At 42.0% G+C, this 57671-nt stretch carries 61 protein-coding genes, 2 tRNA genes, 14 pseudogenes and 1 riboswitch (1 of these 78 cut by a window edge); of the genes and pseudogenes, 38 read left to right on the forward strand and 39 right to left on the reverse strand.

What is annotated here, in order from left to right; translation table 11 throughout:
* Positions 1-66: the 5' portion of a LysR family transcriptional regulator gene (locus JCM19055_RS05085; RefSeq protein ID WP_042358831.1), read on the reverse strand. Its footprint begins 795 nt before the window's first position; only the first 66 of its 861 coding nucleotides appear in the window; it begins with the start codon at positions 64-66; its stop codon lies off the left edge, out of view.
* A gap of 301 nt (positions 67-367) precedes the next feature.
* Here JCM19055_RS05085 and JCM19055_RS05090 point away from each other — a divergent pair, with 301 nt between their 5' ends.
* The 7 genes and pseudogenes from JCM19055_RS05090 (at position 368) to JCM19055_RS05110 (ending at position 6004) form a co-directional block, all read left to right on the forward strand.
* Positions 368-1153 (forward strand): tripartite tricarboxylate transporter substrate binding protein, encoded by a 786-nt coding sequence (locus JCM19055_RS05090; RefSeq protein ID WP_265181831.1) that lies wholly within the window; start codon positions 368-370, stop codon positions 1151-1153.
* 106 nt (positions 1154-1259) lie between these two features.
* On the forward strand, positions 1260-1433 hold the full coding sequence (locus JCM19055_RS27105) for a hypothetical protein (RefSeq protein WP_193745318.1): 174 nt from the start codon (positions 1260-1262) through the stop codon (positions 1431-1433).
* A gap of 1 nt (position 1434) precedes the next feature.
* On the forward strand, positions 1435-1710 hold the full coding sequence (locus tag JCM19055_RS22845; RefSeq protein WP_052365955.1) for a tripartite tricarboxylate transporter TctB family protein: 276 nt from the start codon (positions 1435-1437) through the stop codon (positions 1708-1710).
* 69 nt (positions 1711-1779) lie between these two features.
* Positions 1780-3223 (forward strand): annotated as a pseudogene (locus JCM19055_RS05100) (tripartite tricarboxylate transporter permease).
* 366 nt (positions 3224-3589) lie between these two features.
* Positions 3590-4756: a hypothetical protein gene (locus tag JCM19055_RS05105; RefSeq protein WP_042358833.1), complete on the forward strand. Its 1167-nt coding sequence runs from the start codon at positions 3590-3592 to the stop codon at positions 4754-4756.
* A 9-nt stretch (positions 4757-4765) separates the two neighbouring features.
* Positions 4766-5005, forward strand: a complete 240-nt coding sequence (locus tag JCM19055_RS31310; protein ID WP_370543007.1) for a hypothetical protein — start codon at positions 4766-4768, stop codon at positions 5003-5005.
* Positions 4978-6004, forward strand: a pseudogene (locus tag JCM19055_RS05110) (amidohydrolase family protein). The gene JCM19055_RS31310 and the pseudogene JCM19055_RS05110 overlap by 28 nt, the downstream one beginning before the upstream one ends.
* A 45-nt stretch (positions 6005-6049) precedes the next feature.
* On the opposite strand, the gene JCM19055_RS05115 reads toward JCM19055_RS05110, so the two are convergent.
* The 3 genes and pseudogenes from JCM19055_RS05115 to JCM19055_RS05125 form a co-directional block, all read right to left on the reverse strand.
* Positions 6050-6394: a cytochrome C oxidase subunit IV family protein gene (locus JCM19055_RS05115; protein WP_042358834.1), complete on the reverse strand. Its 345-nt coding sequence runs from the start codon at positions 6392-6394 to the stop codon at positions 6050-6052.
* A gap of 5 nt (positions 6395-6399) precedes the next feature.
* Positions 6400-7024, reverse strand: a pseudogene (locus JCM19055_RS05120) (cytochrome (ubi)quinol oxidase subunit III).
* Positions 7008-8900, reverse strand: a pseudogene (locus JCM19055_RS05125) (cbb3-type cytochrome c oxidase subunit I). Before JCM19055_RS05125 ends, JCM19055_RS05120 begins: the two co-directional pseudogenes overlap by 17 nt.
* Positions 8901-9174: 274 nt before the next feature.
* On the opposite strand from JCM19055_RS05125, the gene JCM19055_RS05130 reads away from it, so the two are divergent.
* Positions 9175-10344: a pyridoxal phosphate-dependent aminotransferase gene (locus JCM19055_RS05130; RefSeq protein WP_042358835.1), complete on the forward strand. Its 1170-nt coding sequence runs from the start codon at positions 9175-9177 to the stop codon at positions 10342-10344.
* Positions 10345-10389: 45 nt separating this feature from the next.
* A complete protein-coding gene (locus JCM19055_RS27110; protein WP_193745061.1) occupies positions 10390-10563 on the forward strand; it encodes a hypothetical protein in 174 nt (57 codons plus the stop codon).
* Between the two features lie 43 nt (positions 10564-10606).
* Here the strand turns inward: JCM19055_RS27110 and JCM19055_RS05135 are convergent.
* From JCM19055_RS05135 to JCM19055_RS05185, 11 genes and pseudogenes are all read right to left on the reverse strand, one after another.
* Positions 10607-11430, reverse strand: a pseudogene (locus JCM19055_RS05135) (aldo/keto reductase).
* 34 nt (positions 11431-11464) lie between these two features.
* Positions 11465-11710, reverse strand: coding sequence for a hypothetical protein (locus JCM19055_RS05140; RefSeq protein ID WP_042358836.1), 246 nt, complete (start codon positions 11708-11710; stop codon positions 11465-11467).
* Between the two features lies 1 nt (position 11711).
* Complete coding sequence (locus JCM19055_RS05145; protein WP_052365956.1) at positions 11712-12218, reverse strand: NUDIX hydrolase; 507 nt, start codon at positions 12216-12218, stop codon at positions 11712-11714.
* A gap of 16 nt (positions 12219-12234) precedes the next feature.
* Positions 12235-13713: an amidase family protein gene (locus JCM19055_RS05150; RefSeq protein ID WP_042358837.1), complete on the reverse strand. Its 1479-nt coding sequence runs from the start codon at positions 13711-13713 to the stop codon at positions 12235-12237.
* A gap of 189 nt (positions 13714-13902) precedes the next feature.
* Positions 13903-14505, reverse strand: a complete 603-nt coding sequence (locus JCM19055_RS28585; protein ID WP_265181832.1) for a TRAP transporter large permease subunit — start codon at positions 14503-14505, stop codon at positions 13903-13905.
* Positions 14399-16087 carry a TRAP transporter fused permease subunit gene (locus tag JCM19055_RS22850; RefSeq protein ID WP_052365957.1) on the reverse strand — a complete coding sequence of 563 codons (1689 nt, stop codon included), beginning with the start codon at positions 16085-16087 and terminating at the stop codon, positions 14399-14401. The genes JCM19055_RS28585 and JCM19055_RS22850 overlap by 107 nt, the downstream gene beginning before the upstream one ends.
* A 2-nt stretch (positions 16088-16089) precedes the next feature.
* Positions 16090-16596 carry a DUF1850 domain-containing protein gene (locus tag JCM19055_RS05165; RefSeq protein WP_042358839.1) on the reverse strand — a complete coding sequence of 169 codons (507 nt, stop codon included), beginning with the start codon at positions 16594-16596 and terminating at the stop codon, positions 16090-16092.
* Positions 16580-17518: a TAXI family TRAP transporter solute-binding subunit gene (locus JCM19055_RS05170; RefSeq protein ID WP_052365958.1), complete on the reverse strand. Its 939-nt coding sequence runs from the start codon at positions 17516-17518 to the stop codon at positions 16580-16582. Before JCM19055_RS05170 ends, JCM19055_RS05165 begins: the two co-directional genes overlap by 17 nt.
* Before the next feature lie 129 nt (positions 17519-17647).
* The gene (locus JCM19055_RS05175; RefSeq protein WP_193745319.1) at positions 17648-18328 is read right to left on the reverse strand and encodes a LysR family substrate-binding domain-containing protein; all 681 of its coding nucleotides are present in this window, start codon (positions 18326-18328) and stop codon (positions 17648-17650) included.
* Entirely contained in the window at positions 18264-18572 is a 309-nt protein-coding gene (locus tag JCM19055_RS05180; protein ID WP_042358843.1) for a LysR family transcriptional regulator, read from the reverse strand. The genes JCM19055_RS05175 and JCM19055_RS05180 overlap by 65 nt, the downstream gene beginning before the upstream one ends.
* Before the next feature lie 4 nt (positions 18573-18576).
* On the reverse strand, positions 18577-19590 hold the full coding sequence (locus tag JCM19055_RS05185; protein WP_042358844.1) for a hypothetical protein: 1014 nt from the start codon (positions 19588-19590) through the stop codon (positions 18577-18579).
* 171 nt (positions 19591-19761) lie between these two features.
* On the opposite strand from JCM19055_RS05185, the gene JCM19055_RS22855 reads away from it, so the two are divergent.
* Positions 19762-20043, forward strand: a complete 282-nt coding sequence (locus tag JCM19055_RS22855) for an MFS transporter (protein ID WP_052365959.1) — start codon at positions 19762-19764, stop codon at positions 20041-20043.
* 10 nt (positions 20044-20053) lie between these two features.
* A complete protein-coding gene (locus JCM19055_RS05190) occupies positions 20054-20962 on the forward strand; it encodes an MFS transporter (protein ID WP_081833460.1) in 909 nt (302 codons plus the stop codon).
* Here JCM19055_RS05190 and JCM19055_RS05195 read toward each other — a convergent pair.
* The 4 genes and pseudogenes from JCM19055_RS05195 to JCM19055_RS05210 all read right to left on the reverse strand — a co-directional run bounded on the left by JCM19055_RS05195 (position 20948) and on the right by JCM19055_RS05210 (position 24846).
* On the reverse strand, positions 20948-22033 hold the full coding sequence (locus JCM19055_RS05195) for a tetratricopeptide repeat protein (protein WP_042358845.1): 1086 nt from the start codon (positions 22031-22033) through the stop codon (positions 20948-20950). The two genes, JCM19055_RS05190 and JCM19055_RS05195, sit on opposite strands and share 15 nt — an antisense overlap.
* Before the next feature lie 80 nt (positions 22034-22113).
* Complete coding sequence (locus tag JCM19055_RS05200; protein ID WP_042358847.1) at positions 22114-23400, reverse strand: Zn-dependent hydrolase; 1287 nt, start codon at positions 23398-23400, stop codon at positions 22114-22116.
* A gap of 41 nt (positions 23401-23441) precedes the next feature.
* Positions 23442-23765, reverse strand: a complete 324-nt coding sequence (locus tag JCM19055_RS05205; RefSeq protein WP_042358848.1) for a 2Fe-2S iron-sulfur cluster-binding protein — start codon at positions 23763-23765, stop codon at positions 23442-23444.
* 74 nt (positions 23766-23839) lie between these two features.
* Positions 23840-24846: pseudogene (locus tag JCM19055_RS05210) on the reverse strand (PTS transporter subunit IIC).
* A gap of 249 nt (positions 24847-25095) precedes the next feature.
* On the opposite strand from JCM19055_RS05210, the gene JCM19055_RS05215 reads away from it, so the two are divergent.
* The 7 genes and pseudogenes from JCM19055_RS05215 (at position 25096) to JCM19055_RS31320 (ending at position 28853) form a co-directional block, all read left to right on the forward strand.
* Complete coding sequence (locus JCM19055_RS05215) at positions 25096-25377, forward strand: DUF3219 family protein (RefSeq protein WP_042358850.1); 282 nt, start codon at positions 25096-25098, stop codon at positions 25375-25377.
* Positions 25367-25489, forward strand: a complete 123-nt coding sequence (locus tag JCM19055_RS28590) for a hypothetical protein (protein WP_265181833.1) — start codon at positions 25367-25369, stop codon at positions 25487-25489. The genes JCM19055_RS05215 and JCM19055_RS28590 overlap by 11 nt, the downstream gene beginning before the upstream one ends.
* A gap of 14 nt (positions 25490-25503) precedes the next feature.
* Positions 25504-26208: an MsnO8 family LLM class oxidoreductase gene (locus JCM19055_RS22860; RefSeq protein ID WP_265181834.1), complete on the forward strand. Its 705-nt coding sequence runs from the start codon at positions 25504-25506 to the stop codon at positions 26206-26208.
* Entirely contained in the window at positions 26195-26356 is a 162-nt protein-coding gene (locus JCM19055_RS28595; RefSeq protein ID WP_265181835.1) for a hypothetical protein, read from the forward strand. The genes JCM19055_RS22860 and JCM19055_RS28595 overlap by 14 nt, the downstream gene beginning before the upstream one ends.
* A gap of 100 nt (positions 26357-26456) precedes the next feature.
* A complete protein-coding gene (locus JCM19055_RS05225) occupies positions 26457-27311 on the forward strand; it encodes an LCP family protein (protein WP_193745320.1) in 855 nt (284 codons plus the stop codon).
* 343 nt (positions 27312-27654) lie between these two features.
* Positions 27655-28292 (forward strand): annotated as a pseudogene (locus JCM19055_RS31315) (CNNM domain-containing protein); the annotation flags it as partial.
* Positions 28293-28325: 33 nt separating this feature from the next.
* Entirely contained in the window at positions 28326-28853 is a 528-nt protein-coding gene (locus JCM19055_RS31320; protein WP_370543011.1) for a transporter associated domain-containing protein, read from the forward strand.
* 122 nt (positions 28854-28975) lie between these two features.
* On the opposite strand, the gene JCM19055_RS22865 is transcribed toward JCM19055_RS31320, so the two are convergent.
* From JCM19055_RS22865 to asnB, 3 genes are read right to left on the reverse strand one after another with little or no spacing between them, the layout of a single operon-like run.
* Positions 28976-29362, reverse strand: coding sequence for an asparagine synthase-related protein (locus JCM19055_RS22865; protein WP_052365961.1), 387 nt, complete (start codon positions 29360-29362; stop codon positions 28976-28978).
* Positions 29355-29819, reverse strand: coding sequence for an asparagine synthase-related protein (locus JCM19055_RS22870; RefSeq protein ID WP_081833462.1), 465 nt, complete (start codon positions 29817-29819; stop codon positions 29355-29357). The genes JCM19055_RS22865 and JCM19055_RS22870 overlap by 8 nt, the downstream gene beginning before the upstream one ends.
* 34 nt (positions 29820-29853) lie before the next feature.
* Entirely contained in the window at positions 29854-30858 is a 1005-nt protein-coding gene (gene asnB, locus JCM19055_RS22875) for an asparagine synthase (glutamine-hydrolyzing) (RefSeq protein WP_052365963.1), read from the reverse strand.
* A gap of 221 nt (positions 30859-31079) precedes the next feature.
* Between asnB and JCM19055_RS05240 the strand changes: the two are divergent.
* The 3 genes and pseudogenes from JCM19055_RS05240 (at position 31080) to JCM19055_RS05250 (ending at position 33852) form a co-directional block, all read left to right on the forward strand.
* Positions 31080-32684 (forward strand): annotated as a pseudogene (locus JCM19055_RS05240) (gamma-glutamyltransferase family protein).
* 61 nt (positions 32685-32745) lie between these two features.
* The gene (locus tag JCM19055_RS05245) at positions 32746-33201 is read left to right on the forward strand and encodes a chromate transporter (protein WP_370543008.1); all 456 of its coding nucleotides are present in this window, start codon (positions 32746-32748) and stop codon (positions 33199-33201) included.
* Between the two features lie 120 nt (positions 33202-33321).
* Positions 33322-33852 (forward strand): chromate transporter, encoded by a 531-nt coding sequence (locus JCM19055_RS05250; protein ID WP_152549768.1) that lies wholly within the window; start codon positions 33322-33324, stop codon positions 33850-33852.
* 133 nt (positions 33853-33985) lie between these two features.
* A riboswitch (TPP riboswitch) is annotated at positions 33986-34085 on the forward strand.
* 104 nt (positions 34086-34189) lie between these two features.
* Here the strand turns inward: JCM19055_RS05250 and JCM19055_RS05255 are convergent.
* The 4 genes from JCM19055_RS05255 to JCM19055_RS05270 all read right to left on the reverse strand — a co-directional run bounded on the left by JCM19055_RS05255 (position 34190) and on the right by JCM19055_RS05270 (position 38378).
* Positions 34190-35059, reverse strand: a complete 870-nt coding sequence (locus JCM19055_RS05255; RefSeq protein ID WP_042358853.1) for a DUF4349 domain-containing protein — start codon at positions 35057-35059, stop codon at positions 34190-34192.
* Positions 35060-35462: 403 nt separating this feature from the next.
* On the reverse strand, positions 35463-36401 hold the full coding sequence (locus JCM19055_RS05260; protein ID WP_042358854.1) for an MBL fold metallo-hydrolase: 939 nt from the start codon (positions 36399-36401) through the stop codon (positions 35463-35465).
* A 68-nt stretch (positions 36402-36469) separates the two neighbouring features.
* Positions 36470-36844 (reverse strand): DUF779 domain-containing protein, encoded by a 375-nt coding sequence (locus tag JCM19055_RS05265; protein WP_265181836.1) that lies wholly within the window; start codon positions 36842-36844, stop codon positions 36470-36472.
* 19 nt (positions 36845-36863) lie between these two features.
* Positions 36864-38378 carry an aldehyde dehydrogenase family protein gene (locus JCM19055_RS05270; protein WP_042358856.1) on the reverse strand — a complete coding sequence of 505 codons (1515 nt, stop codon included), beginning with the start codon at positions 38376-38378 and terminating at the stop codon, positions 36864-36866.
* A gap of 422 nt (positions 38379-38800) precedes the next feature.
* Here JCM19055_RS05270 and JCM19055_RS05275 point away from each other — a divergent pair, with 422 nt between their 5' ends.
* The 8 genes from JCM19055_RS05275 to JCM19055_RS05300 all read left to right on the forward strand — a co-directional run bounded on the left by JCM19055_RS05275 (position 38801) and on the right by JCM19055_RS05300 (position 43164).
* Positions 38801-39649, forward strand: coding sequence for a patatin family protein (locus tag JCM19055_RS05275; protein ID WP_042358857.1), 849 nt, complete (start codon positions 38801-38803; stop codon positions 39647-39649).
* Between the two features lie 74 nt (positions 39650-39723).
* Positions 39724-40482: an AEC family transporter gene (locus JCM19055_RS05280; RefSeq protein ID WP_052365964.1), complete on the forward strand. Its 759-nt coding sequence runs from the start codon at positions 39724-39726 to the stop codon at positions 40480-40482.
* Between the two features lie 7 nt (positions 40483-40489).
* The gene (locus JCM19055_RS27115; RefSeq protein WP_193745321.1) at positions 40490-40666 is read left to right on the forward strand and encodes a hypothetical protein; all 177 of its coding nucleotides are present in this window, start codon (positions 40490-40492) and stop codon (positions 40664-40666) included.
* 72 nt (positions 40667-40738) lie between these two features.
* Positions 40739-40900, forward strand: coding sequence for a hypothetical protein (locus JCM19055_RS27120; RefSeq protein ID WP_193745324.1), 162 nt, complete (start codon positions 40739-40741; stop codon positions 40898-40900).
* On the forward strand, positions 40831-41115 hold the full coding sequence (locus tag JCM19055_RS05285) for a TetR/AcrR family transcriptional regulator (protein WP_081833464.1): 285 nt from the start codon (positions 40831-40833) through the stop codon (positions 41113-41115). Before JCM19055_RS27120 ends, JCM19055_RS05285 begins: the two co-directional genes overlap by 70 nt.
* The gene (locus JCM19055_RS05290) at positions 41090-41311 is read left to right on the forward strand and encodes a TetR/AcrR family transcriptional regulator C-terminal domain-containing protein (protein WP_152549763.1); all 222 of its coding nucleotides are present in this window, start codon (positions 41090-41092) and stop codon (positions 41309-41311) included. Before JCM19055_RS05285 ends, JCM19055_RS05290 begins: the two co-directional genes overlap by 26 nt.
* A 100-nt stretch (positions 41312-41411) precedes the next feature.
* Positions 41412-42356: an AEC family transporter gene (locus JCM19055_RS05295; RefSeq protein ID WP_042358861.1), complete on the forward strand. Its 945-nt coding sequence runs from the start codon at positions 41412-41414 to the stop codon at positions 42354-42356.
* A 73-nt stretch (positions 42357-42429) separates the two neighbouring features.
* Positions 42430-43164: a hypothetical protein gene (locus JCM19055_RS05300; RefSeq protein ID WP_042358862.1), complete on the forward strand. Its 735-nt coding sequence runs from the start codon at positions 42430-42432 to the stop codon at positions 43162-43164.
* 40 nt (positions 43165-43204) lie between these two features.
* On the opposite strand, the gene JCM19055_RS05305 is transcribed toward JCM19055_RS05300, so the two are convergent.
* From JCM19055_RS05305 to JCM19055_RS05310, 3 genes are read right to left on the reverse strand one after another with little or no spacing between them, the layout of a single operon-like run.
* On the reverse strand, positions 43205-43681 hold the full coding sequence (locus JCM19055_RS05305; protein WP_081833466.1) for an N-acetyltransferase: 477 nt from the start codon (positions 43679-43681) through the stop codon (positions 43205-43207).
* 55 nt (positions 43682-43736) lie between these two features.
* A complete protein-coding gene (locus JCM19055_RS27125; protein ID WP_193745322.1) occupies positions 43737-43892 on the reverse strand; it encodes a hypothetical protein in 156 nt (51 codons plus the stop codon).
* Positions 43893-43899: 7 nt separating this feature from the next.
* Entirely contained in the window at positions 43900-44202 is a 303-nt protein-coding gene (locus JCM19055_RS05310; RefSeq protein ID WP_042358863.1) for a hypothetical protein, read from the reverse strand.
* A gap of 377 nt (positions 44203-44579) precedes the next feature.
* Between JCM19055_RS05310 and JCM19055_RS05315 the strand changes: the two genes are divergently transcribed.
* The 3 genes from JCM19055_RS05315 to JCM19055_RS05325 all read left to right on the forward strand — a co-directional run bounded on the left by JCM19055_RS05315 (position 44580) and on the right by JCM19055_RS05325 (position 45233).
* Positions 44580-44654 (forward strand) — tRNA-Asn (locus JCM19055_RS05315).
* Between the two features lie 8 nt (positions 44655-44662).
* Positions 44663-44738, forward strand: a tRNA-Thr gene (locus JCM19055_RS05320).
* 219 nt (positions 44739-44957) lie between these two features.
* Positions 44958-45233, forward strand: a complete 276-nt coding sequence (locus tag JCM19055_RS05325; RefSeq protein WP_042358864.1) for a hypothetical protein — start codon at positions 44958-44960, stop codon at positions 45231-45233.
* Between the two features lie 483 nt (positions 45234-45716).
* Here JCM19055_RS05325 and JCM19055_RS22880 read toward each other — a convergent pair whose 3' ends face one another.
* Positions 45717-47852: a M14 family zinc carboxypeptidase gene (locus tag JCM19055_RS22880; RefSeq protein ID WP_052365965.1), complete on the reverse strand. Its 2136-nt coding sequence runs from the start codon at positions 47850-47852 to the stop codon at positions 45717-45719.
* Between the two features lie 327 nt (positions 47853-48179).
* On the opposite strand from JCM19055_RS22880, the gene JCM19055_RS05335 reads away from it, so the two are divergent.
* The 4 genes and pseudogenes from JCM19055_RS05335 to JCM19055_RS28600 all read left to right on the forward strand — a co-directional run bounded on the left by JCM19055_RS05335 (position 48180) and on the right by JCM19055_RS28600 (position 50494).
* Positions 48180-48428, forward strand: coding sequence for a hypothetical protein (locus tag JCM19055_RS05335; RefSeq protein WP_042358866.1), 249 nt, complete (start codon positions 48180-48182; stop codon positions 48426-48428).
* Between the two features lie 81 nt (positions 48429-48509).
* A pseudogene (locus JCM19055_RS05340) lies at positions 48510-49900 on the forward strand (sodium:solute symporter).
* Between the two features lie 176 nt (positions 49901-50076).
* The gene (locus tag JCM19055_RS05350) at positions 50077-50331 is read left to right on the forward strand and encodes a hypothetical protein (RefSeq protein WP_265181838.1); all 255 of its coding nucleotides are present in this window, start codon (positions 50077-50079) and stop codon (positions 50329-50331) included.
* Between the two features lie 31 nt (positions 50332-50362).
* Positions 50363-50494: a hypothetical protein gene (locus tag JCM19055_RS28600; protein WP_265181839.1), complete on the forward strand. Its 132-nt coding sequence runs from the start codon at positions 50363-50365 to the stop codon at positions 50492-50494.
* Between the two features lie 141 nt (positions 50495-50635).
* Here JCM19055_RS28600 and JCM19055_RS31325 read toward each other — a convergent pair.
* The 7 genes and pseudogenes from JCM19055_RS31325 to JCM19055_RS05370 form a co-directional block, all read right to left on the reverse strand.
* Positions 50636-50698: pseudogene (locus tag JCM19055_RS31325) on the reverse strand (hypothetical protein); the annotation flags it as partial.
* 5 nt (positions 50699-50703) lie between these two features.
* A complete protein-coding gene (locus tag JCM19055_RS05355; RefSeq protein WP_265181840.1) occupies positions 50704-51687 on the reverse strand; it encodes an iron-containing alcohol dehydrogenase in 984 nt (327 codons plus the stop codon).
* Positions 51688-51692: 5 nt separating this feature from the next.
* Positions 51693-52886 (reverse strand): M20 family metallopeptidase, encoded by a 1194-nt coding sequence (locus JCM19055_RS05360; protein ID WP_052365966.1) that lies wholly within the window; start codon positions 52884-52886, stop codon positions 51693-51695.
* 19 nt (positions 52887-52905) lie between these two features.
* A pseudogene (locus JCM19055_RS31330) lies at positions 52906-53356 on the reverse strand (hypothetical protein).
* A 32-nt stretch (positions 53357-53388) separates the two neighbouring features.
* Positions 53389-53748, reverse strand: a complete 360-nt coding sequence (locus JCM19055_RS28615; RefSeq protein ID WP_370543009.1) for a hypothetical protein — start codon at positions 53746-53748, stop codon at positions 53389-53391.
* Complete coding sequence (locus JCM19055_RS28620) at positions 53697-54296, reverse strand: hypothetical protein (protein ID WP_265181844.1); 600 nt, start codon at positions 54294-54296, stop codon at positions 53697-53699. The genes JCM19055_RS28615 and JCM19055_RS28620 overlap by 52 nt, the downstream gene beginning before the upstream one ends.
* Before the next feature lie 157 nt (positions 54297-54453).
* A pseudogene (locus JCM19055_RS05370) lies at positions 54454-54782 on the reverse strand (VOC family protein).
* Between the two features lie 230 nt (positions 54783-55012).
* Between JCM19055_RS05370 and JCM19055_RS05375 the strand changes: the two are divergent.
* Both JCM19055_RS05375 and JCM19055_RS05380 read left to right on the forward strand, forming a co-directional pair.
* Positions 55013-55931 (forward strand): annotated as a pseudogene (locus JCM19055_RS05375) (AEC family transporter).
* A 122-nt stretch (positions 55932-56053) separates the two neighbouring features.
* Positions 56054-56899, forward strand: coding sequence for a VOC family protein (locus JCM19055_RS05380; protein ID WP_042358873.1), 846 nt, complete (start codon positions 56054-56056; stop codon positions 56897-56899).
* Between the two features lie 39 nt (positions 56900-56938).
* Here the strand turns inward: JCM19055_RS05380 and JCM19055_RS28625 are convergent, their stop codons facing one another.
* A complete protein-coding gene (locus JCM19055_RS28625) occupies positions 56939-57274 on the reverse strand; it encodes a CAP domain-containing protein (RefSeq protein ID WP_265181854.1) in 336 nt (111 codons plus the stop codon).
* A gap of 138 nt (positions 57275-57412) precedes the next feature.
* A pseudogene (locus tag JCM19055_RS28630) lies at positions 57413-57658 on the reverse strand (CAP-associated domain-containing protein); the annotation flags it as partial.
* Between the last annotated feature and the right edge of the window lie 13 nt (positions 57659-57671).

Raw genomic sequence — 57671 nt, forward strand, 5'->3', positions numbered from 1 at the left:
TGCAGATCGCGTCATATTCTTCTCTTCAAAAATGGTCTTGAGCATAAACCAATCCTTTTGATCCATAAGCCACCCTCCTATTGTGCTAATATTATAAAACAATTTAATCGGATTTAATAAAAAATTATTATTTTATTTATAATTATTTTTAGTATATAGTTACCCATACGATATTAAGTCTAAAAAAAAGAAAGCGCTTCTTTCATTGTACAATAATTTTTATCCTATAATGATAGCGCTATCATCGAATACATCTTCAGAGGTGATCGTATGTGGAAACCTGTTTTAAATAGTCTACCTTTTTTTACTGCTTGTCGCTTGTAGTTCAAGTGCATCAAGTGAAGGAACTGAGTTCCCAACAGAACGTATGGAACTCATCGCTCCAGCTTCTCCTGGCGGAGGGTGGGACATGACCGCACGTTCTGTTCACCGGGCGATGACAAGTGATGACATCATCACCCAAGACTTCAACGTTGAAAACATGCCTGGTGGTGGCGGTGAAGTCGGCTGGCAATATTTACAGCGCCAAGATGCTCACTCTACTTCTGTAAACTCTAGTCTTCTTTTGACAAACAACTTGCTCGGTCAAAGTGATTTATCCTATGAAGATTTCACACCGATCGCCATGTTACTGACCGAATGGATCGCTTGGGCAACCGCTACGAATGCTGACGTTCAAGACGCCGATGAGTTAATTACTCAATTACAAGACGATCCAGAATCGTTGATTTTCGGTCTTAGCCCTGCACTTGGAAGCGGTTACCATCTATCTACGTCTCAAATTGCTATGCTCTCTGGTGTTGAACCGCGGGATTTGCAAGTTCTCGTTTATGATAGCGGTGGCGAAGCAATGAATGCTTTGCTCGGTGGTCACATCGACATTCTCGTAAACTCAATGTCTGTACTTTCTAGTCAATATGAAGCAGGTGAAATTGATATTCATGCCGTAACGTCACCAGAACGTTTGGAGATGTTTCCGGACGTACCAACGTGGCAAGAACTCGGTGTTGATATTGAATTCCCTCATTGGCGTGGGGTAATGGGACCACCGGATATGAGCGAAGAAGAAATTGCGCAATACGATGAATGGTTTGGTGAAATGGCAGAAAGTGAACAATGGCAACGGGATTTAGAATCAAATATGTTTTTTTGACTTTTATATGGATAGTGCCGAAACAAAAGATTTCCTTGAAGAACAAAACGAGTTGTTTAATGACATTATTGAAAGTGTTGGCTTAATGCCATAGAGGTGTAGTCACATGTATATAATCCGTTTATCATTACCTGTTCTTTTTATTGTCGCAAGTCTTGTCTATGCAATTATGATCTTTCAATTACAGCCCGCAATGCTCGGTGAACCGAATGCACCGCGGTATTTTCCGCTCATTATTTGCACTGGAATTCTGATTTTTTTCGATTGTCGACTTAATTAATATGAGAAAAGAGAACATTAGGCAAAACGAAGACTTAGAAATGCTGTCTCGTAAAAGCACTTTAAAAGTCGTCGGGATCGTGCTTGGCTTCTGTCTCATCTATACATTGATCTTTGAACATTTAGGATTCTTAATCTCAACAATCCTTTTCTTAGGCGCATTACTCTTCTATCTGAACGGCTTCAAGCACTGGATCTTGAACCTCTCAGTCACAATCATTACAGCATTTACAACGTGGTATACGTTTAGTTTCTTGCTCGAAATTAGCTTACCTTAGGAGGTTGCCGGTATGGACTTTAGCATTATCATCGATGGTTTATTTACAGCGCTCCAACCGATCAACCTCATGTGGTTGGTTATTGGGGCAATACTCGGTACGATTGTCGGAATTCTTCCCGGCCTCGGACCCGCCACAGGGATTGCTGTTTTAATCCCTTTAACATTCGGTATGGAACCGATCAGTGCTTTAATTCTAATGGCTGCCATTTACTATGGAGCGTTGTTTGGAGGATCAAGAAGTTCAATCTTAATTAACACGCCAGGGGACGGATCTTCGATTGCAGCAACGTTTGATGGCTATCCAATGACAAAAAAAGGACAAGCCGGACAAGCGATGTCTATTGCCGCAATTGCATCGTTAATCGGTGGGGTTATGGCGATCTTCGGCTTTATCTTCCTAGCCATCCCACTCGCTCAGTTCGCCTTGAATTTCGGCCCTGCTGAGTATGTCATGTTGTTCATTTTCGCACTATCTGCGGTCGTTGCGTTATCCATGGGTAATATTGCAAAAGGCTTCTTAACGATGTTTATCGGACTAGGAATTAGTACGATTGGTGTTGATTTACAATCAGGGGTTCATCGCTTTACATTAGACGTGCCACACTTGACCGACGGTATTGATTTCATTGTCATCATTATCGGAATTTACGCACTCGGTGAAGTACTCTATAACATGTTCAACATTAACAAAGCAAAGAAGCCAGACCAAAATATTGGTAGCAAATGGTTCACAAAAGAACAATGGAAAAAAATCACTCGCACCGATTTTACGAAGTGGTCCCATTGGTTTCTTCCTCGGTATTCTTCCTGGGTCTGGAGGTACAATTTCCTCCTTACTCGCTTATAGTACACAAAAGCAAATTGCCAAAAACAAAGAAGAGTATGGAAAAGGGGCCGTTGAAGGTCTTGTTGCCCCAGAGTCAGCAAATAGCTCGGCAGCTGTTGGCTCCATGATACCGATGCTTACGATGGCCATTCCAGGCTCTGGCGCCACTGCGGTCATGTTAGGTGCACTCATTATGATTGGTATACAACCAGGTCCGCTTTTATTCGAGAACAGTCCTGATCTCGTTTGGACATTAATTAACTCTATGTTCATTGGTAATATCATTCTTGTAATTATTAATATCGCAATGGTCGGGATGCTCGTTAAAGTCCTACATACACCGCCAAAAGTATTGTACCCACTCGTTCTCGTTCTTTCGTTCCTAGGTGCCTATACACTCGGATATAGTACGGTAGACTTTTACATTCTTATTCTTGCAGGTGTACTCGGTCTCCTATTGCGAGTGTTAAATTACCCAGTCGTTCCACTCATCTTAGCATTGATTGTCGGAAACGATATGGAGCAGAACTTTATGCGTGCAACAGTAATCTATGACGGTCCTGTATCGATTCTATTCGCATCGCCAATTACAATCGGTCTCGCTTTATTAACGATTCTTTCTCTATCCTACCCACTCATCATTAAACTACTAGGAAGACGTAAGAAAAAAAAGACCACCCGATGACCATGTAACAAAAAGCTTGAGCTCTAAATAGAGTTCAAGCTTTTTTTATAAAGCAATTGCTATCCTTCAAACATGCTTTATAAAACAAAATTCATGATTTCACCTTCAATAGTTAGCGAAAACCCATTCTCTTATGTAGGATTATACGTTATACTACTATTTATAGAAAATTTTAAAAAGGGAGGCTATTCCGCGTCTTGAGTGGTCAGACTATTGCCACTACAACTTCGAATGTTGCTTATTTGCGACAGATCCCCATCGTTAAACGCTCATGAGCGTGCTCTTCTTTCTTAAGGAAAGCAACGAAGACTAGACATTCACAACTACAACTCCGATTCACAATCGAGAAAAGAAAGAGAGCGTATTATGGAACCTATTTACTTAGCTGTATTTTTCCTTGCCCTTGTTGCTCTAGGAGAAGTTCTCTCTATCAAATCAAGAGCAAAAATTCCGACATTACTCGTCGTCATCGGGGTCGTATTCATTTTACTTCAAGCCGAAGTACTTCCGCCTGAATTCATTGAAGCAACGACGTTTGTTGCCTTCGGAAGTATGCTCGTCCCTATTTTAATCGTTCACTTAGGAACGATGATTCCTCTCTCTGTGATGAAAAAGCAATATCAAGCCGTCATTATTACTGGAATCGGTTTACTTATTTCAGTCGTTTCAGTATTAACGATCGTCACTCTTCTGTTCAACTACGAGACCGCAGTTGCAGGAACTGGTCCGATTACAGGCGGAATCATTGCCTACTTAATTACTGCAGAAGGATTACGCGCTGCCGGTTTGACAACGCTTGTTGCCATCCCGGTTACGATCTTCGCTTTACAGAACTTCATCGGAATGCCATTAACATCGATTCTACTTAGTCGTTATGCAAAAAGCATTCGTACCGATACCGACAATCACCATTACGCGAAGCTTGCTGCAGCCACAGATCAAAAGAAACAAGCAAAGAAACTACTCATTCCTGAGCGCTACTTAGAAAGTAACTTTATCATCTTATTCATTCTTTTCTGCGGTGGAGCCTTAGCAGTATTCCTTGACCAATTAACTGGAATTAATGCCAGTTTGTTCGCGCTTGTCATTGGTGTGACTGGAACGGCTTTACGTGTATTCCCAGAAAAAGCGTTAGAGCAAGCAAATAGCTCAGGAATTACCATGGTTGCACTATTTTTCGTCGTCCTTGCTTCCCTCGTTGGGGTGACTTGGAATGAGATTGTTGCCTCGATCGCTCCTGCACTAGCAATTATGTTCATCGGTATTACGGGACTTGTTCTAGGAGGTTTAATCGGAGCAAAAATCTTCAAATGGAAACCAACAAAAGCAATCCCTGTTGTTCTTACCGCACTTTACGGTTTTCCAGGTGACTATTTGATTGTCGAAGAAGTCGCAAGAAGTACAGGTCGTGACGAAGTGGAACGTAAGCGAATCATGGACGAACTTGTAGCACCTATGTTGATCGGTGGATTCACATCTGTAACCGTCGGATCGATTGCAATCGCGAGTATCTTAATTGGAACATTATCTTAGGAGGGTTTAATGATGACAAACTATGCCATTCAAAACGTCACAGTTATTGACGGGACAGGTTCACAAGCGAAAGAAAATCAAACCGTGATTGTTAAAGACGGAAAAATTGAACAAATCACCTCAAGCAATACTACATTGGATCCCTCATTTGAGGTCATAGATGGTGAAGGGAATTATTTACTTCCAGGCTCATTGACACTCACGTTCATATGGCCATGCAAATGCGTAACGTCCAAGATACGCTATTAACACCGTTCTCCTTTCGTTTTTACGAAAGCGTCGGTTACTTGAAAAAGACATTACATACGGGAATTACGACCGTCCGCGACGCTGGTTTTGCTGATGTTGGGATGAAACGCGCCATTGATCAAGGACTCATTGAAGGACCAAGAATGCAAGTGAGCATTAATCCTCTAACGATTACAGGTGGACATGGCGACAATTGGAACGTGTCTGGTGTCGATACGACGTTCCCTCACTATCCAGGTATGCCAAGCGGATTATGCGATGGCAAAGAAGAAGTACGTAAAGTCGTACGTCAAATGCTTCGCGCCGGTGCAGATGTCATTAAAGTCCATGCAACAGGCGGGGTATCAAGCCCGACCGACCACCCTGAATTTACGCAGTTTTCTCAAGAAGAACTCGCTGTAATGGTCGAAGAAGCAACATTTAGAAATGGCATTAAAGTTATGGCCCATGCACAAGGTGCAGAAGGAATAAAAAAACGCCATTCGTGCAGGCATTCATTCAATTGAACACGGCATTTTCATTGATGACGAAGTCATTGAACTGATGCTTGAAAATGGAACGTATCTCGTGCCTACATTACTCGCGCCAGTAGCCGTGCTTGAAGCAGCTGAACACTCCAACACGATGGCACCATTTGCTATCGAAAAGTCGAAACAAGTCATCGAAACCCATAAAGAAAGCATTCAAAAAGCTTATGAAGCAGGCGTGAAAATCGCAATGGGTACAGATGCCGGCGTATTCCCTCACGGCATTAACCTTCGTGAATTAGGCCTAATGTGCGACATCGGTATGAGTCCGATGGAGTCCATTGTCGCAACAACAAAAACAGCCGCTGAATGCATGGGCTTAGGTGATGAAATCGGTACCGTTGAACCGGGTAAAGTCGCTGATTTAATTCTCGTTAACGAAAACCCGCTAGAGCGCATCCACGTTCTTGAAGATGAACAAAACATCCCATTCATTATGAAAGACGGGAAAATTGTTAAGCAGACATCTTAATACGTAGTGAAAGGAGAAGCTAATTCGATAGCTTCTCCTTTTCTTTTAATACTTCACAACACCAATAATTAAGATCAAAGCGACAATCGTCGGGATCGATAATACGAGCGCCGAAACCATAAACGTATTCGCCCAACCATGATCTTTGTCTTTTAAGTGCATGAAATAGTACAACTGTAAAAACAATTGAATGAACGCCAAGAAGATAATAAACGAAATGACAAAGCCTGGAGGTGCAACTTCTGCACCGACTGCAATAAAAGCGAGAAACGTTAATGCAATCATAAACGCAAAGGCGATAAATTGAATGCGCATCTCTCGTTCTGTTTTTACTTTCTCTTCGTTTGTCATTGCGCTTTTCTCAAATGGCTCTGATAAGTGGTCGGCCATATTCGTCAACCTCCTCCAATACCCATGAGATAAACGACTGTGAAAATGAATACCCAGACAACGTCAATAAAGTGCCAGTACAAGCTAAACATATAGAACTTCGGAGCGTTCGTGAGCGTAATCCCAGCACGGTTATAACGAATGAGCAACAACAGCACCCACCCTAGGCCAAACACGACGTGTGCACCGTGCAAACCGACGAGTGAATAGAATGAGCTAGCAAATGCACTCGTTGAAAAGCCTAGCCCATAATGAACATACTCCACGAACTCATAAATCTCAAAGCCAAGGAAGGCAACACCGAGGAAAAAAAAGTGATCCACATCCACAGCTTCATTTTCTTAAACTGATTCTTCTTCATCGCCGTAATTGCAATGACACTCGTTAATGAACTCGTAAGTAAGATCATTGTCATAATAAATACGAGTGGCATATGGAATAGATCAGCCGCTTCAGGTCCACCAGCCGTACCGTTACGAAGCCCGAGGTACGTTCCAAAAAAACGTGGCAAACATCGTCACTTCACCAGATAGGAACACCCAAAAGCCTACGAATTTATTTTTTTCCTTCTAATGTTGCCCGCTCGGGATGAGCTGGCAAACCTTTCGAAACATCAACGGTTTCGCTCATCTGCTAACGCCTCCCGTTCCATAGCCTCAACGTTTTCTTTTGTAATGTGATAACCGTGATCTTCTTTCCATGAGCGAACAGCCATTGATCCGAACATCACGAGCAAGCCAAGCACAACTACGATATACGGATTAATCCAAGCATCCATATGTTTCATGATTAGCCCGAAACCTGCGATAAAAGAGCCAAGTGCAATCATAAATGGTAAGAATGAACCGTTCGGCATGTGAATATCACCAAGTGGTTCTGTTGGTTTCATTTTTCCATCTCCGTGGATCTTTTCATAAAATAAAGGATCTAGAGACCTTACTTGAGGAACTTGTGCAAAGTTATACTCCGGCACAGGTGTGTGTGTCGCCCACTCCAGTGCACGGCCATCCCAAGGGTCATCAACAGGATGATTCGGTCTTTTCTTCGCTGAGTAGATGACATTAATTAATAACAAGATGATCGCAACCCCTTGCATAAATGCACCAATCGATGAAATCAAGTTCATTCCATCCCAACCTTGGTCAGCAAGATAGACGTTCACCCGACGCGGCATACCAATTAGACCAAGAATATGTTGAATAAAGAATGTTAAATGGAACCCAATGTAAAAGATCCAAAACATCCATTTACCGAGTGTCTCGTTTAAACAGTGCCCAAACATTTTCGGGTACCAATAATACGTCGCACCGAGGAGACCGAGCACAATCCCACCGAGAATAATGTAATGAAAATGGGCAACGACAAAGTACGTATCGTGGTACAAATGCGTCACCGGTGACATGGCGAGCATGATCCCAGTTACCCCGCCTAATACGAATGTCGGTACGAACGAAGAAGCACAGAGCATCGCTGTTGTAAAACGAAGCTTTCCACCCCACATCGTGAATAGCCAGTTAAAGATCTTAATCCCTGTCGGTACACCAATTAACATCGTTAAAATGGCAAAGATTGAATTCGTAATTGGACCGAGATTTAGCGTAAACATGTGGTGAACCCACACCATGAATCCTAAAAACCCGATGACAATCGTGGCAAATACCATCGCTGTATAACCGAATAAACGCTTCTTCGAAAATACAGGGATAATTTCTGAAATCATTCCGAATGCCGGCAATACAAGAATGTATACTTCTGGGTGACCGAAAATCCAGAAAATGTGTGGCCAGATGACCGCATTCCCTCCTGCTGCTGCTAAGAAGAACTGTCCATCAAACATTCGGTCAAGCATGAGTAACGCTAACCCTGCTGCAAGTGGGGTGAACCCAAAAACGATTAGCATTGATGTAATAAACGACGTCCAACAAAACAACGGCATTCTAAGCAAGGTCATCCCAGGGGCACGCATAGTAATCATCGTTACAATAAAGTTAATCCCTGAAATTAAGGTTCCAAATCCCGAGATTTGTAGACCGAGAACGTAGAAATCGAGCCCAATACCAGCATAATCTCGACTCGATAATGGTACGTACGCCGTCCATCCTGCATCTGGCGCTCCCCCAAAGAACCACGATAAACTCAGCAATATACCGCCGAAGAAGAAAAACCAAAACCCTAACGCATTTAAAAAAAAGGAAAAGCAACGTCTCTCGCTCCAATTTGCAATGGAATGAAGTAATTCATGAAAGCAAAAAGCAACGGTGTTGCTGCCAAGAAAAGCATGATCGTACCATGCATCGACAACAATTCGTTGTACGTTTGTCCGGTTACAAACGTATTTTCAGGAATCATAAGTTGAATACGAATTAAAATTGCCATAAGCCCCGCTTTTCCAAAGAATAACGTACCGGCTATTAAGTATAAAATCGCAATTTTTTTTATGATCCACAGTCGTAAGCAAGTCCCATAAAAGACTTTTCTTAAGCGTATGTGCAGCCTCTCTGACCATAATTACAGCCCCCTTCAAACAATTCTCTGAACAGTTTGCCCCGAGACATCGGCATTATGCATCGTTCTTTTTAGACAAAAATAAATAACCCCTTCCAATGCGCGCAATCATTGAAAGGGGTCATCCAGTTAGAGAAAATCATCCCAATAAAGGACTAATCCTTGTGGTGCCTTGATGTTTTAAGTCAAGACAATACTAGTATGAGAACGTCCACCGGATTTTATACGTACGAGTTGCATATTCATGCTATGATGATGAAAAAGGGGGCAAATTTATGTTACCGTCAAGTGCAAAACGGATGACGAACGTTGAATTTTCGAAGATCAGAGAAATCTCTGCGAAAGCTGCTGAACGGGCAAATGCTGGCCATGATGTGTTCCGCCTCACATTAGGAGAGCCTGATTTTGATACACCAGCCATCGCACAAGCTGCTGCGTTTGAAGCCATTAAAGCAGGCGACACCCACTACACCCCAAACACCGGAATCCAAGCGTTACGAGAAGCTCTTGCAAGCAAATTATCAAATGGAAATGGCATTCCCGCCAAAGCTGAAGAAATCATCGTCACAAACGGAGGAAGCGAAGCGCTATTGGATACGTTCCTTGCCCTTTTGAATCCTGGAGACGAAGTCATGATCCCGAGCCCAGCTTGGCCGAACTATGACTCTGCCGCTCATCTGGCTGGTGCAACACCGGTACACATTCCAATGGAAAGTGAAAACGGAAAATTCATTTCACCTATTGAACAAATAGAAGCGTCGATTACACCGAACACGAAAATTCTTGTCGTCAACACACCACATAACCCGACAGGCGTCGTTCTCTCAAAGGAAGAATTGCAGGAACTTGCAAACTTAGCAACAAAACATAACCTTATTGTCATATCCGATGAAATGTACGAGAAAATCATCGCAGATGAAACACCACATTACAGTATAGCCAGTTTTCCTGGCATGGCAGAACGAACGATTACGATCAACGGTTTCTCGAAAGCCTATGCGATGACAGGCTGGCGTGTCGGTTATTTGCACGCTCCAACCGCCTATTATCCGGCAATTTTTAGAGTCCACCAATTTAATACCGCCTGTACTCCTGGGTTTGCCCAGCAAGCTGCCCTTACGCTTCTAAAAGATGGTGAACGGGCAGTCACTGAGATGAAAGAGTCGTTCCAACGACGACGAGTGCTACTACAATCTGCGTTAGAAAAAGCGACGAACCTTACGGTCATGGAAGCAACAGGCGCGATTTACTTATTTGTTCACGTTCAGCACAATGACTCGAACATACGCGACTTTGCGCTTCGTTTGTTAGATGAAACGGGTGTCGCTTGCGTTCCAGGAACTGCATTTGGAAGCGCAGGTGAAGGGTATTTACGATTGTCTTACGCGACATCTGAAGAAGACTTACTAGAAGCTGCTAAACGTTTAGTCGCGTATGTCGGATAAAGACATGGTATAATAACGTGCAATCGTCTAGCGCGGAGGTCAAGTATGGATCCACAACTAAGAAACGGAATGATTTTTGTATTCATCGGACTCGTTTTGTTATTTCTAACATTCATCGTCCACTTCTCTTTATGGTTATGGGCAATGATCGTTGGGGCGAGTTTTGTCATTAATGGCGTCGGGGTCGTTCACCTCATTCGTTATATCCGGAAGTTATAATCATAAGAAGACCATCCGTTTTTATACGAATGGTCTTCTTTTTTTATCGCTTATTCATATCATTTGGAGCAAAACCTTGGCGCTCATTACGATTTAATTCATGAATGCTCTTCATTTGATCATCACTTAGCTCAAAATCAAACACATGTAAATTTTCAATGATTCTCGCTGGTGTAACCGACTTAGGGATGACGATGCGATTCTGTTGTAAATGCCAACGGAGAATTACTTGAGCTGGAGTACGACTTACATCTTCCGCAATTTGCACGATTGCAGCGTCTTGTAAGCTATCTCCCCCTTGGTTTAAAGGCTCCATGCTTCCACATAAATGTTATGTTGATCGCAAAACGCTCGCAACTCTTCTTGCTGCAAGTACGGATGGCACTCGACTTGGTTTAAAGCAGGAACAACTTCGCATTCATCGAGAAGACGTTGTAAATGATCAATTTCAAAGTTACAGACGCCGATTGCTTTTACTTTGCCTTCTTTATAAAGATGCTCAAGGGCGCGATAGGTTTCGACGTAATCATCAAACTGTGGCGTCGGCCAATGAACCAAATACAGATCTACATAGTCAAGCCCGAGCCGCTCAAGACTGGCTTCAAAAGCTTGTAACGTCTCGTTATATCCGTGATCACTATTCCAAACTTTCGTCGTGATAAACAATTCTTCACGCTTAATTCCTGAATTTCTGATCGCTTCCCCTACACCCGCTTCGTTTCCATAAACTTTCGCTGTATCGAGTGAACGATAGCCCGCTTCTAATGCGCGCTCGACCGCAGGAATTACTTTATCATTCTCAACTTTCCAAACCCCAAAGCCTAATTGAGGCATCTTAACGCCATTGTTTAATGTTACTTCGTACATCTCATTCACTCCCTCTCATTCTAATACGCCAAAATTATAGCATATTGTAGAGAAGTGGTCTTAAATAACGAATGAGTTCCTTATGATGCTCTTGAAGAAATTGCCGAATGTTCGCTGAAGTATTTTCTACCGTAATCACTTCTTCGAACTCTGGAACCTCTCCTTTATTCCTTAACTGTTCATTGTGCCTGTTCACCCGTTTAACGAGCTGATCTTTCGTGTACGTCGAATGAAGCTGAAAAACTATTGCAAGCCATCCCTTACGATCTGGGAATACCAATTTATCTGCAAAAAAATGCTTTAACCTCACAGTCGTCTTTTACATGAATCCCTAGTTCCTCTTCTACTTCTCGTATAACGTTACTGACCACATCAATCTCGTTTAACGACACATCTTCTTGATCAATCCCACCACCTGCACACTGAATAACACCCGGCTTCGCCGTTTGACCTCCCATTCTTCCAAAGAGAAGGTAACCGTCTGATGAAACGACAAACGCAACAGGTGCAAGGATTGGACACGCTTCTTCTTTAGATAAACGATTGTTTTTAGCATATAAATGATGTGCATAATCTGTTTCCTTCATCCCAATCGTTAACTCGTCTGCCGTTAGCTTTATATCATTCATCCGATACAATGTTCCTCGAAAAAATGTAGTGTCTTTATTAATTTCTTGCCAATGTTGTTCGATCTTACGTTGCGTTTCTTCTGAGACATGTACTTTGCCAGCTCGGATTGGAAACTGCATCATTGTTGGTGCTTTTATGATGTTAATGTGGTCATTCATCGCTCTTCACCCTTCGTTATTCGTCTCGTAAACCCCCTTGCCATAAATAACTATCTTCAAGCGCATTTCCTAACCGTAACAACAACGCTTCATTACCCTTTTGTGCCATTGCTTGTACGCCGATTGGCAAACCGTTCTTACACTGATAGACCGGAAGTGAAATGGCAGGTTGACCTGTCATGTTAGACAGTTGCGTAAATGGTGAATACGTTAAGCTCGGAAGAAACATCTCGTAAATGAGGGCTTGTTGTTGTAGTGGGTCCGACTCATTTAAGCGCTCGATCCATTTTTCCTTGTCCTTCGTTGAAGGGGTCAACTCTCCAATCTTAGGTGCGTGATCTGCTGTTGCAGGAGTTAGATACAAATCATACGTTTCATGAAAACGAACCATTCGAACGAGCGCATCATCCCAACTAGCGATGCTTTTTGAAAAATGATTCGCACCTATTTGTCTGCCTGCAGTTGCTAGCATCCACGTCTCCAATTCACAATCTTCTTCAGTGATCGTAATGCCCGTCGTCTTCTCAAGCGAATCCAGGACATTCGCCATTTCACCACTATTCATCACATAATAACTTTCCATCAAGTTCGTGCCATCAATCCCTGGTGAACAGTTCTCTACATAATGACCTTCCCGTTCAAGCCAGTAAGCCACTTGTCTAACAGCTTCCTTTGCACTCTCACTTACCTCCGTACCGACAGGGGATTGATCACTCCAGGCAACCTTTAACTTCCCTAATGGATTCTTAAAATCTTCTAAATATCGACCTTCAAATAACGGGATTTGAAACGCCGTTTCTAGTTGAAATGTTTGCAATTCGTCTAGAACCGCTGCACTGTCTCTCACTGAGCGGCTCACTACAAAGTCAATGGCCGCTCCTTGCCATTGTCTTCCTACACCAGGACCAACAGGCATTCTCCCTCTCGTTGGCTTTAGCCCAACGAGCCCTGTCCAAGATGCGGGAATTCGTATCGAACCACCGCCATCACTTGCCGCTGCGATTGGAACAATCCCAGAAGCCACCGCTGCTGCCGCACCACCACTAGACCCACCGGGTGAATATTCCTTATTCCAAGGATTCCGTGTCGGCCCATGAATCGTAGGTTCAGTAATATTCTTAATACCAAGCTCAGGAGAGTTCGTAAAGCCAGTAAATAAAAATCCTGCGTTTCTCAAACGGTTAACGTAATGACTGTTTCGCTGTGCGACACGTTTTCTCAATAACGTCGATCCTGCATCAATGACTTCTCCCTCTAGCATATGTGAAAGATTCTTGAGCAGTAACGGCACTCCGGCAAAACGAGTGTCTCGTCTCGTATACTCCGCTTCCGCTATCACTTTGTCATAACGTTCATGAACAATCGCATTTAGTTCGCGGTTCTGTTGTTTGGCGCTCGCAATACTTGCTTCCACAACTTCCTTAGCACTCCAATCACGGCTTTTTAGCTTTTCACTCAATGCAATGGCATCCATTTGCCTATACTCTTGCTCCATTCTTCGCCCCTCCCAACCGAATCTTAACTTGTTATTCTCTACCCGAAAGCGTACATGGGGAATCTTTCACTTTTGTCGTTCTAAAGTTACTACACAATTCGCCAATTGATTTACGTTATCCTCTGTCTCACCTTCAGTCATAAAAAATAAGAACTCTACTCGAAATAAATTCAAGTAGAGTTCTTATAATTATGCCGTGACTACCTGACCTGGATCAGCTTGTTGATCTTGTCGTTTCTTTCTCATCTTATTGATGACAATTAAGAGGACAAACAATCCAATTCCAAGTAAGTCTGTATAAACTGAAACGTGAATAAAGACAAGTGACGATGTTAACGCAATGATCCACTCATACCAACGGTAATTCGTAAATAGATAACGTTGAATAACCGTTACGAATACTAGAATACCGATAAGCGCGGTAAAGATCGCCCATACGATTTCATACCATGCATAAAGACCTGCGTTCTCTGGAAGCAATAGAATAATTGTGTTTGTTGCAAAGATAAACGGCAGGAGCAAAGCACCTGTATCGTATTTGAAACCTTGTACCCCTGTAATAATTGGATCGGCTTTTGCAATTCCTGAGATCGCATATGCCGGCAAGTTAACAGGTGGTGTGTCATCGGCAAGAACACCGTAATAGAGTACGAATAAGTGCGCTGCCATAATTGGCACGTTCATTTCAATCAGTGCCGGCGCAACCATGGCGGCTAAGATGACATAGGTTGCAGTTGTTGGTAAACCGAGACCAACAATTAAACAGGCGATAAATGTAAAAAAATAATGCAAGCAATAGGTTGTCCCCTGCAAAACCAACAATGATTGTAGGTAGTTTACCAGACAAACCTGTAAGGTTAATAACCCCGATTAAAATTCCTGCTGTCGCACACGCTGTTACAACGGTAAGTGACTTACGAGCTGACATTTCAAAACTTACGACGAGCTCACGCACACCGAATTTAACAGGTGCAGATTCAATTTTGTATCGCTTTTGGAACAATACGAAGAAGATACATACAAAAATTCCAATTGCGATCATTATTGAGATCTCAATGTGCCATCCTAGTAATACGTGCATAAGGTAAGAGATTCCAGCGAGAACGGCTGCAATTAATAACCCTGCACCAAAGCGCTCACGTAAGCGGTGGGCGAACACCGCAACGGTCAGTAACATAACAATTGAGAAGAATGCCGCGTTAAAGACTGTATTTCCAACGAGCACAAAATATACGAGTGCTAGAATTGGAATAATTAAGTAACCTTGTTGCAATAAACTTCTCTTGGCAGGAACAAGCGTTGACTTATCTAAACCTCTAATGTCATTTTTTACAGATTCAATGTGGACCATCCAAAGAATGGCAATATACGTTAATACGGCCGGGATTAAGGCTGAGACCATAATCTGAGCATAACTATACGGTGTATACTCGATCATTAAAAATGCGGCTGCACCCATAACTGGTGGTAAAAGCTGTCCACTCGAGGACGATGCAACCTCAATCCCTCCGGCAACTTGCGGTTTAAATCCTACTTTCTTCATTAAAGGAATCGTAAACGTTCCTGTCGTTACTGCATTGGCTACGGAACTACCTGAGATCGATCCCATAAAACCAGAACCAACAACGGCAGCTTTCGCTGGTCCACCACGATAGTGACCAACCATACGAAGGGCAAGATCAATAAACATCTTACCTGCACCCGTTGCTTCTAAAATTGCACCAAACATAACGAAGATAAAGACGTAGTTCGCTGATACTGAAAGTGGTGTACCGAGAATCCCTGTACTCGTGTACATCATTTCATAAATAAACGTATCAAAGTTTGCACGGCTATGTGAGAATGGCGGCGGTAAAAGGTTTCCAAAGAAATAATATGCTATAAAACAGAGCGCAATAATAAGTAATGGTTTACCGACAACTCGTCGAGTTGCCTCAATAATTAATAGAATCATGATGACGCCCGCGATCATATGAATCATATCCATACGACCTGAAAGAATTGCTGGTGATGTCTGACTGTACATAACAAACAGACCAACAACGAGCGCAACACCTGCTAATAAGAAGTCATACCATACGATGGTTTGCTGACTTAACCCTTTTTTCCGCGGGAAAATTAAGTATACGAGAACTAACCCTAAAATCAAGTGAATAAACAAATGTTGCCTTGTTCCTACAATTAGACCAAACCCTGCAGTATAAAGATGATACGCGGCCATCCCAACACATATTACTAAGATTAGTAATGCTTTCCAGCCGAAGACTTTCCGATCACTTCCTTCGACCTCTTCTGTATCTGGAAGGTCTGCGGGGATTTCGACCTCTGTCGCATCGACAGCGCCTTTGAATTTTTTCTTATCCAAATCTGACATGGTCATCCTCCTGTAACCTCAATTGTTAACTTCCGTACATCCTCCGGCAATTCTGATAACACGATGATCTCTTCATCTTCATATTGAAAGGTATGCTCATACATGTTCGAAGGCATTAAACGAATCGAATCAATCTCTCGACTTGAACTCGGAACGATAAAATACCCATCAATCATTTCCATTTGCTCATTTTCAGCATATGGAATACCTGCACCAAAAGACTTCGTCCATGTTTCCTTCGGAACAATGATGTAGTCTTCATCAATCATAAAAATCTCGCGAATCGGTGTTTTCATGACAGAATGGATGTACTCATGATAAAACTGCGTACCCGGTGCCACTTCATAGTTAAAAAGCACTTCACCGGTTTCATTTGCAACAATTTGTAGCCTCGGTTCACGCTGACTTGTCATCATGAGTAGAACGACAATAATCAGACTAGAAAAAACGAGGAGAAGAGCTAGTAATCGCCCTCCTCGTTTAGAAACCGTATTATTGATTTTCATCATAGAATTGCTGTGCACCTGGGTGCAATTCAATCGACATTCCATCTTGAGCACTGTCTAAGCTGATGAAGTTACCAGCATTATGAGCATTTGAAAAAGTTTCTTCATTTTCAAAAATCGCAGTTAAGATGTCATAGACAACTTCGTCTTCAAGTTCAGCTTGAGCAATTAACATCGCTTGTACTGCAAGCGTATTAACTGGAGCATCTAAACCGTATGAATCTTCAATTGTATACTCTGTATAGAACGGGTACTCATCAAGTAGAGCTTGAGCAGCATCTGCTTCTACATCAACGAGTGTAATATTTGCTTGTGCAGACAATGCTTCAATTGCCCCTGTTGGCGTACCTGCTACAATAATAGCCGCATCAATGTTGCCATCTTGTAAGCTGTCAGCTGCATCACCAAAATCTTGGTATTCAACACTAAAGTCATCATATGACATACCGTGTGCGTCTAAAATTTGGCTTGCTACTACCTCTGTACCTGATCCAACATCACCAACAGCAACGCTCATTCCTGCTAAATCGCTAACTGTCTCAATACCTGAAGATTCAGTTGCAACGATTTGGATGACTTCTGGATAAAGAGTTGCAAGACCGAGTACGCCCTCAACTGGCTCTTCGAAGAAATCGTTTCCACCTTGTTCTGCATAATAAGCCGTATCATTTTGCGAAAAGGCAATGTGACCGTTTCCATCTGCAATGTCGTTAATGTTAACAACGGATGCACCTGTTGAGAAATGCGCTGCATCGTGACTATCCACATGGTCGTTAATCACTGTTGCTACTTGGGCACCAAGTGGGTAATAAGCCCCTTGTTCTCCACCCGTGAGGATTTCTAGTTCATCTTCAAAGTCACCACATGCCGCGAGCAATGCTACAGACGCGCCAGCGACTAAAGTCGTACCAAATAACTTTTTCACAATAATGACCCCCATCATGTAGTAATTCGGAATTTTTTTCTAAATAGATACAAATAGATTCCTCATTAACCCTACCATGATCTTTATCCGCTTTTAATTAAGTATTTATTATAGATTTATAATCTTTAATTATAAATATTGACTTGCTATACTTGAAAACTCATCTTTTGCAATGCCGACAACTTCCCTAGTGACTTGAGGTGTATAGGGAGTATCTTCCCAGATCATTGTTATTGAACTCATCAATACCTGGTCTGAAAGTCTCACCGATTTTACTGAATCATTTCTAAGAAGTTGAACCATGTCTTCTGGCATAAGGGTCACACCTAAACCGTGACTGATTAATGTTTCAATAGTCATAATTTCAGGACCACTACAAATGGTATTCGGTACAAAGCCAGCCTGCAAACAGGCTCTTTCTAATAAATAATATAGTTCTGGTGAGTTTTTCGGGTGATAATGGATAAATGGTTCATCTTTTAACTGTTTTAAATCTAGTATGTCGTCATTAGCAAAACGATGTTCTTTTGAGACGACCGCCATTAATGGGTGTTGGCTTAACTCATAAGTACTTAGATTTTCTTGATCTAGCTCGTTCGAATCCGGTGACATGCGCACGAACGCGATATGGCTCTTTTGTTTCTTGATTGACTGAATTGCCACTTTAGAAGTTGTTTCATCTAAGTAAAGTTCAGCGTCAGCATTCGTCTCTCCCATCCGCTTCACGAGACTTGGTAACCAAAGGTTAGCAGCAGACGGTACGGTAGAGATGTGAATGATTGCTTGAGGTACTTTTTTTGAGTGTTGCAATTTCTTCGATCGTGTTCTCGATCTTATTAAACGATGGCTTTAAATTTTCATAGAGAAAAGCACCTTCATCGGTTAAGGTTACACGCCTTGTCGTTCTTTTCAGTAATTTAAACCCTAACTCTTTCTCCAGCGATGAGATCTGTTGACTAAGTCCAGGTTGACTCACATGCAAATGCCTCGATGCCTCACTGAAATTCAACGTACGAGCTACTTCAAGAAAATATCTAAATCCTAATAAGTTCATTTCCTTAATCACCCTTTATAACGATATCTCGCAAGCCCCCATCCATCATTGTTACAAGACCTACTTGCTCTTGCCACGCTAGAGACTTTCCTACATTTACAATCATTGATGCGGTTGCCGTGTCACCAAATATTCCATTAGGAATAAGTAATTGCACATGATCATTCCCTTCAACAGAAATTGCATCTTGAGACTCTACACCTGCTGCCATTTTTAATTCGAGTTCGAGTGTTATTCCTTCTTCTGTGACTGCACTCATCTTCTGAAGCTGCCCGGCGACATCTCCAATTTCCAGATCGATCCAAGGAAGAGACAATTTCTGCTCAAGTAAAACAGGTTGTAACGATGCTTTAACTGCTTGAATCGTTATTCCAAGACCTGCTGCCAACATTCTTAATGATTCTTCCAAACCGACATGCCCAATCGCATTGTCTTTTGCAAGTTCTTCAAACGCTTCAACTGTCTTGCCAATGCCAACTTTCTGCTGAAGAGGCACGCGACGCTTACTCGCATCAACATGACGTTTGATTTGAATACGTGTAATTCCATCGGTTACAGTGCTCGCAACGAGCGGGAGTGTATCCATAACAAAACCAGGGTTAATACCAGTCCCAATGACTGCTTTCCCTTTACGTTGCGCATATTGATCGATTTCAGCACTAAGCTCTGGATAACGATGCCAAGGATAGAGAAGCTCTTCACACGTGGATACGACATGAAAACCGTGATCAAGAAGCTCTTTGATTTGAGGCCAAACCGAGGGAAGATGCGAACCCGTAGCATGAACTGCGACTTTATGATCGTAAGCACTTACAATATCTTGTAATTTCGAAATATTAGCATGAATATGACGATTAGTAGGGGCTTCACTGACAAGTTCAGATAGTGGCAAGTCTAATTTTTGTGGATCAAGATCGACACCACCAACAACCTCTATATGTTCTTCCAGACTGCACTTCTTAAGAATTTCTACTCCAATCGGACCTAAACCAAATGATACAACTGCAATCTTTGACATCTAACAAGCACCTCGTATTCTTTAAAGTAGTACGAGGATAGCATATATTAGCATTAAGTATAAATTACTATTAATTATAACTCTATAACAGAAATCATTTTCTTGCAAATGCTTACAAAACTACGAATGCTCATACTTTATTTGTTAGAATTTGTGAATGGAGGTGCTTTTATGACAATTACGAGACTCGATCATATCCTATTTTTAGCGTCCGTGTTTTGCTTTTGGCTCGCGACTTACATATACGTACCGATCTTTAGTTTGTACTTAGAACAGATCTCTTTTCCTTATGCAGCAATCGGAATTATACTCGGTAGCTACGGAGTGTTGCAAGTTGCTTTACGCTTTCCACTAGGGGTTTTATCCGATCGGCTACGATCGATTCGTAAAGGGCTTTACGTGAGTGGGTTTGTGATCGCTGCAATTAGTGGCTTAATTCTCGTCTTTTTTTGATTCCTTCGTAATGGTGTTAATCGGTCGTCTGCTCTCAGGTGTTACCGCAGCGATGTGGGTGATGGCAACGATTCTTTATGCACAATATGTTCATCAAGACCAAGCAGGTAAAGCGATGGGAGCCATGCAACTTTTTACCGTACTCCCACAATTCGCGAGTATGCTAACGGCAGGTTTGCTCGTGGAATCTTTCGGTTGGCTCTCACCATTTTGGGTGGGCGTGGTTGTATCAATCATTGGACTTGTTCTCTCATTATTTGTCAAAGTTGTAGACCATGATGCAACTCAAGTTCAAACACTCCAAGCACATGAATATATCACTCGCACGCTCAAAACGAAGTCTCTATTGCCACTTGCAACCATTGCTCTTATTACACACGGTGTTATGTTTATTTCAATTTTTGGTTTCACACCTAATTACGCTGCTACACTCGGAATCAATGAACAACAAATGGTTCTACTCATGACGGCTTTTTTTCCTACCTCATGCACTTTCCTCATTAATGGTAGCTACCATACAACTCACAAGAAAAGTAGAGTTAACCATTGTATGAGCAGTCTTTTTCTGTCAGCGATTGCTTTTCTTACCGTTCCTCTGTCTACAGGTCTAGTTTCCATTAGTATCATTCATGCGATTATTGGACTTGCATTAGGGTTTGTATTACCAATCTGTTTGTCGCAAGCAGCCACCCTTGCTCCTCCATCGATGAAGACGACCATTATGGGGTTTTATCAATCGTATTATGCTGCTGGAATTTTCTTAGGACCTTGGCTGGCAGGTCTCATTGCTGAACACTATTCATTACCAGCAGTCTTTGTCTTTGCAAGTTTCACAGCAGTTGTTGGTGGGATTCTTACGATCTATTTAATCGTGCAATCAAACAAAACACGTGATTCAATAGAATCACGTGAGTGTTAATTGCGGATGCATCAATTTCAGATCGACTGTCTTCTTTAAGAAATACAACGCATAGTCGAGTTGACCAAGATCTTCATAGTACCGTGATATGAAAACGGTCGTATCATAATATACACGTTCAAGGCCAGGTTGAGATAAGAGCTTAAGGCCTTCTTCCACATAAGTATGATCTCTATAATCATGCAACCCGCGTAAAATGAGACAGATGGCTAATAGATTCTCATAATTGTTTGCTTTTGCCTCATATTCTGCATGATTTAACAATAAACGAGCATGGTGGTCTTGCTCTAAAAAGAAGTACGTGACAGCTAGAAGTATTTTCGATTGGACACCATCAATTGTTGTTGCGTATTCATCATCGCTAATCGCACGTTCAAAATGCTTAAGAGCTTCTTCGTAATTCATAGCCTTCATCGCATGTAGACCTGAAACCCCTAATACCCTTGGTTTCAAATCTCCCAAGTTTTCTTCAACTCTTAAAACCTCACTGATTAACTGGCTTGCTCTGTTTGTTTCTCCTAACCAGTTTTCAACATCAGATAAATAAATCTTGCAGCTGGCTTGAGCACGCTCATACCCATATTGTTGCTCATACAGCGTTAATGCTTTTGTTAATTGGAGATGTGCTTCTCCATACAAATGAAGGGAATAACAAGCTCGTCCAAATCGAAAAAGAAATTCTGCACGTTCGGCCGGATCATCGATTTGAGTTAACATATCTTCTGCACGGGAGAAATATTTAAATGCATTTCGATAATCCTTACTCTCCATAAGCGACTCGGCATGAAGATAATACGAAAAAAAATCTAATAGGCAATCCATTTCATCTGTTGGTTGAGGAGCATTGCTATAATACGGTAAGTTCAGCCAACGCTCATCGAGAAACTTATCGTGCTTAAACGAAACAAGCTGATAAAACGTGACGACCTTATGGTCCGGGAGCATTTGCTCAAGCATTCCAGAAACTTTATCTTTCAGCTGGACCGCAAGCTCACGATGGTTACGCTTTACCGCTTCATACCAGAGGTTAATTTCACCTCCAACCGTTGCCGGCGAATATTCATGCAACATTGATGTACCCTCCATGCCACAAATGTTTAGAATATTATAACACACAGAGGAGACACTCTCGTATTAAAACCTTGATTTATTTATTGCAATTGTTCGACATATCGTTTCAAAACTTTTACACCAGTCACACAATCCGCTAATGTCGTCCATTCATCCGGATGATGACTAATACCTTTTGCACTCCGTACGAAAATCATAGCCATAGACATTTGTGTTCCCATCAACATCGCATCATGCCCCGCGCCACTAGGAATTTCAATCGATGAAAACCCTTCTGCCTCTATGACTGAATGCAATCGATCCTTCGTTTCTTGAGATACTGGCACTGGCGCCACATTAATTGTTTCTTCGCATTCCAAGGACACATTCCATTCCTGAGAAATGGTGTTAGCAACTTCTTTTATTTCTTCAAATAATACATCTCTAGTCGGAGCAGTAATATCTCTTACATCCACAACAAGTGTTACTTTACCAGGAATGACATTCGCACCGTTCGGTTCAACCGTTAATTTCCCAACAGTTGCTACCGCGGTCTCACTATGTCGAATCGGCAAAGATGCAACTGAGTGAACGAGTTGTGACGCAGCTACAAGTGCATCTTGCCTCTGGTTCATCGCTGTGTTGCCTGCGTGCCCTGCTACTCCTGTGAAGGTCATTTTCCAATACCTTGGACCAGCTATACCCGAAACAACTCCTACCGGGAGATTGCGCTCTTCCAATACTTTTCCTTGCTCAATATGTAACTCAATGTAGTCACTTCCAGGTTGGAATTCACGCTTTGCTTTTGAAAAGGTTTGTGCGTCCAGTTGAATGGCCGCCAACACTTCCTCAAATGAATCACCATTAGCATCACGAAGCGCCATCTGTTGATCAAGATCTACTGCGCCAGTCATCGCACGGCTTCCTGTTAAGCCACTATTAAATCGACTTCCTTCTTCATCAGTAAAAATGACCACTTCATAAGCACGTTTTGGTGTATACCCTTCTGTTGCCCAAGCCTCAACGACTTCCAAAGACGATAGCACACCTAACGGACCATCAAAATGTCCTCCATTCGGAACGCTATCCACGTGCGAACCACTGATCACAGGTGGTAACGATGAATCACTTCCTTCTAATCTAGCAATGACGTTCCCAGCCTCATCTGAACGTACGCTCATGCCGGCATGTTCCATCCAACTTATAACAAGTTCTTTTGCTCGCTTTTCTCCTTCTGAAAAGCCGACACGATCACTCCCACCATCAGCTGTTAAACCAATTTCGGCAATCTTACTAAGTCGCTTGGCAAGTCGTTCACCTTGAACACCGAGAGCATCTTGGCTCTCAGCGTATTCAGATAATAAACGGTTATACAATGGTTCATACATTGTTACTTCAACTCCCTATCTTCTTCGTTATTGTCACTAGGTTATTCTGTAGGACGCGGTCCAGCATCAAGACCTTCAACGCTCGCTAGACGAATAGGGTTTACTGTTAAATCAGACTCAACTCTAACCTGACAAGACAGACGTATGGATTCGTCATCTACGTCTCTTCGCTTGCGAGCATCGATTTCAGGTTGCTCCATTGAACCTGGATCACCACTAATAATCTCACAACGACACGTCGTGCATTTTGCGTTCCCACCGCAACGATGCAAAATATCGACGCCGTTATCTTCTAGAGCCAGTACTAATTTTGTTCCTGCTTCTACTTGAAAGCTTCCTTTATCTTTTACCGTAACTGTTGGCATTCAAATCATCCCCTTTTTATGTATAGGCAAAATTCTATCATTAGATCAAAACATTGTATAACCGTTCTTTACCCTTATTGCTCTAATTTCATATCACCAAATTTAATTAAACGCATCTTACGCATAAGTTCTGAAAGGAAAAATGCGAGCAAAGCTGGCAATACAAAGTGAAACAACAAAATGAGAATAAACACATCCATCGTGAATCCCATTGATGTTAACGTCATGATTTGTCCAACAAAACCACTGGTCCCCATTCCAGCACCTTCTGCATTGTTAATCATCCCAAAATAAATGACAGCAATCGGTGCAAGTAGAATCCCTGTGACGGTTGGTGGTACTAGGATCCATGGGTTTTTAACGATGTTCGGTACTTGCAGCATCGACGTCCCAATTCCCATCGAAATAAGACCGCTCGTTCGATTTTCTCGAAAACTACTTACGGCAAATCCAATCATCTGGCGCAACAACCAATCGTGGCAGCTCCAGCAGCAAGACCATTTAAGTCAATCATTATGGCTATTGCCGCACTAGAAACCGGTGCTGTTAGTGCCAATCCCATAAGCCCTGCCACGACCATACTCATAATTAACGGTTCCTGTTCTGTTGCCCAGTTAATGAGCCCGCCAAACTCTCGCATAGCCGAGTCAATCGGCGGACCAATTAGCACAGCCACTGTATACCCGACCGCTACCGTCACAAAAGGCGTAAGTAAAATATCGAACTTCGTTTCCTTGCTTACGATCTTCCCGCACTCTACTGCAAGAACTGAAGCCAAAAACGCCCCGGCAGGACCTCCTAGTTCAACACCGGCGGCTCCACTAACAATCGCTGCAAACAATACCAGTGGCGGTGCACCAAGACCATAAGCGACTGCAGCACCAATTGCTGGACCTAACAGTCCCATCGCAAGCGTCCCCATATCAACGAGGAATTCAATTCCCAGTTGGTTTCCTAGCGTCTGGATGATCAATCCAATTAATAATGACGCAAACAACCCAAGAGTCATATAACTAAAAGCTGTAATAATGTACGTACGCCAAGAAAGGTCAATTCCTTTTCTCTTTAAAAACGCCCGCATAATTCATTACTTCCTTTCCAAATAGCTATTCTTTTCTCTATCATAACGAAAACTCCTAAAAACTATTATATAAATTTGTTAAATATTTCACAAAGTAGCTTATTAATCGTCGTTCGATGCACTTATGAGACGTGTGCATCCAGCACATACTACGATTAAAAAGCGCCCTAGTAAGCCTAAACATACGATTCATAACGGTTTATCTGTTATTGTCTACACCATAAGCATTACACGAGGAGGCTACAATAAATGATACACATCAAGCTAGATGACAACCATATAGAGGCCATGGATTGGGCAGAAGACGACCAATCGATCCACTTTACATTTCAAGTGCATTCAAATGACTATCATGCTGTAACGACACTTTTATATCGCCAACGTTTTCTTGTTACAATTCCCGATCAAAATCGTTCATTTAATGGGAGCATCATCAATTATTCAACGTCAATTACGAACTTATACGAACCCGACCAAGTCGGTACATTTTCACTCACACTGCAGAAAGAAGGAGATGTTCATGAAGCTTAGCGTACTCGATAGCTCCCCGATCGCGGCTGGAAAATCGTCACAAGAAGCTCTGATAGACTCTGCCACGCTCGCACAAGCTGTCGAACAACTAGGTATACACGCTTTTGGTTAACAGAGCACCATGATTTGAATGGACTAGCTTCTTCTACTCCTGAAGTGTTACTCGCCTGGATTGGCGGTAAAACGTCTCGCATCCGTTTAGGCACCGGCGCAATACTTTTGCCGCACTACAAGCCCTTTAAAGTGGCAGAAATTCATCATACACTCGCTACGCTCTTTCCAGATCGAATTGATATCGGTCTTGGCCGCGCCCCAGGTGGGAGCGCCGAAGTAACCAATGCCCTTAATGATAACTTCTTACAAGCTGTATATAAAATGCCGGACCTTGTTCAAGAATTACTAACATACATTGATCAAACGGTTACACACATTCACGCATCCCCTGTTCCAAACACACCACCTTCAACTTGGCTTCTTGGAACGAGCAAGAAAAGTGCTGAACTGGCTGCCAAACTGGGGATGAGTTACGCCTTTGGTCAATGGATGAGTGATACAGATGGAGCGGAAGCAATCGCTCTTTATCACGACCAATTTACACCGCGAACAAAAGGATCACACGCAAACTCAATGATGACCATTGCTGCCCTTTGTGCTGAAACGAACGAAAAAGCGATGCTCCTTGCAAAAAGCCTCTTCCTTTGGCAGCAACAAGTCAATCAAGGTTTTGGAAACGATGGGATCCCTTCAATCCAAGTAGCTAGTCAATACACGTTCAAATCCGATGAGCAAAAAAAAGTTCGAAGAATATGTACAAAAGATGATTATCGGTGAACCTTCGCTTGTTGCAAAAAAAATTGCTGAACTTCCAACTGAAGAAGTTATGATTCACACCCCCGCTCATGACGTGAACGATCGCATCCACTCCTACAAATTGATTGCAGATGCTATGAATGACTTATCCTTACCCCGTCTAAACTAGGAACTATAGCCATATCATTAACAAACGATACTCTGTGTCGAGGGGGATGAGATGAAAAAAAACGTATTTAATTTTTGGGGCAATCATCGCAACACTTACGTTGTGTATCGCTGTATTTCTTTTCTATTCCTACGGTACACTCACGAAAACGACTGACGACATTTACCGCCCCATTGAACGTACTCATCCTTCCGTCCACCGCCCAGAACCTGCTCTTGTTGAAGAGCATGACCCTATCTCGTTTCTACTCCTCGGCTTAGACTCTGAGGATGAAACGTTAGGTAGAACAGACACACTTATCGTTGCCACAGTCAATCAAACAACACCCTCCATTCAAATGCTCAGCATCCCAAGAGACACTCGCACAGAGATTATCGGTCACAACACCATCGATAAAATCAATCATGCTCACGCATTCGGCGGTGCTGATATGACGGTTGAAACGGTTGAAAGCTTACTCGATATACCGATTGACTATGTCGTCACAATTAATATGCAAGGCTTTACAGATTTAATTGACGCTGTTGATGGGATCACCGTTACGAACTCATTTTCTTTTGAATATGGGGGATTTGAATTTTTAGAAGGTCCAACTGAATTAAGCGGAGAAGAAGCTTTAGCATACGTTCGCATGCGCTATGAAGATCCTTTAGGTGATTCAGGGCGTAACATTCGTCAACGACAAGTCATCGAGAGCTTTCTTAAAGAAATCGTTCAGTTTCCATCGATATCAAAAATAAATGAGATCTTCACTACTGTTCGCGATAACGTTGAAACGAATTTAACACTTAGTGAAATGATTGATTTATTCGCCTATGAACCTTCTAGGCATCATATTGAACAGCATACATTACAAGGAACTGGAACGTATAAAGATGGGATTTACTATTTACTCGTCTCAGATGAAGAACTTGAAAAACAGTCCAATAAACTAAAAAAACATTTAGAGCTTTGAAGCTTTTCTAGCTCCAAATCCCAGCAAGGTCGCCCCCATTCACAGATGATTCATGCTATAATACTTTTTAATATTTCCTTTGAGGCAGGTGAGTGAAGATCTAGAATAATGAGTTGCACGTTTTTACAGGGGTGATGTTCCTGTTTATTTGTGCATAACATAATTGTCTATTTTGCTGTTCATTATTCAACATCTACAACAACATACTGCATAACAGAGGAGAATGTTTCGTTGAGTATAGGGATTAGCGCGACGCTGTTTGTCTTATTATTAATCGCCACTGCTTTTTTTTGTGGCGTCAGAATTCTCGATTGTTAGAATTCGAAACAGTCGTCTCGATCAAATGATTGATGAAGGAAGTAATGTAAAGGCTTCTTTAATGAAAGACACCGTAAAGAAGTTAGACGGTTACCTTGCCGCATGCCAGCTTGGAATTACGATTACTGCACTCGGTCTAGGTTGGTTAGGTGAGCCAGTCGTTGAACGTATTCTACACCCTGTGTTTGAAGCAGTGGGCGTCTCAGATACACTAATTACACCTTTATCCTTTATTCTAGCTTTTGCAATTGTGACGTTTTTGCACGTCGTTTTCGGAGATTGGCACCTAAAACTGCTGCCATTCAGAAGCCTGAAGCCATTGGCTTTTTCTTGTTACGACCACTAAGAATCTTTTATAAATTAGCTTATCCAATTATATTTGTACTCAATGGTGTCGCAAACCGATTTGTACGACTGTTCGGCATACAACCTGCTGCAGAGCGGGAAGAAGCACACTCCGAGGAAGAGTTACAAATTTTACTTACCGAAAGCTTAAAGCACGGTGAAATTAATCAAGCAGAATTTGGCTACGTAAATAACATTTTCGCCTTTGACGAACGAAAAGCACATGAGATTATGGTACCAAGGACAGATATGATCTGTTTGTCGGTCGATGATTCTTTCAAAGATTCAATGGCGATAATTCAAGATACAAGGTTCACCCGCTTCCCAATCATTGGCGAAAGCAAAGACGACATGATCGGCTTTATCAACACCAAGCAGTTTCTACTCTTGAACGTTGAAGAAAACCTTGTGAATCTAAATGAAATCATTCGTCCTGTCTTAACCGTCTCAGATCAAACCCCAATTAAGCGTCTACTACGCAAAATGCAATCAGAAGGCGCTCACTTAGCAGTTTTGATTGATGAGTATGGCGGTACTTCTGGGATGATTACCATTGAAGATATTCTTGAAGAAATCGTTGGGGACATTCGAGACGAGTTTGATGAAGAAGAGATTCCAGAGATTGAACAGATTGCAGACTCTCACATTCTTGTTGATGGAATTGCACTCATTGACGACGTAAATGAGTTTCTCCCAACAAAAATTGATGAGGATGAATTTGATACGATCGGGGGCTGGCTATTCGCTAAAAACCCGAACATCGAAGAAGGACAACGATGGCGCACCGAGGAGCTTGAGATAAAAGTTCTAAAACGGGACGAATATCGCTACCGCAAACTTGAAATCATCTTCACAGAACAATCCATCGAACAATCATAATCATACACAATGTAATAAGCTTCCTCCATTTGGAGGAAGCTTATTTTGTTGTTACCCTACTAAAAAAAACGATGCGAGTGACTCTGAAGTACGGGAACCCCACGTGCTCTGCCCGTTTTTATTTACAGGCGGTTGGACGTCTTTTCTAGTAATGTTTGTCTCTCACTACTTTGCATGAACCGCTCTTGTTGCTCAAACCACACAGCAAACACGTAAATGACCCACAACTTCCTACTGTTATCTTTCTTGCCTAATTGGTGTTCACGCAGAAGTTGCTCTACATAATGAACGTTTACATAATCACCTACATTCGATGCTACAATCCGTTCAACCATCTCCGTTCCTCGATTACCTTTCAGCCATTTGCGTAGTGGGACCGGAAAGCCAAGCTTCGGACGGTGAAGAACATGCGCAGGTACTATGTCTGCAAATGCCTCGCGTAACAACCTTTTTGTTGTCCCTTTGTCGACCAGCCATTTTGTTGGTGTTGCGCGAGCAACGTTATACACTTCCTTGTCTAAAAAAAGGTACGCGCAACTCAAGGCTATTAGCCATAGACATTCGGTCCCCTTTTACTAAAATATCTCCCGGTAACCAAAAGTTCATATCAATGTGTTGCATCTTTTGGACGTCGTTCCAATTACTCGCTTCCTCATAAACGTTACTCAGCTCTTCATACACATCGTAGTTAATCAAACGTTTGTTTAAAACAGATGATTTATCCCCTTGGAATACTTTCGCATTACCAACAAAACGCTCGTTAAGTGGCGTACACGCGCGTTGCACATAATTGATACCATACATCGCTGGTAGTTTAGACAAAACTTGGCGCAATGGTCTTTTTAGCATACGAGGTAAACTCGCTATCGCTTTTAACGCTTCTGGCTCCTGGTAAATTCGATAACCTGCAAACAGCTCGTCCGCTCCTTCCCCTGATAATACGACGGTCACATTCTCCTTTGCCATTTTACAAAGAGCGTATAAAGGAACTGCTGAAGGGTCAGCAATGTTGATTCAGCTTACAGATCACCTCATCAACGAGTTCAAAGTACGTCTCCTCGGATAACGTTTGTTCATGATGAATGGTATCTAGTTGCTTTGCGGTTTCCCGAGAAATCTCACACTCATTCTGCTCACCTTCAAAACCTACCGAAAAAGTATGCAGCGGACCATGCTGACGCATTAATGCAGTAATAATCGTCGAATCGATCCCACTTGAAAGGAAGCTCCCTACAGGAACATCACTTTGCATATGTACGTTTACTGACTCCTCCAAGCTTTCGCGAATTTTTGTTTTCCAATCCTCTCGATCGGTTGGCTCAACTGTTGAAGGTTGCGCGCTCCAATACGTCTTGGAGAGAACTTTCCCGCTAGTCTCTATACACAAATACGACCCTGGTCGAACAGATTTAATCCCTTCAATCATCGTATGTACACCAGGAACATATTGTAAGGTTAAATAGTGCGCATAGCTTTTCGCATCAACCTTCGAACACTCTCTTCGTACCCTTACCAAACTAGAAATCTCCGAGGAAAGAAGAATCCTACCGTCATCAATACAATAATGTAGAGGCTTAATACCAAAAGGGTCGCGTCCTGCAATAAGACGCTTTTGGTGCTCGTCCCATAAAAGAAATGCGAACATCCCCCGAAGCTCGTAAATAAACGCTTCTCCTAATTCTTCATACAGGTGAAGAAGAACTTCTGCATCACTCTTCGTCGTAAACTGATGTCCACGAGCGATTAAATTCATACGTAATTCTTGATAGTTGTAAATCTCACCATTGCAGATGAGGCGAAGTGTTCCATCTTCATTCGTGAGCGGTTGCATGCCTGTTGAAGGATCGATAATCGCAAGTCTGCAAAAACCAAGACCGATGTGATCATCACTCCAGATCGCTTGATCATCAGGTCCCCGATGAATCATTTGCTCATTCATATGTAGTAAATCTTCTTGTATCATTGAATGAACGCTTGTGTTAACAATCCCGTTAATCCCACACATCTTACAATTCTCCTTTTCCAACAGCCTACGAATTTGACTTTCTAATCTTCGTAGTTTGCTACGTTTTAACGTAAAACATGTATAGAAAAAAAGGAATTCTCATCTTTAATGCTACTCGATCACTTTTGAAAAACGAGATACTTTCCTGTAATAAGTTATGGTAAAATACTAATTATACTTTTTAGAAGATTAATACTTATACATAGAGGTGAAGGAACATGATGGAATTCGATCAGTATTATCAGCCTTACGCTTCAAAGCGAACGCCAGTATACAGCACAAAAGGGATGGTAGGAACTTCTCAACCACTGGCAGCTGAAGCTGGCCTTACGATGCTCAAAAAAAGGCGGCAATGCCGTTGATGCAGCAATTGCAACCGCTGCAGCCTTAACCGTTGTTGAGCCGACATCAAACGGGATTGGCGGCGATTCTTTCGCAATTTTATGGCTAGACGGAGAACTTTACGGCATGAATTCAAGTGGCCGTGCTCCTGAAGGCATTTCTATTGAGCTGTAAAGGCGCTTGGACATGAGGATATGCCCCAAAAGGGATTAATTCCGGTCAATGTTCCTGGTGCACCTGGTGGTTGGGCAGCTCTTTCTGAGCGATTCGGGAAACTGCCACTCAGTGAAACCCTCGCTCCTGCCATTGATTATGCGGAGAATGGGTTCCCTGTCAGCCCAGTCGTAGCTCATCATTGGAAGAAAGCCGTTAACACGTATCCTGCTGAAGAAGCTGTCTTTAAGCCGTGGCACGATACATTCACAAAAGACGGACGTGCTCCTGAGGCTGGTGAGATTTGGACTTTACCTGGTCATGCAGAAACACTGAAGAAAATTGCAGAGACGAACGGGAAAGCTTTTTACGAAGGTGAGTTGGCAGAAGCCATCGATGCCTTTTCTAAAGAGCATGGTGGATTTATCCGTAAAGAAGATCTAGCGAAGTTCCAAACCGATTGGGTGACACCACTTAGCGTAAACTACAAAGGCTATGATGTATGGGAGTTGCCTCCGAACGGACAAGGAATTGTTCCTCTTATGGCGATGAACATTTTAAACGGGTTCGACTTACCAGCTAAGGAAACGGTAGAAACGTATCATACACATATCGAAGCTTTGAAACTCGCCTTTGCTGATGGTTTTGAATACATTACAGACCCTGAACACATGTCCATTGACCCGAAAGACCTGCTTACAGAAGAGTATGGAGCAGAACGTCGTGCCCTTATCACCGACCAAGCCATTGATCCTAAAGCGGGCGATCCTGCACGTGGTGGAACAGTCTACATGACCGCAGCTGATGGTGATGGCAACATGGTTTCATTAATTCAAAGCAACTATGCAGGCTTTGGATCAGGTGTTGTGATTCCAAACACAGGAATCTCATTACAAAATCGTGGTTGGGAATTCAAATTAGATGAAACGGCTGCTAACGCGCTAAAAGGTGGCAAACGTACGTATCATACAATTATTCCTGGATTTTTATCAAAAGACGGTGTCCCTGTCGGACCATTCGGTGTAATGGGCGGATACATGATGCCTCAAGGACATCTACAAGTATTAACCAATTGCATCGACTACGGCCTTAACCCACAAGCTGCTCTAGACGCCCCTCGTTGGAAATGGGTTGGAGGAAAGACTGTTGAAGTTGAAGCAAGCTTTCCTGCTGAAATTGCTCGACAGTTAGAACGCAAAGGGCATACAATTAAACCAACGCTCGAATCTGGAAGTTTCGGAAGAGGGCAAATCATTTGGCGTGATCCAGATACAGGTGTACTTGTCGGTGGTACTGAACCACGCGCAGACGGACACATCGCAATTTGGTAATTTAAAGGGCAAGGGGCCATCCCCTTGCTTTTCCTCGTTTATTACTAACATGGAGCTACTCATGAACGCACAAACACAGCTCAACATCTTTATTGCGATGTTTCGAGCGAATATCCTCGGTTACGGAGGCGGTCCTCCAACGATCCCTCTCGTACATAAAGAAGTAGTAGATAAATACAAATGGATGAGTGATGAAGAATTTAGTGATGCAGTAGCGCTAGGCAACACGCTTCCTGGACCAATCATTACGAAGCTTTGTGGGTACATCGGTTATCAAATCGGAGGCACGCTTGGTCTCATCAATGCAATTATCGCAGCTATCATGCCTACGGCAATCTTAACGATTATTCTCGTTGGAACATTATCATCGTTTCGGGACATTCCCTTTGTACAAGGAATGACGTATGCCATTGCCCCTGTTGTTGGGGTATTGCTAATCATCATGACGTATAATTTCTTGAAGCAATCGAACAAAAAAAGCAGGGTTTCTCGGAACGGTACTCTTAACATTCATTAGTTTAATTGTACTCGAGTGGTTAAACGTACACCCTGCAATTCTTATCGTCACTTTAATCGCCATTGCACTGATCCGCAAACCAAAAGAAGAAAAACAACAAGAAAGGGGCGATCACTAATGCTGGAGTTATGGCACTTATTCCTCGCCTTTTTCATTCCTGGAATTGTCGGTTACGGTGGGGGACCTGCTTCCATTCCCCTTATTGAACATGAAGTTGTCAACCGCTACGGTTGGATGAGCACGCAAGAATTCGGTGAAGTCCTTGCTCTTGCCAATGCATTACCTGGACCTATTGCGACGAAGATGGCTGCATTTGTCGGTTGGGAAGTTGCCGGCGTACCTGGTGTCATCGCTACACTATTTGCTACAGTAGGACCAAGTCTAGCAGCGATGTTACTTCTAATGTCCGTCTTACTAAAGTACAAAGATCACCCACGCATGAAAAAAATGACGTCTTACATTCAAGCACCCATTGCTGTATTACTAGGTGTACTTGCTTTTCAATTCTTCGTTATGTCTTGGGAAGATGCTGGTATGATTCAGACACTGTTTATTGCAATCGCTGCTTTACTTCTATTAGAGAAGTTCAAAGTACATCCTGTCATCGTTATTATTGGCTCTCTTATATACGGGGCTATATTCCTATCTTAACTGACATAAGGCGCAGTTAATTAGAATCATCATTATACATTTAATGGAATATAATGCATGCGGAATTCTTTTTGATTTTCTGACTTCTTTATGGTTTAATAAGTATTAGTAAGCCATTCTTGAATATATTTTTTTTATTCACTAGGGGGGCCATTCGGCTGAGAGAAGCGTTGCTTTAACCCTTTGAACCTGATCTGGTTCGTACCAGCGTAGGAAAGTGAAGCTTGTTACGAGAACGCTCTGTGCAATGCACTAGGGCTTTTTTTCGTTTTACGATTAGTCCTTTACACCTAAAACCCTCCATTTGAACATTATTATATGGAGGGTTTAATTTTTCCTATTTCTTTTTCCTTCTATATAGCCAAAACGAGACAATGATCCCGATAGAAACTGGTACAAGAACCGGTGATAATCCCACAACAGTGACAACAATAAATGAGACGACAGACAGTAACGCATTAATTGTACCCGTAAACAAGTTCGTCGCATTTTGCCACGTATTCAAGCTGCTTTGATCTTGCAGTGCGGTTGAACTTTGCTCATAAATATACAAATTTACCGTTGCAAAATCGACTTGATTTTCTAGATAATTCATTCTTCCTTCAATCGTTTCAATTTCTTGTTGAACATTTGCCAAATCCTCAGAGATCGTTAGTAAATCTTCTGTATTCTCTGCAGCTTCAAGAAAGGTTAGCAATCTCTCTTCTACGACCTCTTGAGAACGAAGCCGAGATTCGAGATCGATATATTCTTCGGTCACGTCATTTCCATACGTGGAACGATGCACTAATTCTACGCTAACAGAAACAACTTCATCCAGAAACGATTGGAAATCATCTTCTGGAATACGTACGAGTAATGAACCACTGCGCTCACCTTCTTCGCTCCCTTGAACGCTCGTTTCAACAACATAGCCATCTAAATCCATCACTTTGTTCTCAATTTCATACATCATGTCGTCAAACTCTTCAACAACAACTTCAAGGTGTCCATTTTGTACGACCATACGCTCTGAGGTTTCTACATTGCTCTCTGTCTGGTCGGTCTCTTCTACTTCCATATCTACAGCGTCTTCTTCTACATCTAAAACTTGGTCTGCCATTTCATTCGTATTACTCATCTGCCGAGTTAATTCCGTTGATTGATCTTGATTGCAACCTGAAATGAATAAGAGAACAAACAGTAATGATACAATTTTTAGTGTCACGACTACCCCTCCTTCTCTCTACCTTTGTAGTCGTGTTCTACACTTATATGTTTCATATTTCTGAAAATAATAATAAAAACATCATAAAGGCGCGCTACTCATCTCTCTGAACACAAAAAAACTGAGTAGAGCGTTCAACTACTCAGTTTATACTTCTTAACCTTATCAACTGCCCAGGCTCACCTTCACTTGGGTCCTCTGTACCCATTTCGTCTTCTCCACCATCAATTTATTCATCCGACTGCTCGTCTTGGGGTTCTTCAGCTGAACATGTAGCAGCACTGACGAAAAGTGTACTTACACCAACAACATATGCGTAATTCTTCATTCGACCGCCCCTTTCTATCGTCTACTATTCTCTAAGGCGGGTATACCCATTTTGGACGGTCTTAATCTGATGAACCTATTGATAATAGTACCATCGCCCTTGATGATCTTTTCGTTTAATTTCACCCTTATGTCGCAAATATTCAAGGTGAGCAAGCGTCTCACCAATCGCAAATCTAGACTCATGCACGGTTAACACTTTAGGAAACAACAAATCACACACTTCAAATACTGTCTGATCACTCTTCACATGGGTTAATACTTTTTCAAGACGCTCATCATGATGTTCACGAATTTCTTTGATTCTTGTATTCGCATCATAAAACGGCTTGCCGTGAGAAGGAATCACATACTCAGCATTTAATGCTTCAATTTTCGTTAACGATTGTAAGTAATCATGCAATGGATCTTTACGTCCATGGAACCAATAAGAGATATTCGGCGTAATCTTCGGGAGAATGTGATCGGTTCCAAGCAATACCCGCTTTGATTTATTAAATAAAACAATCAAGCCATCTGAATGGCCCGGTGTATAGATCGCTTCATACTCTTCCTTACCAAACTGGAATGTTTGCCCTTCTTCAATGTAATGGTCTATCGTCGGTAATGGACTAATTCTTGGCACAAAGGAGGCCGTGTTGTCTCTCATTTCCCGTGCTTGCTTTTCTGGAATACCTGCAAATTGATAATTTCGATACATCTCATCTAAGAATTCAGCAGTCCAAGCTCTCAATCCCGCTTCTGCATCCGTCTTTGTCATCCATACTTTCGCATTTGTCTTCTGTTGCAAACCACCCGAATAACCAAAATGATCAGGGTGGTAATGAGTAATGATGATGTTTTTCACATCTTTGCCTTTTAAGGCACTGTCCCAAGCTGCGACCGTATCTTCTTTGTGTAAGCCTGCGTCAATCACAGACCATCCGGTCTCCCCTTCTGCGTAAAACACATTCACATGATTCAATCGAAAAGGTAATTCCAATCGAATCGTTTCAATGCCTAATTCTTCAAGCATGTCATCAACGTCCTCTCATCAATTCTATAGATTGAGCACTTGCTCAGATTCTTAACTAACAGAAAGGCTCAAAGAGTGTCACTTTGAGCCTTCAACGCTTGTCGTTCCTCATTTGTAAACACCCGAGAACGTACGAGAAAACGTCTCCCTGTGGGGTTTTCAAGTGAAAACATTCCACCACGCCCTTTGACAACATCAATAATGAGCTGTGTATGTTTCCAATAGTCATATTGATCTTTAGAAATATAAAACGGGGCCTGTCCAAGATCCCCTAAATAGTAGTCGTGTTTTCCTGGTTTAAATTCTGACTGCGAAAAGCACATCGGTGAACTTCCGTCACAACAACCGCCTGACTGATGGAAAATGACAGGTCCATGCTTCCTTTCTAGTTGATCAATTAATGCAACAGTCGCATCGGTTGCAATCACTTTATGAATATCCACGAGCAAACAACTCCTTGCTTTAGAATAAGCCAGCAGGTGTTTCACTATAGCTCACGAGCAAGTTTTTCGTTTGCTGATAATGCTCGAGCATCATTTGATGATTTTCTCTTCCAATCCCAGATTTCTTATACCCTCCAAATGCCGCATGAGCAGGATACACATGATAGCAATTCGTCCAAACACGTCCAGCTTGTATTGCACGTCCAAACCGATACGCAGTATTCATATCACGAGACCAAACCCCTGCGCCGAGGCCGTATAGCGTGTCATTTGCAATTTCTAAAGCTTCTTCTTTCGTCTTAAACGTTGTTACAGAAACGACAGGTCCGAAGATTTCCTCTTGGAAAATCCTCATATTGTTCTTACCTTTGTAGATGGTCGGCTCAACATAATACCCACCATGATCTGCACTTTCACGACGCTTCCCACCTGTAATAAGCTCAGCACCTTCTTGCTCTGCAATATCGAAGTAAGACATGATCTTCTCAAGCTGCTCTTCTGACGCTTGCGCTCCAATCATTGTATTCGTATCCAACGGGTCACCAGCGACGATTTCCTTTACTCTCTTTAATGCCCGTTCCATAAATTCATCATAAATCGATTCTTGAATTAACGCTCTTGAAGGGCAAGTACACACTTCACCTTGATTGAGCGCAAACATCACAAAGCCTTCAACTGCCTTATCTAGAAATCCATCTTCTTTGTCCATGACGTCTTCGAAGAAGATATTTGGCGATTTCCCTCCAAGTTCTAATGTAACGGGAATAATATTCTCAGATGCATATTGCATGATTAAACGTCCGGTTGTCGTTTCACCAGTAAAAGCGATTTTATCGATTCGATCACTTTGAGCTAATGGTTTTCCTGCTTCAAGACCAAAACCTTGAACGACATTCAACACACCTTTTGGTAATAGATCTTGAACGATCTCTAACCAAATCGTAATGGATGCAGGCGTTTGTTCTGCAGGCTTTAAAACGACACAATTTCCTGCTGCAAGTGCCGGTGCTACTTTCCATGTCATCATTAAAAGAGGGAAGTTCCATGGAATGATTTGCCCAACAACACCTAACGGTTCATGAAAATGATAAGCTACAGTGTCTTCATCAATTTGTGAGATGCCACCTTCTTGCGATCGAATTGCACTTGCAAAATACCGGAAATGATCAATCGCAAGTGGCAAATCAGCGGCTAATGTTTCTCGAACAGGCTTACCGTTGTCCCACGTTTCGGCAACCGCGAGCTTCTCGAGATTCTCTTCCATACGATCGGCGATTTTCGTAAGTATAAGAGCACGATCTGCAACAGACGTTTGCGACCAAGATGCTTTTGCTTCATGCGCAGCATCAATGGCTCGTTCAACATCAGCTTCAGTAGAACGAGCAATCTGAGTAAACGCCTCACCAGTAACTGGTGAGATCGATTCAAAGTACTCACCTTCCACAGGTGCCGTCCATTCTCCCCCAATAAAATTGTCGTACTTGGATTTAAACGCAACTACAGCTCCATCTTGACCTGGTTGAACATAACGCATGAAAAAAACCTCCCTATATTGTAATCGCTTCCATTTCCTATTACATTACTTCTTCTTTCATTACTAGATTCCTGCAAGTAGATAAAAATCTATATATTTATCTGTTAATGTTCGTCTTAAATGACCAAGTGATTTACGCTTTCCTTCTCTATTGACCTAGTTTTTGCTAAAGTAGATATATATTCTACCTTGATTTACAACCGTTTTCGCACATTATGAAGACTCAATTAACCCTAAACGATCGGGAAGCCGGTGATTACAACAATAGAAAACACACGAAGGTGAGGTGAGCCTGTTACTAACCAAAAGCGACGATTGCCTATAACCTCTAAAGAGTTCCTAGACTTGCACCGCATCCGCGCAGTTTATTTAGAAAGTAGAGGTTCGTTGTGGCATGAAGAGATTAGTAGCAGGATTGGACGATGGTTAGCTTATTATTAGAAGGAGGAGGAAGCCGAGGCGTTTATACGTCTGGTGTTTTACGCTATTTCATGGAGAATAACGTACAATTCCCCTATGTTATTGGCGTGTCCGCTGGTGCATGTAGCGGCTCTTCTTATATTTCAAATCAAATCGACCGCAATCACACCGTTAACGTTACGTATGCTTCCCACCCGGAATACCTTTCGCTACGTAACTATGTAAAAAATCGACAGTTGTTCGGAATGGATTTTCTGTTTGATCGCTTGCCCAATGAATTAGTGCCTTTTAATTTCGGTGCTTACGAAGATTCGAGACAAGAGTTTGTCATCGTTACAACCGACGTATCAACGGGAGAAGCCGTCTACTATCGTAAATCACACTTCCCTAAAGATGTATTAACCCTGTTACGTGCGTCAAGCTCCTTGCCACTCGTTGCACCCGCTGTCTCTTTTCAAGATCGCCTATTAATGGATGGTGGCATTGTCGACCCAATCCCAATTGCTAAGTCGATTCAAGACGGTAATAAAAAGCATGTCGTCATTCTTACCCAAAAGCGAGGGTACTTTAAGAAACGACAATCATTCTTATGGTACATAAAAAGCAAATACAAACACTACCCTCACCTGTTACGGGCGATTGAAAATCGACATGATGTTTATAATCAATCGTTACAGCAACTAAAGACAGAAGAAGAAAAAGGAAATGTTCTCATCATTAGCCCGTCAAGGGATTTAGACATCGGACGTGTAGAGAAGTCCGTAACCAAGTTGCAGTCCGTCTATGATCTTGGTCTTAAGGACGCCAAAGGTTTACACAAGAAGTTAGAAGATTTTATAGCTTACCCATAAGCTTTTACGTAGATCACGAGAGTTGTTTGCCTTTTGTTTAATGGTTTGAGTCTAGAATTAGGATGGAAATGATTATGGACGTTGCAACGATTACACTCACGATCTCAATGATGGGTATTATTATTCTATTCGGGGCGCTCGTTTCTTGGAGGAAAACCGTGACACCTTCTTCCAAGAAATTAGTCATGAGCCTCGTCATTAATATCGCTGTTCCGTTTATCATTTTGAATGGCGTGTTTAATACGCCCATCACTGATGATGTCTTACAGCTTATTTTTCTCGTTTTTGTTATAAGTCTAGGATTTAATTCAACTGCGATCGTTTTGAGCATCTTTATTGCTCGGCTTCTTGGATTTCAACCAACAACCGCAAAGAAATTATCGTTACTTGCCGCCATTGGTAATACTGGATTTATTGCCATTCCTTTGTGCGCGGCTGTATTTGGTCCTATTGGGGGGTTACTCGCGGCGATCTTTGACGCTGGTCTTGATGTGGTCTTGTTCACACTTGGCGTTGCCATTTTACAAAGTGGCCACCAACGCTTCACCTTGAAAAGCTTAACTGCACTCATTAATATGCCATTAATTGCAATCGTTGTTGGACTGACCTTTGCCGTTAGCGGTTTACAAGCTCCATTGCTTTTACAAGAGTTATCTGCAATGCTTGCCGGATTAGCTGCACCACTGGCAATGCTTTACATCGGGCTATTGTTACCACCATTCTTCAAAGAACAAAAAAACCTTTTTTTACCGATCAATTGGTTTTCCGCTCACGATGCGACTGCTCATTTTTCCAATGACAACCATCCTTATTGTCGGGTTCTTACCTATTGATCTTTTTTTGAAACAGTTTTTAGTCATCGTAACGGCCATGCCAACATTCCTCGTTGCACCGGTCATTTACGGTAGTTACACAGACTTTGAAGATGAAGCAGCCATTACGACAATTAGCTCTACGTTGTTATCATTACTGACGATCCCACTCGTATCTAGTTTTGCAAGTTTTTGGTTTACGTGATCAAACCGAACAAAATCAGCTCGAAACAATCGTTTCGCGATGGATTGATGGGTCGCTAAAAGGAGGAAACGTGTGGCTAAGCGAAGTCTTAACAACGAGGAAATTTATGAAGCTGCTGAAGCGGTCTTGCTTCAGGAAGCTACAAAGCCTTTCACTTTAAACTATTGGCAGACCGCCTACAAGTTGGCCGTAGTACGATTTACGAATATTTCACGAACAAAGAAGAACTTGTAACCTCCTATATGGTCCATAAAATGTCTCGCTTTTATGAAGAAATAAAGAGCATCAACGTGCATGGTCACGCTTCTAAACGCTTAGAAGAAATCATTCGACTACTGATGAAGTTTACACAAATTCATTTGATTATTGAAACGACACCGCACGTAAATGCAGACATCTCTGAAAAAGTAAAAAAAGAACTTAATGATGTTATGGCGTGCACGAAATGATATTTTTCAATTAATCGAAACAGCAATTGTTGAAGGTCAAGAAGCTGGTGAAATTAAGCAAGAATTGCCTGCTACGATGATTACAGATTTAATCTTTAATGCCGTGAGACTAAACCAACGTTACTACGACCACCCTTTAGAGGTTGGTACATTGCTTTATCACGTCATCTTTAATGGGATTGGCTCAGATGAGTAGTTACTCGAACTCGGGTGGCTGCTTTTTTGATGTGTTTTTATTCATAACGTGCACGTTACCGACATACAATGCCTATGGTGTCTCAAAAGGAGGGATTGTTATGTCCGCTTTTTTTCTTTTGATGGAAGAAATGGTGATGTTGTACATCATGCTTGCCATTGGCTTTATAGCTGTACGCTTTAACCTCATACCGTTATCAAGCAAAACCATTCTCACCCGATTGCTACTTTATCTCACATTACCCGCTTTAATTGTTTCTTCGATGCATATTCCATTTCAATATGAACGAGCGCTAGCTTTCATCGTGCTAATGCTTCTTTCATTTTCCTTTCTATCTTTAACACTGTTATACGGAAAAGTAATGACCCGCAGATTAGCTATTTCTTCAACACAGAGTGGCGTTTTTCAGAACTTATTACTCTTTGGAAATCAAGGCTTTATCGGCGTGTCAGTCGTCTTCTTGCTATTCGGACACGAAGGGTTGTTCTATGCCGTTGCGTTTAACTTACTTTACTTCATCCTCATTTGGACATACGGCATCGCAATTATGAAAACAAAGCCACCGAAGCTATACCTTAATCCAGGGTTATTGGCGACAACAATTGGAGTCATGCTATTTTTATTACCAATAAAATTACCAGATTTAATGATGACTCCAATCAATACGATCGGGCAAATGACGATCCCATTATCGATGATTCTTATCGGAATCTTGCTTTCAGAAAATACACTTCACGGGCTACGTGAATTACTGACATTACCGCTCACATGGTTCGTCATGGCACATCGCTTATTTTTACTTCCTCTTATTATTTTTGTACCTTTTCTATTTCTACCGATTCCATTTGAATGGCTTGCAATTGCAGTAATTCTTTCTGCGACCCCTTGTGCACCTACAGTTAGCTTTTACAGTGAACAATATGGTGGTGACACAGCATTCGCTTCAGTATCTGTCATCTTATCTACATTTCTTGCCATGTTCAGCCTTCCATTACTTTATAGCTTATTTTCTACCATTTCAGCAATGACAGGCTTAATGTTGTAGAAAAGCGGGTAATAAATAGACAAATTACACGCTATACCCTTACCCCCTTATCCTAGAAAGAAGGTTATGTATCTTGGCGATCTTAATATCCGTTACGCTAGGAGCCTTTCTTACCTTTGGTTTACTACTTGTCTTAAGAAATGCATTACGTTCGAGAACGGTACCTAAACATAAGAAAAGCTCTCTAGCAACACTTCTGCTTCCTATCTTAACTTTTGGTTTTATCGGACCCGTTATGTTATTAAGCGTGTGGTTGTTTGGTCTTGATGAAGATGCTTCTTCTAGTCAAAGACCCCTACAGCACGATACTCAAGCTTCAAACAACTCACTTTTCAGCAACGATTCTGCATACAGCGAAGAAGTTGCCAGCCGCTTCACCCCAGCAGAAGCTGGTGAGACGGTCCGAGTCATTACGGCTCATTCACTGTATGGTGAACTTACAACTGAGATGACTTTACTTTCCGTTGAACGAGGCGATCGAGCATTCCAACGAGTTTTAGATAAAGATCGTGATTTCACCTTACACGAAGATATGGAATTACTACTCGCTCACGTTCACATCTATACTGAGGACATAGAGAACAAAGAGCTTTTTACGATTAGCCCAGATTATTTTCAAATGGTTACTTCTACGGGGAAGACACATCAACCTGTTGATCTTTCGTTAGCCCAACCGCTTTGGCATGAAATGGAAGCGGATACGAATGCAAATGGTTGGATTGCTTTTTTAATCAATAAAGATGATTTACATCCTTCACTCGTTTACATGCCTGATTATGATGGACCTTGGCACTCCTTATCAGAGTAAAACAAACGCTCCTCGCACTGCTGTTGCGAGGAGCGTTTGTTTATAATCGACTTATTGATAATCGTACAAGATCCCTTAACTGTATGCCATGTTCATAAATTGGTTCATCATAGTGTTCAACAAAGTAATCTCGCTCAATTGACATCATTCTAAATCCACACTTTTGATACAGGTACAATTGCTGCGTCCCTGTGCTCCCTGTAGCAATATCAATTCGGTGATATCCTTCACTAAATGCTCGCTTGATCGCATCTCTGACGAGCATTTCACCGTAGCCATTCCCTTGTGCATCTTCTCGAACAGCTACATTCATGATCTCCACTGTTTGAGGTCCTGTTCCAAGAAGAACGTATTCCCCAACCCATTGATCTTGATTACGTAAGCCATAAATAAAGCCTCGCTCGACATACTTCTCAACGAGACTAAGATTAGGATCTGCTAATAGAAGCAACGCCTTCAACGACTCATCAACAACCTCTACTTGGACAATCCTCACATCTTCTTTATCTGTATACATGAATCCTACACAACTCCACATTACGTACAATTATTAATTGGTTACTTCTTTACGTTCATCTCTTAGAAGTACGTGCAAGCAGCGGATATTGCATATCGTACCCTGCCCGTTCAAACACGCCAGTCTCATCAATGTTCCCCGCTACAATGATCGTAAACAATTCATGCTCAACACGATACTGTTCAATGGCATCTAAAATACTTTCTAACAAATTGCGATCACGATATTCCTTTTTTTAAATAAGCGGTTGTTATGATACCAATAATACGAGGTTCACGATCTGGCTCAGGGAATCCCTTAAGTATTTTCAAAGACATATGAGCGACAATCTCTTTGTCATCAATGGCTACCCATAGATGGTGATCATTACTAAAAATCAGCTCAAATAAGTAGTTGTAACACTCTTCTTTGAATACTGCATAACTCTCTTCATTGAGCTCGCCGTCTTCTTCTTTGGCTTTACTCCAAAGAAGACTAACCAAGTCATTCAAATCTTCCAAAGTCGCAAATCGTATCTCCATTATTTCACACCCCGTATCCTATTTATAATCGTGTCTGGAGTGGCACACAGCGTGAGACACGTGAAGTCGTATCGTTGTTCATCATTCATCCGATTATCTGACAATATTTTTTTAGCCAAAAGTGATTTTCTTCTAAATTCACTGAAAACGTAAATTCTTTTCAGGCATTCTCTGTCGCCTACTTTTCATCTTACTTACTCTTGGTTCATAAGTCTACCGTTGCAAGCATAAAAACATTACATTCGAAAACAATTTCCAGAATCAAGTAAAATGGTTATAGGTGATCCGATTGAAAAATGAAAAAAAGTTTCATTCCAATCTTGCATATCTACTACAGCCATGATATTATATTCCTGTGACGTAAGAATACTACATATTCCGCAGTAGCTCAGTGGTAGAGCAACCGGCTGTTAACCGGTAGGTCGCTGGTTCGAATCCTGCCTGCGGAGCCATTTTTTTTGCTTCCTTAGCTCAGCTGGTAGAGCGCATCCATGGTAAGGATGAGGTCACCGGTTCAAGCCCGGTAGGAAGCTCCATAATCATTTGCAACCAAACCCTCACTACGATAGGGTTTTTATTTTGTTTCTTTCTTGATCATTTCCCCTAAAACTTGCTACAACACTACAACTGACCACAAATTGACCACATCATAATCCTTTTCTAACATAGCCGATCGACTTTCGATCAGACCATTCCAATTATTCGTTTATCATCTTACCTTCCCACTTTATACTAACTAATGGAGGCGTTTATGTATGTTGACTGAAATTGTTATGCAGGTCATCTATTATACAGTCATCGCCATTTCCGTCATTGTCTTTTTATTATTGTTTTTAACCAAGAGAGCAACTACGTTGATTATAAGTGGAATCATTTTATTTGTATTAGGAACGATGTCATACGCTTTGTTCCTGTTTGCAGAAGGAGACTCCTTTGGCTATGCTGTTGCAGGATTTACTATGACCTCAATTGCTTACATTGTAGCTACGATTGTTGTCATCGTCGGTGCTATTAAAATTAACAAAACATAAGTGTTATTTTTACTAGGATCTATACCACCGTGAATTTACTCGCTTTTAAACAGTTGTGCATAAGGCAAGATGATTGCTTTTGCGTTTTAAAATATCAACACCTTATTGTAAAAAGTAATGCACCTTACTTTTTACAATAAGGTGCATTACTTTTGCGAATTTCTTCTCCTTACTATAAAACCAACAAGCAATGTAATCATAATGATCACCGACAAAATGACAATCCACCATTGCCCATCATCTGAATTTACTTGCGCAATAAGAATGATGCAGGCTGCTAGTAAAATTATACTTCATATACATTTCGCCGCATCGGAAACGCTCCTATTATATTGAAAATTGCATACAACTGTAACCCTTATGTACTCATTACCCTCTTATGCTGATTCTATCACTTGAATTTAATTGGTGACTAAGAATTTATAAATCATTGATAATCAATCATAAAAGAGAAGGTTGCCATAAAAGGCAACCTAAACTCTATTAATGAATTGTTAATCTACCTTCAGCTGTTTCCCTCGTTTCATTACCATGTTCATCGGTTACCTTCACTTCAATTTCTGCACCTTGTACGGATAGATTCCGGATGGCTGTCCAGTACCCTACATAGTTCCCCGGTGAACTTTCCCACATCGGCAATTCGGTCGGTGATTGACTTGTAAGTGGAAGACGTATGGAGAAAACAGCATCTAACCCCGGCTCACTATCAAACGATATTTTGACTGATTGACCGGCAGTAAGGGAAACATCCTCTGATGGTAGCAAGTTCGTAATAAGTCCTTCTTCTGGTGGTTCAACAGGGTCACCTAGATGGTCGTCATCAGCATGCGGCGCACGCTTCCCACCTACTCCTACTCCAATGTATGCGAATTCGTTCATCGCACCTGGTGTGTTATGAGAGAACCCTACTTTCCCTCCATACATTGTGTTTTCTGTTGTTACAACTTGCCAATTACTTGGCTCTTCTTCACCATCTGGCCATACTTTGAGCTGCAATGCCGCTGCATCACGTTGTAATAAGACACGATACCACTCGCCTTCAGCCACTTCAAAGTCTGGCTCTGCAATACCAAGCGTTGTGTTCGCACCGCCACGACGTTGCATAATACGGACCGTACCATTTTCAAATTCATCGTTTGGAAGTAGTGCATCTGCATAGATTCCATTTTCACTACCTGGTGAACCTGACATATGGAAACCCAGTTCAAACACTTTATTCTGAATATGTTCTCCGCGAACCAATCCAAAGACTTCTGTACTTCCGTATAGTTCACCAACGATGTCCGAAGTAAATCCACGCACACCTGAACGAACAGAGTGTTGCAAACGTAGTGGATCATCTAAAATGGTTAGTTGATCCTCTTCACCTTGCCACATCGTAGACCACTGTTGTGGCATTTCACCGACAGGATCACCTGTAAAGTCAAACTCATGCTCAGTAGGATCACTAACTGGAGGTGTGTCTGGCCAGTACTTAGGAATATCATAAAATGCATCGCCATCCATCTCATGAACGGAACCATCTGTCATAGATTCTGCAATCCCCCATAGTCCTGCAGTGACTTTATCGATAAGTTCTTGATCGTAAGGCACTTGAGGTTGTTGTCCAGCCATTTCGAATAGAACCGCCCCACTTCCATTTAAGCCAAATGCACCAAGAGCGATTCCAGACAAATCAAACGTTGACGGATATGAATAACGTGCAAGACCTGCCTCATGTCCCTCTTCAGCGTGACCATGAATCCCTTCTGCTGCTGCTAAATTGTAACGACGGGATTTGTCTTGATCCCACTCTGGATAGTCATCCACATATTTCGGGTTGTTATCTGGTCCTAACGGGGGATGACTCAGTGCAATGGATACATCTTGATCTGTACCTTCAAGCTTTGGCGTACCCATATGGTGAAGATTAACATACGCTTCAACGATTCCGAATTCCCCTTGTAGTTCTTGATATAAATCAGCAAGCGCACGAGCTTCATTCGTTAAGTAAAAACCATAATGAGCGCTTGTTCCTGGAAGATCCGATGCTTCTGCCTCAAAATCCAAATCAGGGTGGAAGTCACGGTTAATGTCAAAACCATTACGACTCTCATTGTGATACCAAGCAGGTTCTGCTTCTTCTAAATGTGGATGGTATTCCAGGACTTCTTCCCAAGAAATATCATTTTGGCGTTTAACGAGCTCTGCACCATCAGGGTTTAATTTTGGAACTGCTACAATTGTTACCTCTTCTAAAATATGATCTCTTTCTCCATTTGCAAGCGAATCTAACATATCAATAATCGCTTCTGTACCAGATTTCTCGTTCCCATGTATTTCACTATCAATAAGTAATACTTGATCACCCTCACCAATTCTGGCTGAATAAATATCACGCCCATGATGAGACTCTCCGATGACCTCTAAATCTAGTTGACCATCACTCAATTCCTCAATTCTAAGAAGCTCTTCTACCATTTCTTCATAATTTGTCCAACGATCATCAAGCTCTTCAATCGACTGTGCACTAGGTACCTCATCTTCTTCCTCTTCTAATAAAGCGAATATTTCTTTAGGCTGAATAAGTACTGAAAAAATCAAAATAATAACTAAAAACTTCCCAATAATTGCTTTCAAATAAATACCCTCCCAAATAAATTTAGTTTGAAACTCTAATCAATTTGAATGGTAGCATAGATCCGAACAAATTTACCTTATTATTTAGAATATACAGAAATATAATGAATACATCTTATCTTTTCGATAAGATCGACGTAGGTCGTTGTTTTTCAGTTAGTTCATTGCTCATGTTGGTTATTACAAAAGCATCCAACCAAAAAACCAATTTCATCATGATGAAATCTTTAAAAGGAAATGATATTAGATTAATTTTTCTAAATTTATTGATTAGACTTAAAAATTAACTTACTATTAAACTACTTAAACATTAGGAGGTGCGACCTCATGGAAGGACACGGGAAGAAACGTTCAATTTTCACAGACCCAGGCATTATTCTATTGATCGTCATGCTTCTTCTTGCTGCATTTATCTTTATTTGGTGGCCAACTAATATTTTCGTTGGGGGTGTATCGCTTGTAGCCTGGCTTCTATTCGGTTCTCACTTCATATTATGCGGACTTTGTATTATTTACGTCGTTTGGATGGAAAAGCTAGAGAAGAGGTCATCTGTTCACGAATCAAAAAAAGGATGACGTACCTTTATAGAAAGGGGTGGACCTATGCAAGTCACTGAATCCATCATTATTGGAATCTTTCTTATTGTTATGATTGTCATGGGCTTTTACTTTTCAAAAAGGGCGCTAAAGTCAGAAGACGACTACTGGACAGCTGGACGGAACATTAATAGTTTTGTTGGTGCCATTGCTTTGTTCGCTGCACTCACAAGTGCCAGTTCATTAATGGGCGCGGTCGGTTCTGGTGTAGAGATGGGACTTCCTTTTCTTTTCGTGTACGGGTTTGGTGTAACTTGTACATTACCTTTTACGCTCTTTCTTGTCTCTGGACAAATCCGACGATCTGGTGTTCGAACTGTACCCGAGTTCTTTTTGAAGCGGTATGGAATGAGCGTCTCCATTCTTGCTGCATTAATTGTCGTGATCGGTATGACATTTTATATGGTCCCTCAACTGACGGCCTCTGGATTAATCGGCAGTTACGTTCTTGGCATTGATTACGCAACTGCGGTCATTGTTCTTGGATTAGGGTTTACAATTTATGCAGCTCTTGGTGGCATGTGGGCAATTACATATACAGATCTGATTCAAGGGATGATCATTCTCGTTGGCCTTGCAATCCTTGCCATTGTCATTCTCTTTGAACATGACGGTATTGGCAATTTGTTATCCGCCGCTCTCGCTGTTGACCCTGAGTTCGGTGAAGTTACTCAACCGTGGTTATCGTATTTCGGACTATTTATTGCTTTTCTATGGTTTGGCGTTGTATCACCCTCTGCGGTTATGCGGAACTTTGCTTCCAAAGACGCTCGAACCGCAAGACGTTCTGCAATGGGTGCTTGCTTCTTATATGCGAGTGTATTCGTATTCGGCTTCGTCATTGCATCTGCAGGCGCCAACTTAGACATGATTGGTTCCCTCGACAACTCGGATATGATCTTTATATCGGTTGTTGAATACTACTTACCGCCAATTCTTGCAGGCATTATGTTTGCTGCCTTGATTAGTGCGATTATGTCTTCGGCAGACGCGATGCTTCTCGCCATTTCAGCTGGAGTTGCTCAAGACATTTATAAAGGTTTATTAATAAAGAAGCCAGAGAGAAAACCGTCACCCGGCTCGGTTTAGTCGTGATGTTTGTCGCCTCAATCATTGGAATCGTGATTGCCCTCGATCCCCCACAGTTAATCGCGATTATGGTCGGTTGGGTCGGTGGGGGTCTATTATCCGCCTTTGGCTTCCCAATCGTTCTTGGGATTTGGTGGAAGCGTGCGAATAAAGCGGGGGCATTAGCGGGTATGCTTAGCGGATCTATTACATTCTTAGCACTCGTAATCACACAACCCTTTGCTTTAGTCGCTGAACCGATTATTGCTGCTCCAGTCTCTCTCGTTTTCATGGTTGTCGTAAGCTTACTCACTGAACCACCTTCTAAAGAAATCCAACAAGAAGTCGAACGTAATCACACAAACGTAAAAGACGTATTGTAAAAGAAAGAGGATTCCTATGACTACCAAGACTTCAATTCAGATTATTGGCGATGCCAATGACAACCCGGACCTGACAAAACCACTACTTAAACAAGGCCGTAAATGGCTGAAACGTAAAGTAACGATGGATGAACTAGAACAACAAATCGTGTCAAAAAAAGAAAATCTATCATCCGATGTGGGTCGCAAAAATGCTCGTCATTGCCGAACGCAAACCCTTTCCTCCAAGAGTTACCCCTAACATGGGCTTTGTTGATGCTGTTTCAGGGTACCGGGGGCTGTTTACGAGCGTTCCCCCTTTTCAATCGGTGAACAGTGACGGACTTGTTGCACGACCAATCTTACAATCAGAAGATCAACTACAGCCTTATATTCAAGACTTACAATCTCAAATAAATAAAAAAATATTTACTAAAGAAACCAAAACATGAAATTCGCGAAGTTTTTCTATCGTATCTTCCTATGTGGGAATATACAATTACAACCGAACTTCGTAAAAAAACATTTTATTTGAATGCAAACACCGGTGAGTCTGAAGAATTTCTTTCGAATCTATGGGAAGAAGACAGTTGGTTACTCAACGGTAAAACGTAAACAGCCCAATCCTTAAGGATGGGCTGTTCTTTCTTATTCTTATCGTTTTTCTAATTCATACAGCTTTTCAAACACTTGAATCACTTCTTCTTTTGTCCACGGCGCTGGCGCCATCGTAATGAAATAATCGTCCATCGCCTGTTCCGCTAAACGCTCAAGATCTTCAACCCTTGCCCCAACTTCTCTTAACGTCGGAATCTCAATTCGACTTACAAGTTCACGAACGGCACGGACGGCACGCGAACCATCCTGACTTCCATCTTCTTCAGCCCAAGGGCATCGGCAATTCGTTCCATTAATTCAGGAATGTGCTTTCGCTCACGTTCCATCGTTTCTGCCAATACGAGACCGATCGTCAAACCGTGTGGCAGATGATACATTCCACCAAGCGCTTGCCCAATGGAGTGTTCAGCTGTGCAATTTGCAATGTTCATCGACAGTCCTGCCATTAAGCTGGCACAAGCCATATTCGAACGGGCTTCATAGTCGGTACCATCTTCGACAACTTTAATTAACGCGTCACTTGCAAGTCGAATCGCTTCAAGAGCAATGGCATTCCCAATGGGTGTTCTCACGTTAGACATGACCGCAGCAATCGCTTGCGCCACTGCATCAATTCCTGTATAAGCGGTAATCGTTCTTGGTAAATTGTACGTAAGTACCGGGTCAACAATCGCATGTTGTGCACGCAATAAGGAGTCCGCAATGCCTACTTTTACATTACGCTCCTCGTCGGTAATCACCGCTCCTCCTGAAACTTCAGAACCGGTTCCCGCTGTTGTAGGAACGGTTATGAGTGCGATCTCTGGGTTTCGCACTGTTTGTTCTGACTGTATAAACTCTCGTAACGATTGATTTTGCGAGACGACTAAGCGCGCAGCTTTTGCACTATCCATCACCGAGCCACCGCCGATCGCAACGATCACATCCGCTCCGGAAGCTTTCAATTGTTGTGCAATCTCTTCAACGTTCGAAATGGTCGGTTCTCCTGGTTCTTTCTCAGAGATGACTGCATGTAGATTCCGAGTCGCTTCAGCAACTTGAGGAATGATCTCCATAAGTCCCCGATCAATAAGGATGAACGTACGCTCCCAGCCATTCGTCGTTATGATCTTCTCAAGCTCTTGAATTTTGTCTTCCCCAAACGCGACCTGTACAGGAAGATGATTTGTAAATGCATGTATCTTTTCCATTACGTTCACAACCTTTCTGGCTTTTCATGCTTTTCATTTCCAAACGAAAGCGCGAAGGAACTAATGACTTGAACACCTGTAAAAATCGCCTCTTCACCAAATTCAATCCGTGAACTATGTAACGATTGTTTCGTATTTTTATTGTGTTCAACATTCGTTCCAAGGCGAAAGAACACACCTGGTTTTTCCGCCAAATAATAAGCAAAATCTTCACTACCAAGTGATGGCTCTTCAAGTCGTACTACCCGTTCTTTTCCTAAAATGCGCGTCGCGCAATCAAAAAAATGTTCGGTCATTCCTGGATCGTTACTCACTGTCGGTGTCGCTTGTTTCACTTCTACCGATGCACGACCATTAAACGTTTTTGCCGTATGTTCACAAATCCGTTTCGTTGATCGGATGATCTTAGCTCGACTCTCTTCATCAAGCGAGCGAATCATTCCAGACAACTCCACTTGCTCAGGAATACTATTTGGCGCTTGTCCTCCGTTAATTCTCCCAATTGTCAATACCGCTGGTCTTAAAGGAGAAAGTTCTCTTGATACAATCGTTTGCAATGCCGATAACAGATGACCGGCAATGACAATTGGATCAACAGCGTCTTCAGGGTGAGCAGCATGACCGGATTTGCCCTTCACTTCAATGGTGATAAAATCTGAAGCTGCCGTCATGGCACCTCGCTTTAAACCAACAGTTCCTACGGGTAAATCTGGCCACGTATGCACACCCATAAGCGCATCGACTTCAGGGTTTCTCAACACACCAGCAGCAATGAGCGATTTTGCCCCTTCTAGAACTTCTTCTGCTGGTTGGAAAAGAAACTTGATTGTTCCAGACACCTGTTCTCTCAATCCTTGTAACACGATTGCACTACCTAAAACGACAGTCGCATGAATGTCATGTCCACAGGCGTGCATCACACCTTTATGTTGTGATCTGTATGGCAATCCAGTTTCTTCTTGTATTGGCAGCGCATCGAGATCAGCACGGATTGCCAACGTTTTACCTGGCTTCTTCCCGTGAATCGTCGCCACGACGCCGGTGCCGAACGTTTCATAGGGAATGTCGTAGTGATTTAGCACCTCACAAACATAGCTTGACGTCTCAACTTCTTTGAAACTCAACTCGGGAAACTGATGAAGGTGACGCCTAATTAAGATCAGTTCGTCTTTTAAGTCCTCTTTTAGCTCTAGGATCATCACCACATCCTCGCGTCTATTAACATTGTTCAAAGTTTCGCTTAATCTCAAGTTCAGATACATATCTGTTATGTTGTTCTTGCTCAACAACGGCTGTGTGTAAATAATGCAAAGCAACGTCCCCACCTAATACTTCTTGAACGACGGTACTGTTCTTCCAACAATCAATCGCTTCATACAACGTAGCAGGGATTCGGGAAACTTCTTCGGATTGATATGCATTGCCAATATGCTCCTTACTTAATGGCAATTTCTGCTCTAGACCTTCAGTCCAGCACCTAACATTGCTGAATACGCCAAGTACGGGTTAAAATCGGCACCTGGAATTCGATTCTCAATACGCATACCTTTGCCTTCTCCGACAATGCGGTAACCAGACGAGCGGTTGTCTTTACTCCAGACGATATTCGTAGGTGCCAACTATCTGGGACGAACCGCTTGTATGAATTGACATAAGGCGCATAAAACAACGAAAAGTCTTTCGTATACGTAAGAACTCCAGCTAAAAAAAATGTTGCATCGTTTCGGACATTCCATTCGTTTCATGTTCATCGTAAAAGTAATTCGTATTCCCCGACTCATCAGTTAAACTCAAATGAATGTGTCCGCTTGAGCCTGTCCAGTCATGATGAGGTTTCGCCATAAAGGTTAGTGCATAATCTTGTTGAATAGCCATCTCTTTCATTCCATGCTTCAAAAGAATATGACGGTCAGCAGATGTTAACGCATCGCCATACTTTAGATTAATTTCGTGTTGCCCAATGTGCGCTTCACCTTTCGATGACTCAATCGGAACCCCTGCTTTTGTCATCATGTTGCGAATGTGACGATAAAACGGTTCATTCTTAGACCCTTGGAGCAAACTGTAATCTTCATTAAATTGGCCAGCAATGCGTAAATCTCGATAGTCTTTCTTAAACGCTGACTCAAACTTTCGTTAAACAAATAAAACTCTAGTTCACTCACCATTTTTGGGAACAGACCTTTATCATTTGCCCGTTCAATTTGCTTTTTCAAAATTGACCGTGGTGAGATTGGCACGTCTTTACGTTCTTCGTTAATCACATCTGCAAATACTAAAGCCGTCTTTTCTTGCCAAGGCAATACGTTTAACGTTGCCCAATCAGGTTCTGCAATCCAATCCCCATAACCTGTTTCCCAACTCATATAGGAGTATCCTTCAATCGTGTTTAAATCAAGGTCCGTACCGAGTAAGTACGTACAAAACTTGGAGCCGTGCACCAACTCGGTCTCTAAACAATAGTCTGCAGTTAATCGCTTCCCCATCAATCTCCCTTGAATGTCAACGAAGCCAACGATCAATGTATCCAGCTCACCCGTTTTCATCATTTCAAATAATTGTTGCCGATCGATGGGACCATATGTACCTGCTACACCTACGTTATTCAAAGATTAACGCCTCCTCGTTTTTTTAGCATGTTTATGCTTTTCTAGTAGTTCTTCATAGAATAGGAGACAACCTCTAATTATTTAAATAATCTTTCAATTTAACTTCACAAAAAAAACCTGTAGTAAACGACCTTTTTCGTTCACTACAGGTTTTCCCTTACGTTACATTCAATTGCCACGAGACACCAAACTGATCGTTCAACCAAGCAAATCTCGTGCTAAACCCATAGTTGTCTGGAGGCATCATCGTAAACCCACCTTCACTCAACTTATTGTACAGTTGATCAAACTCTTCTAGAGATTCACATGTGATATAAACGGAAAACGACGGTGTAAAGTCAAACCCGTGAGAGATGTCGCTATCAATACACATAAACTCTTGATCTTTAATACGAAACGTCGCTTGCATGACTGTACCTTCTCGCGCGGTTGATCTGAACCGTAGCGTGTAATCGTTTGAATTTCTGCATCATCAAAGCAATCCACATACGTATTCATCGCTCGTTCTGCGACCCCACCTTGAAACATTAAGAACGGCGTTGCTTTTTTCATGTCAAACACCTTCCTCTCTCGATAAATAATTCCGATTAACACACATCACCTTCATCCGCTTATTTATAAGTATACTTTATTAGGTGCTATGATAAACACGCATTACACCAATGAATACTAATTCGGTATACTAAGTCTATGTAACGAATGACTGGGGGGCTTCTATGTTTTTTTCCATCATGACATCTGTCATCTTGCCGATTTTACTGCTTGTGCTGATCGGTGCTTTTCTTCAGAAGAAGTTTTCCATGAACTTATCACACTTATCCAAGTTGCTTACGTATTGTTTAATGCCGGCTGCTGTTTTTCTAAACCTTTACCTCGTTGAACTTGATGCACAGTTACTGACGCAAATGATCGTCTATTTACTTCTTTTTTTTCACTCGTAACGGTTATGCTTAGTCAACTGTTATCGAAACTGCTACACTTAAAAGCAGGAGAGAAAGCCGCTTTAAACAACAGTATTACGCTTATGAATTCGGGCAACTATGGTCTTCCAGTCAGTCAGCTCGTCTTTAGCGGACAGCCAATTGGAATCACCGTTCAAATTTTCGTGCTCGTCTTTCAAAATATTTTGACCTATTCGTACGGTTTATACAATCTACTCGCTGCCTCCAAATCGCTTTTAGAAATTTTGAAGGCCTTTATAAGAATGCCTGTAATTTATGCCGTACTATTAGGGTTATTCCTGCAATATTTGAACGTTACTCTTCCTGATTTTCTAATGGTTCCTATTGAACACCTTGCAAATGGATTTGTTGCACTCGCACTTTTGCTGCTCGGCGCACAATTATCTGCAATTTCCATACGTTATTTCCATCGCGTCATCACATGGGCACTCTTAGGGAGGCTGATTGCGGTCCTGTTATTGCCTTTTTACTTATTTCCATTCTTGGAATTAGCGGTGTGATTGCTCAGTCTTTATTTATTGCAAGCTCGTTCCCAACGTCAAGAAATACATCCTCACTTGCATTAGAATATAACGTTGAGCCTGAGCTACATGCCCAAATTGTACTCTATTCTACGTTACTAAGTATTTTGACTGTCACGTTTACGATCTATCTTTCAACCATACTTTTTTGATTACGCCAATACCAACTGGTCAATAATGAAACGAAACACTTGCCTGTCAGAATTTCACAACTGACGTGCAACAATGATCATTGTCAGGACGGCTTACCACCTACTAGAAAAGGGGTCTAATCATGAACTTCCATAATGAAAGTACGATTCATGTTTCACACGTATCCTTAAATGTAACAAACCTTGATCGTTCACTCTCGTTTTATGAGAAAGTTATCGGATTACATACGCTAAATCGACAAGACAACGTTGCAAAACTAAGCGCAAATGGAAAAACTCCTCTTCTCGACCTTTATCAGCCTACCGATGCACAGCCCAAAGAGCCTCGAACAACTGGCTTGTATCATTTCGCTTTATTACTTCCGACTCGCAAAGACCTTGCACACATTGTTCAACACTTTCAACGCATTGGTTTGCCGATTGCTTCCTCTGATCATCTCGTTAGCGAAGCGATTTATTTTAATGACCCTGACGGAAATGGTATTGAGATTTATGCGGATCGAGATGCAAAAGACTGGTCGTGGCACGACGGGCTTGTCCATATGACAGTTGATCCTCTTGATTTTGATGATTTACTCGAGGATGTAGAAGCCTCTACTTGGAGCGCTGTTCCTTCTAACACAGTGATGGGCCACCTTCACTTACACGTTGCCAACTTGCCAGAAACGGAAACCTTTTACACCGAAGGATTAGGGCTAGACGTAGTCTCTCGCTTCTCAAACCAAGCACTTTTTATCTCTGACAATGGGTACCATCACCATCTAGGCTTAAATGTTTGGAATGGTGTTGGTGCGAAGCCACCAAGCTCTCACAGTGCCGGGCTTCGATTCTATACACTCAGCCTTCCTAATGAACAAGCACGCCAGGACATGATCACACGTCTACAACGATTACAGGTTACAGTAAGTGATGATTTTATGGTTGCTGATCCTTCTAACAATCAATTCCTCCTGCACGTTCCATCTTAAGAAAACGCACACCGTCACAGGACGGTGTGCGTTTCTAAATTATCGATAGAACTTCTCAGTAAAATACGGTTGATTCTCTTCGTTTATTGCAACGCCAACACCTAATCGTTCAAACTGGGATGCTACAATATTTTCCCGGTGACCGAGAGAGTTCATCAACCCTTCGTGGGCAAAAATACTACTCGCTTGACCGTACGCAAGATTTTCACCAGCTCGTGTGAAGGAAATGTTATCTTCCTCCATTCGATCAAATGGCGTTTGCCCTGCTTGATTATTGTGATCAAAATACTCATTCTGAGCCATATCCTCACTATGATCCCGAGCTGTAACCCGTACGTCCTCACTCCACGTTAGCACACTTAGCCCATGTTGCACTCGGGCAGCATTCGTTAAGTCAAACAGCTGGTACTCGAAGCCTTCGATTAGCTCTTGGCTTTCATCCGCATAGAACTCACTTCTTTGTTGTTCTAAGCTTTCATCAATAATCTGAATGGCTGTTACGGTCTGATCTTGATGTTGATCATAAAAAATTGTGACATAGGATCCGTCAAGTTCGTAAACATCGTATTCACCGTTACTATTAATCTGATAACGCATGAGCCCCTTTGTCATCACTTCAAGCGGTTCACCTAACGCATCTTGGACACTTTGTCTCGAACTACCGTGTTCAATTCCAAATTCTGAAGTGACAAGTTCTTGGTTCGTGAACAGCGCTCTCACTTGATCTTGCTCATCGTAAGAAACCATGATGAATTGATGATAATCTTCATGA

Source organism: Geomicrobium sp. JCM 19055, assembly GCF_000698185.1.
GTDB lineage: Bacteria > Bacillota > Bacilli > Bacillales > Marinococcaceae > Geomicrobium_A > Geomicrobium_A sediminis.

Excerpts from the sequence above, each read along its gene's own strand:
- JCM19055_RS05090 (WP_265181831.1), top strand. The coding sequence starts at position 368 with ATGGAACTCATCGCTCCAGCTTCTCCTGGCGGAGGGTGGGACATGACC.
- JCM19055_RS27105 (WP_193745318.1), top strand. The coding sequence starts at position 1,260 with ATGTATATAATCCGTTTATCATTACCTGTTCTTTTTATTGTCGCAAGT.
- JCM19055_RS22845 (WP_052365955.1), top strand. The coding sequence starts at position 1,435 with ATGAGAAAAGAGAACATTAGGCAAAACGAAGACTTAGAAATGCTGTCT.
- JCM19055_RS05105 (WP_042358833.1), top strand. The coding sequence starts at position 3,590 with ATGGAACCTATTTACTTAGCTGTATTTTTCCTTGCCCTTGTTGCTCTA.
- JCM19055_RS31310 (WP_370543007.1), top strand. The coding sequence starts at position 4,766 with ATGATGACAAACTATGCCATTCAAAACGTCACAGTTATTGACGGGACA.
- JCM19055_RS05115 (WP_042358834.1), bottom strand. The coding sequence starts at position 6,394 with ATGGCCGACCACTTATCAGAGCCATTTGAGAAAAGCGCAATGACAAAC.
- JCM19055_RS05130 (WP_042358835.1), top strand. The coding sequence starts at position 9,175 with ATGTTACCGTCAAGTGCAAAACGGATGACGAACGTTGAATTTTCGAAG.
- JCM19055_RS27110 (WP_193745061.1), top strand. The coding sequence starts at position 10,390 with ATGGATCCACAACTAAGAAACGGAATGATTTTTGTATTCATCGGACTC.
- JCM19055_RS05145 (WP_052365956.1), bottom strand. The coding sequence starts at position 12,218 with ATGAATGACCACATTAACATCATAAAAGCACCAACAATGATGCAGTTT.
- JCM19055_RS05150 (WP_042358837.1), bottom strand. The coding sequence starts at position 13,713 with ATGGAGCAAGAGTATAGGCAAATGGATGCCATTGCATTGAGTGAAAAG.
- JCM19055_RS22850 (WP_052365957.1), bottom strand. The coding sequence starts at position 16,087 with ATGTCAGATTTGGATAAGAAAAAATTCAAAGGCGCTGTCGATGCGACA.
- JCM19055_RS05165 (WP_042358839.1), bottom strand. The coding sequence starts at position 16,596 with ATGATGAAAATCAATAATACGGTTTCTAAACGAGGAGGGCGATTACTA.
- JCM19055_RS05180 (WP_042358843.1), bottom strand. The coding sequence starts at position 18,572 with ATGAACTTATTAGGATTTAGATATTTTCTTGAAGTAGCTCGTACGTTG.
- JCM19055_RS05185 (WP_042358844.1), bottom strand. The coding sequence starts at position 19,590 with ATGTCAAAGATTGCAGTTGTATCATTTGGTTTAGGTCCGATTGGAGTA.
- JCM19055_RS22855 (WP_052365959.1), top strand. The coding sequence starts at position 19,762 with ATGACAATTACGAGACTCGATCATATCCTATTTTTAGCGTCCGTGTTT.
- JCM19055_RS05190 (WP_081833460.1), top strand. The coding sequence starts at position 20,054 with ATGGTGTTAATCGGTCGTCTGCTCTCAGGTGTTACCGCAGCGATGTGG.
- JCM19055_RS05195 (WP_042358845.1), bottom strand. The coding sequence starts at position 22,033 with ATGTTGCATGAATATTCGCCGGCAACGGTTGGAGGTGAAATTAACCTC.
- JCM19055_RS05200 (WP_042358847.1), bottom strand. The coding sequence starts at position 23,400 with ATGTATGAACCATTGTATAACCGTTTATTATCTGAATACGCTGAGAGC.
- JCM19055_RS05205 (WP_042358848.1), bottom strand. The coding sequence starts at position 23,765 with ATGCCAACAGTTACGGTAAAAGATAAAGGAAGCTTTCAAGTAGAAGCA.
- JCM19055_RS05215 (WP_042358850.1), top strand. The coding sequence starts at position 25,096 with ATGATACACATCAAGCTAGATGACAACCATATAGAGGCCATGGATTGG.
- JCM19055_RS28590 (WP_265181833.1), top strand. The coding sequence starts at position 25,367 with ATGAAGCTTAGCGTACTCGATAGCTCCCCGATCGCGGCTGGAAAATCG.
- JCM19055_RS28595 (WP_265181835.1), top strand. The coding sequence starts at position 26,195 with ATGATTATCGGTGAACCTTCGCTTGTTGCAAAAAAAATTGCTGAACTT.
- JCM19055_RS31320 (WP_370543011.1), top strand. The coding sequence starts at position 28,326 with ATGATCGGCTTTATCAACACCAAGCAGTTTCTACTCTTGAACGTTGAA.
- JCM19055_RS22870 (WP_081833462.1), bottom strand. The coding sequence starts at position 29,819 with ATGGCAAAGGAGAATGTGACCGTCGTATTATCAGGGGAAGGAGCGGAC.
- asnB (WP_052365963.1), bottom strand. The coding sequence starts at position 30,858 with ATGTGTGGGATTAACGGGATTGTTAACACAAGCGTTCATTCAATGATA.
- JCM19055_RS05245 (WP_370543008.1), top strand. The coding sequence starts at position 32,746 with ATGAACGCACAAACACAGCTCAACATCTTTATTGCGATGTTTCGAGCG.
- JCM19055_RS05260 (WP_042358854.1), bottom strand. The coding sequence starts at position 36,401 with ATGCTTGAAGAATTAGGCATTGAAACGATTCGATTGGAATTACCTTTT.
- JCM19055_RS05270 (WP_042358856.1), bottom strand. The coding sequence starts at position 38,378 with ATGCGTTATGTTCAACCAGGTCAAGATGGAGCTGTAGTTGCGTTTAAA.
- JCM19055_RS05275 (WP_042358857.1), top strand. The coding sequence starts at position 38,801 with ATGGTTAGCTTATTATTAGAAGGAGGAGGAAGCCGAGGCGTTTATACG.
- JCM19055_RS05280 (WP_052365964.1), top strand. The coding sequence starts at position 39,724 with ATGGACGTTGCAACGATTACACTCACGATCTCAATGATGGGTATTATT.
- JCM19055_RS05290 (WP_152549763.1), top strand. The coding sequence starts at position 41,090 with ATGATGTTATGGCGTGCACGAAATGATATTTTTCAATTAATCGAAACA.
- JCM19055_RS05295 (WP_042358861.1), top strand. The coding sequence starts at position 41,412 with ATGTCCGCTTTTTTTCTTTTGATGGAAGAAATGGTGATGTTGTACATC.
- JCM19055_RS05305 (WP_081833466.1), bottom strand. The coding sequence starts at position 43,681 with ATGTATACAGATAAAGAAGATGTGAGGATTGTCCAAGTAGAGGTTGTT.
- JCM19055_RS05310 (WP_042358863.1), bottom strand. The coding sequence starts at position 44,202 with ATGGAGATACGATTTGCGACTTTGGAAGATTTGAATGACTTGGTTAGT.
- JCM19055_RS05325 (WP_042358864.1), top strand. The coding sequence starts at position 44,958 with ATGTTGACTGAAATTGTTATGCAGGTCATCTATTATACAGTCATCGCC.
- JCM19055_RS05335 (WP_042358866.1), top strand. The coding sequence starts at position 48,180 with ATGGAAGGACACGGGAAGAAACGTTCAATTTTCACAGACCCAGGCATT.
- JCM19055_RS05350 (WP_265181838.1), top strand. The coding sequence starts at position 50,077 with ATGTGGGTCGCAAAAATGCTCGTCATTGCCGAACGCAAACCCTTTCCT.
- JCM19055_RS28600 (WP_265181839.1), top strand. The coding sequence starts at position 50,363 with ATGTGGGAATATACAATTACAACCGAACTTCGTAAAAAAACATTTTAT.
- JCM19055_RS05355 (WP_265181840.1), bottom strand. The coding sequence starts at position 51,687 with ATGGAAAAGATACATGCATTTACAAATCATCTTCCTGTACAGGTCGCG.
- JCM19055_RS05360 (WP_052365966.1), bottom strand. The coding sequence starts at position 52,886 with ATGATCCTAGAGCTAAAAGAGGACTTAAAAGACGAACTGATCTTAATT.
- JCM19055_RS05380 (WP_042358873.1), top strand. The coding sequence starts at position 56,054 with ATGAACTTCCATAATGAAAGTACGATTCATGTTTCACACGTATCCTTA.